Annotated in this window: 62 protein-coding genes (2 of these 62 running past the window's edge); 30 read left to right on the forward strand and 32 right to left on the reverse strand. The window is 63.5% G+C overall.

The genetic code is table 11. From position 1 onward, the window contains the following. The 5 genes from dnaN to mutM all read right to left on the reverse strand — a co-directional run. On the reverse strand, positions 1 to 697 hold the 5' portion of the coding sequence (dnaN, locus tag B9Y97_RS06680; RefSeq protein ID WP_085526013.1) for a DNA polymerase III subunit beta. 422 nt of this gene lie to the left of the window's left edge; only the first 697 of its 1,119 coding nucleotides appear in the window; it begins with the start codon at positions 695 to 697; its stop codon lies beyond the left edge, outside the window. Positions 698 to 808: 111 nt separating this feature from the next. Then, a complete protein-coding gene (gene dnaA, locus B9Y97_RS06685) occupies positions 809 to 2,164 on the reverse strand; it encodes a chromosomal replication initiator protein DnaA (RefSeq protein WP_085526014.1) in 1,356 nt (451 codons plus the stop codon). Positions 2,165 to 2,692: 528 nt separating this feature from the next. Further along, a complete protein-coding gene (gene rpsT, locus B9Y97_RS06690) occupies positions 2,693 to 2,956 on the reverse strand; it encodes a 30S ribosomal protein S20 (protein WP_085526015.1) in 264 nt (87 codons plus the stop codon). 187 nt (positions 2,957 to 3,143) lie between these two features. Beyond that, the gene (locus B9Y97_RS06695) at positions 3,144 to 3,920 is read right to left on the reverse strand and encodes an enoyl-CoA hydratase-related protein (protein ID WP_085526016.1); all 777 of its coding nucleotides are present in this window, start codon (positions 3,918 to 3,920) and stop codon (positions 3,144 to 3,146) included. Positions 3,921 to 3,994: 74 nt separating this feature from the next. Continuing rightward, the gene (mutM, locus tag B9Y97_RS06700; protein WP_085526017.1) at positions 3,995 to 4,846 is read right to left on the reverse strand and encodes a bifunctional DNA-formamidopyrimidine glycosylase/DNA-(apurinic or apyrimidinic site) lyase; all 852 of its coding nucleotides are present in this window, start codon (positions 4,844 to 4,846) and stop codon (positions 3,995 to 3,997) included. A 75-nt stretch (positions 4,847 to 4,921) separates the two neighbouring features. On the opposite strand from mutM, the gene ubiE reads away from it, so the two are divergent. Both ubiE and ubiB read left to right on the forward strand, forming a co-directional pair. Then, positions 4,922 to 5,674, forward strand: coding sequence for a bifunctional demethylmenaquinone methyltransferase/2-methoxy-6-polyprenyl-1,4-benzoquinol methylase UbiE (gene ubiE, locus B9Y97_RS06705; protein ID WP_085526018.1), 753 nt, complete (start codon positions 4,922 to 4,924; stop codon positions 5,672 to 5,674). Then, positions 5,674 to 7,203: a 2-polyprenylphenol 6-hydroxylase gene (gene ubiB, locus B9Y97_RS06710; RefSeq protein WP_085526019.1), complete on the forward strand. Its 1,530-nt coding sequence runs from the start codon at positions 5,674 to 5,676 to the stop codon at positions 7,201 to 7,203. Before ubiE ends, ubiB begins: the two co-directional genes overlap by 1 nt. Here the strand turns inward: ubiB and B9Y97_RS06715 are convergent. From B9Y97_RS06715 to B9Y97_RS06725, 3 genes are all read right to left on the reverse strand, one after another. Then, complete coding sequence (locus B9Y97_RS06715; protein WP_085526020.1) at positions 7,187 to 8,092, reverse strand: phosphotransferase family protein; 906 nt, start codon at positions 8,090 to 8,092, stop codon at positions 7,187 to 7,189. The two genes, ubiB and B9Y97_RS06715, sit on opposite strands and share 17 nt — an antisense overlap. Positions 8,093 to 8,154: 62 nt before the next feature. Continuing rightward, a complete protein-coding gene (locus B9Y97_RS06720; protein WP_085526021.1) occupies positions 8,155 to 8,841 on the reverse strand; it encodes a flagellar hook capping FlgD N-terminal domain-containing protein in 687 nt (228 codons plus the stop codon). Between the two features lie 11 nt (positions 8,842 to 8,852). Next, the gene (locus B9Y97_RS06725) at positions 8,853 to 10,652 is read right to left on the reverse strand and encodes a flagellar hook-length control protein FliK (protein ID WP_085526022.1); all 1,800 of its coding nucleotides are present in this window, start codon (positions 10,650 to 10,652) and stop codon (positions 8,853 to 8,855) included. 115 nt (positions 10,653 to 10,767) lie between these two features. Between B9Y97_RS06725 and B9Y97_RS06730 the strand changes: the two genes are divergently transcribed. From B9Y97_RS06730 to B9Y97_RS06755, 6 genes are all read left to right on the forward strand, one after another. Continuing rightward, positions 10,768 to 11,061, forward strand: coding sequence for a rod-binding protein (locus B9Y97_RS06730; RefSeq protein WP_085526023.1), 294 nt, complete (start codon positions 10,768 to 10,770; stop codon positions 11,059 to 11,061). Beyond that, positions 11,048 to 11,404, forward strand: coding sequence for a hypothetical protein (locus B9Y97_RS06735; RefSeq protein WP_085526024.1), 357 nt, complete (start codon positions 11,048 to 11,050; stop codon positions 11,402 to 11,404). The genes B9Y97_RS06730 and B9Y97_RS06735 overlap by 14 nt, the downstream gene beginning before the upstream one ends. A 224-nt stretch (positions 11,405 to 11,628) precedes the next feature. After that, the gene (locus B9Y97_RS06740) at positions 11,629 to 13,143 is read left to right on the forward strand and encodes a flagellin (RefSeq protein WP_085526025.1); all 1,515 of its coding nucleotides are present in this window, start codon (positions 11,629 to 11,631) and stop codon (positions 13,141 to 13,143) included. Positions 13,144 to 13,219: 76 nt separating this feature from the next. Beyond that, positions 13,220 to 13,597 (forward strand): flagellar biosynthesis regulator FlaF, encoded by a 378-nt coding sequence (gene flaF, locus B9Y97_RS06745; RefSeq protein ID WP_085526026.1) that lies wholly within the window; start codon positions 13,220 to 13,222, stop codon positions 13,595 to 13,597. After that, positions 13,594 to 14,001 (forward strand): flagellar biosynthesis repressor FlbT, encoded by a 408-nt coding sequence (gene flbT / locus B9Y97_RS06750; RefSeq protein ID WP_085526027.1) that lies wholly within the window; start codon positions 13,594 to 13,596, stop codon positions 13,999 to 14,001. Before flaF ends, flbT begins: the two co-directional genes overlap by 4 nt. Positions 14,002 to 14,004: 3 nt before the next feature. Continuing rightward, positions 14,005 to 14,796 (forward strand): DUF1217 domain-containing protein, encoded by a 792-nt coding sequence (locus B9Y97_RS06755; RefSeq protein WP_085526028.1) that lies wholly within the window; start codon positions 14,005 to 14,007, stop codon positions 14,794 to 14,796. Between the two features lie 485 nt (positions 14,797 to 15,281). Here the strand turns inward: B9Y97_RS06755 and B9Y97_RS06760 are convergent, their stop codons facing one another. Beyond that, entirely contained in the window at positions 15,282 to 16,634 is a 1,353-nt protein-coding gene (locus tag B9Y97_RS06760) for a FliI/YscN family ATPase (RefSeq protein ID WP_085526029.1), read from the reverse strand. Positions 16,635 to 16,723: 89 nt separating this feature from the next. Between B9Y97_RS06760 and B9Y97_RS06765 the strand changes: the two genes are divergently transcribed. Genes B9Y97_RS06765 through B9Y97_RS06805 form a run of 9 tightly spaced genes read left to right on the forward strand, consistent with a single transcriptional unit; the run spans position 16,724 to position 21,305 of the window. Continuing rightward, the gene (locus tag B9Y97_RS06765) at positions 16,724 to 17,119 is read left to right on the forward strand and encodes a FlgB family protein (protein WP_085526030.1); all 396 of its coding nucleotides are present in this window, start codon (positions 16,724 to 16,726) and stop codon (positions 17,117 to 17,119) included. Between the two features lie 2 nt (positions 17,120 to 17,121). Continuing rightward, positions 17,122 to 17,514, forward strand: a complete 393-nt coding sequence (gene flgC / locus B9Y97_RS06770; RefSeq protein ID WP_085526031.1) for a flagellar basal body rod protein FlgC — start codon at positions 17,122 to 17,124, stop codon at positions 17,512 to 17,514. 9 nt (positions 17,515 to 17,523) lie between these two features. Then, positions 17,524 to 17,817: a flagellar hook-basal body complex protein FliE gene (fliE, locus tag B9Y97_RS06775; protein ID WP_085526032.1), complete on the forward strand. Its 294-nt coding sequence runs from the start codon at positions 17,524 to 17,526 to the stop codon at positions 17,815 to 17,817. A gap of 2 nt (positions 17,818 to 17,819) precedes the next feature. After that, entirely contained in the window at positions 17,820 to 18,086 is a 267-nt protein-coding gene (locus B9Y97_RS06780) for a flagellar biosynthetic protein FliQ (RefSeq protein ID WP_139828407.1), read from the forward strand. Position 18,087: 1 nt separating this feature from the next. Continuing rightward, positions 18,088 to 18,807, forward strand: coding sequence for a flagellar hook-basal body complex protein (locus B9Y97_RS06785; RefSeq protein WP_085526033.1), 720 nt, complete (start codon positions 18,088 to 18,090; stop codon positions 18,805 to 18,807). A gap of 18 nt (positions 18,808 to 18,825) precedes the next feature. Beyond that, complete coding sequence (gene flgG / locus B9Y97_RS06790) at positions 18,826 to 19,611, forward strand: flagellar basal-body rod protein FlgG (RefSeq protein WP_085526034.1); 786 nt, start codon at positions 18,826 to 18,828, stop codon at positions 19,609 to 19,611. After that, complete coding sequence (gene flgA, locus B9Y97_RS06795; protein ID WP_085526035.1) at positions 19,611 to 20,057, forward strand: flagellar basal body P-ring formation chaperone FlgA; 447 nt, start codon at positions 19,611 to 19,613, stop codon at positions 20,055 to 20,057. The genes flgG and flgA overlap by 1 nt, the downstream gene beginning before the upstream one ends. 9 nt (positions 20,058 to 20,066) lie before the next feature. Continuing rightward, positions 20,067 to 20,798: a flagellar basal body L-ring protein FlgH gene (gene flgH / locus B9Y97_RS06800; RefSeq protein WP_085526036.1), complete on the forward strand. Its 732-nt coding sequence runs from the start codon at positions 20,067 to 20,069 to the stop codon at positions 20,796 to 20,798. Between the two features lie 9 nt (positions 20,799 to 20,807). Then, positions 20,808 to 21,305, forward strand: a complete 498-nt coding sequence (locus B9Y97_RS06805) for a flagellar basal body-associated FliL family protein (RefSeq protein WP_085526037.1) — start codon at positions 20,808 to 20,810, stop codon at positions 21,303 to 21,305. Between the two features lie 31 nt (positions 21,306 to 21,336). Here B9Y97_RS06805 and B9Y97_RS06810 read toward each other — a convergent pair whose 3' ends face one another. The 10 genes from B9Y97_RS06810 to fliL form a co-directional block, all read right to left on the reverse strand. Beyond that, positions 21,337 to 21,744, reverse strand: coding sequence for a hypothetical protein (locus B9Y97_RS06810; protein ID WP_085526038.1), 408 nt, complete (start codon positions 21,742 to 21,744; stop codon positions 21,337 to 21,339). Continuing rightward, a complete protein-coding gene (locus B9Y97_RS06815) occupies positions 21,741 to 22,859 on the reverse strand; it encodes an EscU/YscU/HrcU family type III secretion system export apparatus switch protein (protein ID WP_085526039.1) in 1,119 nt (372 codons plus the stop codon). Before B9Y97_RS06815 ends, B9Y97_RS06810 begins: the two co-directional genes overlap by 4 nt. Continuing rightward, a complete protein-coding gene (locus B9Y97_RS06820; protein WP_085526040.1) occupies positions 22,859 to 23,635 on the reverse strand; it encodes a flagellar biosynthetic protein FliR in 777 nt (258 codons plus the stop codon). The genes B9Y97_RS06815 and B9Y97_RS06820 overlap by 1 nt, the downstream gene beginning before the upstream one ends. Further along, entirely contained in the window at positions 23,632 to 25,716 is a 2,085-nt protein-coding gene (gene flhA, locus B9Y97_RS06825; RefSeq protein WP_085526041.1) for a flagellar biosynthesis protein FlhA, read from the reverse strand. The genes B9Y97_RS06820 and flhA overlap by 4 nt, the downstream gene beginning before the upstream one ends. Positions 25,717 to 25,725: 9 nt before the next feature. Then, a complete protein-coding gene (locus tag B9Y97_RS06830) occupies positions 25,726 to 26,487 on the reverse strand; it encodes a lysozyme family protein (RefSeq protein ID WP_254900868.1) in 762 nt (253 codons plus the stop codon). 138 nt (positions 26,488 to 26,625) lie between these two features. Then, positions 26,626 to 29,058 carry a hypothetical protein gene (locus tag B9Y97_RS06835; RefSeq protein ID WP_085526043.1) on the reverse strand — a complete coding sequence of 811 codons (2,433 nt, stop codon included), beginning with the start codon at positions 29,056 to 29,058 and terminating at the stop codon, positions 26,626 to 26,628. After that, on the reverse strand, positions 29,055 to 29,924 hold the full coding sequence (motA, locus tag B9Y97_RS06840) for a flagellar motor stator protein MotA (RefSeq protein ID WP_085526044.1): 870 nt from the start codon (positions 29,922 to 29,924) through the stop codon (positions 29,055 to 29,057). Before motA ends, B9Y97_RS06835 begins: the two co-directional genes overlap by 4 nt. A gap of 71 nt (positions 29,925 to 29,995) precedes the next feature. After that, positions 29,996 to 30,619, reverse strand: coding sequence for a MotE family protein (locus tag B9Y97_RS06845; RefSeq protein ID WP_139828247.1), 624 nt, complete (start codon positions 30,617 to 30,619; stop codon positions 29,996 to 29,998). After that, on the reverse strand, positions 30,616 to 31,068 hold the full coding sequence (locus tag B9Y97_RS06850; RefSeq protein ID WP_176224319.1) for a hypothetical protein: 453 nt from the start codon (positions 31,066 to 31,068) through the stop codon (positions 30,616 to 30,618). The genes B9Y97_RS06845 and B9Y97_RS06850 overlap by 4 nt, the downstream gene beginning before the upstream one ends. Positions 31,069 to 31,088: 20 nt before the next feature. Continuing rightward, positions 31,089 to 31,595 carry a flagellar basal body-associated FliL family protein gene (gene fliL / locus B9Y97_RS06855; RefSeq protein ID WP_085526045.1) on the reverse strand — a complete coding sequence of 169 codons (507 nt, stop codon included), beginning with the start codon at positions 31,593 to 31,595 and terminating at the stop codon, positions 31,089 to 31,091. Between the two features lie 123 nt (positions 31,596 to 31,718). Here fliL and fliF point away from each other — a divergent pair, with 123 nt between their 5' ends. The 4 genes from fliF to fliP are packed head-to-tail and all read left to right on the forward strand — an operon-like array spanning position 31,719 to position 35,030. Further along, on the forward strand, positions 31,719 to 33,356 hold the full coding sequence (gene fliF, locus B9Y97_RS06860; RefSeq protein ID WP_085526046.1) for a flagellar basal-body MS-ring/collar protein FliF: 1,638 nt from the start codon (positions 31,719 to 31,721) through the stop codon (positions 33,354 to 33,356). Continuing rightward, positions 33,356 to 33,988: a FliH/SctL family protein gene (locus tag B9Y97_RS06865; protein WP_085526047.1), complete on the forward strand. Its 633-nt coding sequence runs from the start codon at positions 33,356 to 33,358 to the stop codon at positions 33,986 to 33,988. The genes fliF and B9Y97_RS06865 overlap by 1 nt, the downstream gene beginning before the upstream one ends. Beyond that, positions 33,981 to 34,274 carry a FliM/FliN family flagellar motor switch protein gene (locus B9Y97_RS06870; protein ID WP_085526048.1) on the forward strand — a complete coding sequence of 98 codons (294 nt, stop codon included), beginning with the start codon at positions 33,981 to 33,983 and terminating at the stop codon, positions 34,272 to 34,274. The genes B9Y97_RS06865 and B9Y97_RS06870 overlap by 8 nt, the downstream gene beginning before the upstream one ends. A 36-nt stretch (positions 34,275 to 34,310) precedes the next feature. After that, complete coding sequence (fliP, locus tag B9Y97_RS06875; RefSeq protein ID WP_139828409.1) at positions 34,311 to 35,030, forward strand: flagellar type III secretion system pore protein FliP; 720 nt, start codon at positions 34,311 to 34,313, stop codon at positions 35,028 to 35,030. Between the two features lie 114 nt (positions 35,031 to 35,144). On the opposite strand, the gene B9Y97_RS06880 is transcribed toward fliP, so the two are convergent. From B9Y97_RS06880 to B9Y97_RS06900, 5 genes are all read right to left on the reverse strand, one after another. Then, positions 35,145 to 36,257, reverse strand: coding sequence for a flagellar basal body P-ring protein FlgI (locus B9Y97_RS06880; RefSeq protein ID WP_085526050.1), 1,113 nt, complete (start codon positions 36,255 to 36,257; stop codon positions 35,145 to 35,147). Then, positions 36,254 to 37,261, reverse strand: a complete 1,008-nt coding sequence (locus B9Y97_RS06885; RefSeq protein WP_085526051.1) for a flagellin — start codon at positions 37,259 to 37,261, stop codon at positions 36,254 to 36,256. Before B9Y97_RS06885 ends, B9Y97_RS06880 begins: the two co-directional genes overlap by 4 nt. A 3-nt stretch (positions 37,262 to 37,264) precedes the next feature. Further along, a complete protein-coding gene (flgK, locus tag B9Y97_RS06890) occupies positions 37,265 to 38,725 on the reverse strand; it encodes a flagellar hook-associated protein FlgK (RefSeq protein WP_085526052.1) in 1,461 nt (486 codons plus the stop codon). A 27-nt stretch (positions 38,726 to 38,752) separates the two neighbouring features. Then, on the reverse strand, positions 38,753 to 40,069 hold the full coding sequence (locus tag B9Y97_RS06895) for a flagellar hook protein FlgE (RefSeq protein ID WP_085528144.1): 1,317 nt from the start codon (positions 40,067 to 40,069) through the stop codon (positions 38,753 to 38,755). An 89-nt stretch (positions 40,070 to 40,158) separates the two neighbouring features. Continuing rightward, entirely contained in the window at positions 40,159 to 40,992 is an 834-nt protein-coding gene (locus B9Y97_RS06900) for a flagellar motor protein MotB (protein ID WP_085526053.1), read from the reverse strand. A 197-nt stretch (positions 40,993 to 41,189) separates the two neighbouring features. Here B9Y97_RS06900 and B9Y97_RS06905 point away from each other — a divergent pair, with 197 nt between their 5' ends. Beyond that, complete coding sequence (locus B9Y97_RS06905) at positions 41,190 to 41,558, forward strand: hypothetical protein (RefSeq protein WP_085526054.1); 369 nt, start codon at positions 41,190 to 41,192, stop codon at positions 41,556 to 41,558. Between the two features lie 6 nt (positions 41,559 to 41,564). On the opposite strand, the gene dapB is transcribed toward B9Y97_RS06905, so the two are convergent. Continuing rightward, positions 41,565 to 42,335, reverse strand: coding sequence for a 4-hydroxy-tetrahydrodipicolinate reductase (gene dapB / locus B9Y97_RS06910; RefSeq protein WP_085526055.1), 771 nt, complete (start codon positions 42,333 to 42,335; stop codon positions 41,565 to 41,567). 89 nt (positions 42,336 to 42,424) lie between these two features. On the opposite strand from dapB, the gene hmgA reads away from it, so the two are divergent. Genes hmgA through fahA form a run of 3 tightly spaced genes read left to right on the forward strand, consistent with a single transcriptional unit; the run spans position 42,425 to position 45,899 of the window. After that, positions 42,425 to 43,771 carry a homogentisate 1,2-dioxygenase gene (gene hmgA, locus B9Y97_RS06915; protein WP_085526056.1) on the forward strand — a complete coding sequence of 449 codons (1,347 nt, stop codon included), beginning with the start codon at positions 42,425 to 42,427 and terminating at the stop codon, positions 43,769 to 43,771. Next, positions 43,768 to 44,622 carry an MBL fold metallo-hydrolase gene (locus B9Y97_RS06920; protein WP_085526057.1) on the forward strand — a complete coding sequence of 285 codons (855 nt, stop codon included), beginning with the start codon at positions 43,768 to 43,770 and terminating at the stop codon, positions 44,620 to 44,622. The genes hmgA and B9Y97_RS06920 overlap by 4 nt, the downstream gene beginning before the upstream one ends. A gap of 11 nt (positions 44,623 to 44,633) precedes the next feature. Further along, positions 44,634 to 45,899: a fumarylacetoacetase gene (gene fahA, locus B9Y97_RS06925; protein ID WP_085526058.1), complete on the forward strand. Its 1,266-nt coding sequence runs from the start codon at positions 44,634 to 44,636 to the stop codon at positions 45,897 to 45,899. A 108-nt stretch (positions 45,900 to 46,007) separates the two neighbouring features. Here the strand turns inward: fahA and B9Y97_RS06930 are convergent, their stop codons facing one another. Next, positions 46,008 to 46,664: a peroxiredoxin gene (locus B9Y97_RS06930; protein ID WP_085526059.1), complete on the reverse strand. Its 657-nt coding sequence runs from the start codon at positions 46,662 to 46,664 to the stop codon at positions 46,008 to 46,010. Positions 46,665 to 46,846: 182 nt separating this feature from the next. Between B9Y97_RS06930 and B9Y97_RS06935 the strand changes: the two genes are divergently transcribed. Beyond that, positions 46,847 to 48,286, forward strand: a complete 1,440-nt coding sequence (locus B9Y97_RS06935) for an aldehyde dehydrogenase family protein (RefSeq protein ID WP_085526060.1) — start codon at positions 46,847 to 46,849, stop codon at positions 48,284 to 48,286. An 89-nt stretch (positions 48,287 to 48,375) separates the two neighbouring features. Here B9Y97_RS06935 and B9Y97_RS06940 read toward each other — a convergent pair whose 3' ends face one another. Genes B9Y97_RS06940 through B9Y97_RS06960 form a run of 5 tightly spaced genes read right to left on the reverse strand, consistent with a single transcriptional unit; the run spans position 48,376 to position 51,683 of the window. Continuing rightward, positions 48,376 to 49,023, reverse strand: coding sequence for an RluA family pseudouridine synthase (locus B9Y97_RS06940; protein WP_085526061.1), 648 nt, complete (start codon positions 49,021 to 49,023; stop codon positions 48,376 to 48,378). Positions 49,024 to 49,067: 44 nt separating this feature from the next. Next, complete coding sequence (locus B9Y97_RS06945) at positions 49,068 to 49,679, reverse strand: LysE family translocator (protein WP_085526062.1); 612 nt, start codon at positions 49,677 to 49,679, stop codon at positions 49,068 to 49,070. After that, a complete protein-coding gene (locus tag B9Y97_RS06950) occupies positions 49,676 to 50,056 on the reverse strand; it encodes a GFA family protein (RefSeq protein ID WP_085526063.1) in 381 nt (126 codons plus the stop codon). The genes B9Y97_RS06945 and B9Y97_RS06950 overlap by 4 nt, the downstream gene beginning before the upstream one ends. Next, complete coding sequence (locus tag B9Y97_RS06955) at positions 50,050 to 50,499, reverse strand: GAF domain-containing protein (RefSeq protein WP_085526064.1); 450 nt, start codon at positions 50,497 to 50,499, stop codon at positions 50,050 to 50,052. The genes B9Y97_RS06950 and B9Y97_RS06955 overlap by 7 nt, the downstream gene beginning before the upstream one ends. After that, the gene (locus tag B9Y97_RS06960; protein WP_254900869.1) at positions 50,496 to 51,683 is read right to left on the reverse strand and encodes an acetyl-CoA C-acyltransferase; all 1,188 of its coding nucleotides are present in this window, start codon (positions 51,681 to 51,683) and stop codon (positions 50,496 to 50,498) included. The genes B9Y97_RS06955 and B9Y97_RS06960 overlap by 4 nt, the downstream gene beginning before the upstream one ends. A 94-nt stretch (positions 51,684 to 51,777) precedes the next feature. On the opposite strand from B9Y97_RS06960, the gene B9Y97_RS06965 reads away from it, so the two are divergent. Together B9Y97_RS06965 and B9Y97_RS06970 are read left to right on the forward strand one after the other, a co-directional pair. After that, entirely contained in the window at positions 51,778 to 52,122 is a 345-nt protein-coding gene (locus B9Y97_RS06965) for an STAS domain-containing protein (RefSeq protein WP_085526065.1), read from the forward strand. Further along, positions 52,112 to 52,615, forward strand: coding sequence for an ATP-binding protein (locus B9Y97_RS06970; protein WP_254900870.1), 504 nt, complete (start codon positions 52,112 to 52,114; stop codon positions 52,613 to 52,615). The genes B9Y97_RS06965 and B9Y97_RS06970 overlap by 11 nt, the downstream gene beginning before the upstream one ends. 339 nt (positions 52,616 to 52,954) lie before the next feature. On the opposite strand, the gene hspQ is transcribed toward B9Y97_RS06970, so the two are convergent. Continuing rightward, the gene (gene hspQ, locus B9Y97_RS06975; RefSeq protein WP_085526066.1) at positions 52,955 to 53,281 is read right to left on the reverse strand and encodes a heat shock protein HspQ; all 327 of its coding nucleotides are present in this window, start codon (positions 53,279 to 53,281) and stop codon (positions 52,955 to 52,957) included. Between the two features lie 83 nt (positions 53,282 to 53,364). Between hspQ and B9Y97_RS06980 the strand changes: the two genes are divergently transcribed. Next, positions 53,365 to 54,246 (forward strand): AEC family transporter, encoded by an 882-nt coding sequence (locus B9Y97_RS06980; RefSeq protein ID WP_085526067.1) that lies wholly within the window; start codon positions 53,365 to 53,367, stop codon positions 54,244 to 54,246. Between the two features lie 67 nt (positions 54,247 to 54,313). Then, positions 54,314 to 54,561 carry the beginning of a transglycosylase SLT domain-containing protein gene (locus tag B9Y97_RS06985; protein WP_085526068.1) on the forward strand. Its footprint extends 337 nt past the window's final position, so the window shows 248 of its 585 coding nt (coding positions 1-248); the start codon lies at positions 54,314 to 54,316; its stop codon lies off the right edge, out of view.

A 54,561-nucleotide genomic window follows, 5' to 3' on the forward strand; every position in this document is an offset into this window, starting at 1 on the left:
TGGCGAAACGCACTTTCGTTTCGCTCACGCTCACCGCGATCTGGGCGTCGTCATCCTCGAGCAGCTTGCGCAATTCGCCCACCGTCTTGCGCGGCACGATCACGCCGGGCATTTCCTCGGCACCCGGAGGCAGATCGGCGTCGATCCGCGCCAGCCGGTGGCCATCGGTCGCCACGCAGCGCAACACCCGGCCGCCCTCGGCCTCGCTCACGTGCATGTAGACGCCGTTGAGATAATACCGCGTTTCTTCGGTGGAAATCGCGAACTTGGACTTGTCGAACAACCGGCGCAACACCGGCGCGGCAGCGGCGAAATTCGCGGTGTATTCCGAGTTGGCCATCACCGGGAAATCTTCCTTCGGCAACGTGGCCAGCGAGAAGCTTGAGCGCCCGGCCTCGATCGTGAGCCGCCCGGCGGCCTCGTCGGCGGCAAGCGCGACGGTGGCCCCGTCGGGCAGCTTGCGCACGATCTCGTGCAGCATCACCGCGTTCACCGTCGTCGCCCCGGCGCGCTCGACCATGGCATGCACCCGGTCAACCACCTCGATATCAAGGTCGGTGGCGCGGAAGCTGACGTCGCCGCCCTCGGCCTCGATCAGGACGTTGGCGAGGATCGGGATCGTGTTGCGCCGCTCGACAACCGATTGCGCCTGGGCCACGGCCTTCAGCAGCACGGCGCGTTCGATGGTAATCTTCATGTCCCTCTCCACTCAGAATCCGGGACGGCAACCATAGACCGACAGCCGCCCGGCGCAAGATTTTTCAGGACTTTCCGTTGCTTTGGCAGGGGCGTCAAGGGGCGGTGGCGTTCAGGCCTCCAGCGCCCGGCGCAGCAATTCGAGGTCTTCCGCCAGCTGGGTGTCGCTCACCTTCAGTTCCTCGATGCGGCGTACACCATGCATGACGGTGGTGTGATCGCGCCCGCCGAACCGCCGGCCGATATCCGGCAGGCTGCGGGTGGTCAGCGATTTCGACAGATACATCGCCACCTGGCGCGGTCGCGCGATCGAACGTTGGCGCTTGGGGCCGATCATGTCGGACATGCGAATGTTGAAATGTTCGGCCACCTTGCGCTGGATTTCCTCGACCGTCACCTTGCGGTCGGAGGCGCGCAGGATGTCCGAAAGTGCATCCTGCGCCTTTTCCAGCGTGATCTCCTGCCCCACCAGCGAGGCGAAGGCAAAGAGCCGCATCAGCGCGCCTTCCAGCACCCGCACATTGGTGCTGATCCGGTGCGCGAGGAATTCCAGCACACCCTCGGCGATCTGCAGATCGGGGTATTGCTCGCGGTAGCGCGCGGCCTTGGTTTGCAGGATGCCGAGGCGCAATTCGTAATCGGTGGGGTGCAGATCGACCACGAGGCCCGATTGCAGCCGGCTCTTGATCCGGTCTTCCACGTCCTTCATCTCGCCCGGTGCACGATCACCCGAGATGATGATCTGCTTGTTCTGATCGATTAGCGCGTTGAAGGTGTGGAAGAACTCCTCCTGCGTCGAATCCTTGCCGGCGATGAACTGCACGTCATCGACCATCAACACGTCGACGGAGCGGAACATGTGCTTGAAATCCATCATCTGCTTTTCGCGCAAGGCCTGCACGAAGCGATACATGAACTGCTCGGCGGAGAGATAGACCACCCGAAGCGACGGGTCGCGCGCCTGGATTTCGTGCGCGATGGCGTGCATCAGGTGGGTCTTGCCGAGGCCGACACCGCCATAGAGAAACAGCGGGTTGAAAGTGACCGGCCCGCCCTCGGCCACGCGCCGAGAGGCGGCATGGGCAAGCTGGTTGGGCTTGCCAACCACGAAGCTGTCGAAGGTGAAGCGCGGATCGAGCGGGGCGCCGGGCAGGTCGTCCTTCTCGACGCGAACGGGCGCGGCATTGGTCGCCGGGCCCTGGGCTTCGTCGGGTTTTGGCCGCGCCACGCTGGGCACGGTGAACACGAGGCGCGAGACACGCGCACCGGCGTCGAGCATGTGGCGCAGGATCTTGTCGCCGAAGTTGCGCTCGACCCAGTTGCCGATGAATCCGGTGGGTACGAGGAAGGTGGCAACGCCGTCATCGAGCTGCGCCAGTTCCAGCGGTTCGATCCAGTTGCGATAATTGTTCTGCCCGACTTCCTGTTTCAGAATGTCCCGAACCTGGCCCCACGTCTCGTTCGTCATTGTCCTGTCAATCCACTTTTGCACCGCCCGAAACCGGCGGCCTGTCCCTACCAACACCACCCCGGCCAGGCACGACCGGGTCACTATCGCCACGTCCCCCGTTGACGCGCGAGCGATTGTAAAATGGCCGTGCCGGATCGGGGAAAGAAAAGGACAACTCACCGCCAAAGCGGCGATCAACTCGCACCATGATACCCTGATCCACCGATCAGGCCCGTGCGCGACGTATCAAATCCTGTCTCTCGGAGCGTCCCCCCGGACTACTCCGCTCGGTGCCACGGCGGCGGGTTCGTCCCGTCCTGCCCTGCCTTACCGAGAATTCCCAAGTCGGCGACGTGAATCGCTTCAGGAGACTAGTCAAAGCCCCGCGCCCGTCGCAACCGTTCTCTGCACTTGACAGAACAATCGCGAAAACGAATCCGGGGGCGGTTGCACAAATTCGATTTTTCCTCAGATTCTGCCGCCGAAACGAAAAACGGCGCGCCGGGATGGCGCGCCGTTGTCCGTGTTGTTTTCGTCTCAGTCGGGTCAGCCGAGAGCCTTCACCCGGGACGACAGCCGCGACATCTTGCGCGCGGCGGTGTTCTTGTGCAGCACGCCTTTGGTGACGCCCCGCATCAGTTCCGGCTGAGCGGCCTTGAGCGCGGTGGCGGCGGCATCCTTGTCGCCGGAGGCGATCGCCTCTTCGACCTTGCGAAGATAGGTGCGGATCCGCGAGCGGCGTGCTTTGTTGACGGCGAAACGGCGTTCGTTCTGACGCGCGCGTTTCTTGGCTTGAGGCGAATTGGCCATGTTCGGTTCCCTTTCCCGGGCGGTATGAATTGCGTCTGCACGTCGAGACCGACCCGGCCGGGTTCGTTACCGGCTCCTCTGGCCAAAGCGGGCCTCTCGCGCATGATCTGGCGGCGTATATCTCAACGCCGCGGTGATGTGAAGCCCCGAATCGCGTTGGTCCCGGCTGCCCGGTCCACGGCTTCGTTCAGCGGTCGCGAAACTGCGGTTCGCGCTTTTCGAGGAAGGCTTTCATGCCCTCTTTCTGATCTTCGGTGGCAAAGAGCGCGTGGAACAGGCGGCGCTCGAACAGAAGCGCCTCGCGAAGTGGCATCTCGTCGGCCCGGTTCACCGATTCCTTGATCGCCATCACGCTGAGCGCGCCCTTTTCAGCAATCTTCCGGGCCGCGCCGACGGCCTCCTCGATCAGCTTTTTCGTCGGCACAACGCGGCTTGCGAGGCCGCTGCGCTCGGCTTCTTCCGCGCCCATCATGCGCCCGGTGAGGGCCATGTCCATTGCCTTCGAGCGTCCCACCAGCTTGGTGAGCCGCGCCGAGCCGCCCATGCCCGGCATCACGCCGAGGGTGACTTCTGGCTGGCCGAACTTGGCGTTCTCGGCGGCAATGATGAAGTCGCACATCATCGCAAGCTCGCAACCACCGCCCAGCGCATAACCCGCAACGGCGGCGATGATCGGCTTGCGAATCCGTGAAATCGCGGCTTCCTCGGAGGTGAAGAGATCACTAGCGAAGACATCGACAAAGCCCTTCTCGGCCATCATCTTGATGTCGGCCCCGCCCGCGAAGGCCTTTTCCGAGCCGGTGATCACGCAGGCTCGAACCTTGTCGTTCTTCTGGGCTTCGCCGAGAGCCGTGCCGAGTTCCTGCAGGAGCTCGATATTGAGGGCGTTCATTGCATCGGGGCGGTCAAGTCGGATCAGGCAGACGTAATCGTCGATATCGACGATGATGTTCTTGTAGGCCATGCGCGCCCTCCCGGGATCACTTTGCTTTGCCGTCAAGGCCCGAGTCCTATGCGAGTCTCGTGGGCCAGATCAAGTCATCTTTGGCAGCGCGGGCAATAGAACGAAGACCGGCCGGACTGGACGATGCGCCGGATCGTGCCCGTGCAATCCGGTGTGGCACAGGCCGCGCCCTCACGGCCGTAGACCCGGAAGGCGTGTTGGAAATAGCCCAGCTCACCGCTGGCCTGCCGATAGTCGCGCAGCGATGAGCCGCCCGAGGCGATGGCTTCTCCCAGCACGTCGCGGATGATCGGGACCAGCGCCGCGGCCCGGGCGGCGGCAATCCGGCCTGCCTTGCGGCGAGGGCTGATCCCGGCCCGGTGCAGCACCTCGCAAACGTAGATGTTGCCAAGCCCCGCGACGATGTGCTGATCGAGCAATGCCGCCTTGATCGGGGTATTCCGCCCTGCCAGCGCAGCCACAAGATGGCGTTCGTTGAAGGCATTGCCGAGCGGCTCCGGCCCGAGCCTGGCGAGCAGCGGGTGGGCGTCGTCTTCGCCAGTCGGAAACAGATCCATCGCGCCAAAACGTCGCGCGTCGTTGAAGGTGATCCGCGCGCCCGTATCCATGTGCAGCACGACATGGTCGTGCTTTTCCGGCGCGGGATGGTCGTGGTGGAACTCGCCCAACATGGTTCCCGAGATCAACATCCGCCCCGACATACCGAGATGGATGAGCAGGGTCTCGCCAGTGGAGAGGTCGGCGAGGATGTATTTCGACCGCCGCCTGAGCCGCTCGACCCGCGCGCCGGTGAGCCGCTCGGCCATGCGCGCGGGAAACGGCCAGCGAAGCCCCGCTCGGCGCACCTCGGCCCGCGCGATCACCGCACCTGCCATCACGGGCTCCAGCCCGCGACGAACCGTCTCGACCTCGGGTAATTCCGGCAATCCGCGCCCCCTTCCATTGTGCGGCCCTCTCGGGCGCTATAAGAGGGAGCAGTTTCCTAGAATGGGCAAGCACCGATGAGCGCCTCCGACAAGAAAACCACGCATTTCGGGTTCCGTACGGTGGAGGAAGACCAGAAGGCCGGCATGGTGCACGGCGTTTTCACCAACGTCGCCTCGAAATATGACGTCATGAACGACGTGATGAGCGCGGGCATCCACCGGCTGTGGAAAGACGCGATGATGGACTGGCTCGCACCTCGGCCGGGCCAGCGGTTGCTCGACGTGGCCGGCGGCACCGGCGACATCTCGTTCCGGTTCCTCGGCCGCGCCCCGGGTGCGCAGGCAACCGTGCTCGACATGACCGAGAGCATGCTGATCGAAGGCCGCAAACGCGCCGAAGCCGGCCGCATGGCCGACAGCCTCGATTGGGTGGTGGGCGACGCGATGGCGCTGCCCTTCGAGGCCAACAGCTTCGACGTCTACACCATTTCCTTCGGCATCCGGAACGTGACCCGGATCGAGGATGCGCTGTCGGAGGCCTTCCGCGTGCTCCGCCCAGGCGGGCGGCTGATGGTGCTGGAGTTCTCCCAGATCCCCAACGAGTTGATGCAGAAGCTCTACGACATCTATTCCTTCAACGTCATCCCGCGCATGGGCAAGCTGATCGCGAACGATGCCGAGAGCTACCAGTATCTCGTCGAATCGATCCGCAAGTTCCCCAACCAGGAGCGCTTTGCCAGCATGATCCGCGACGCGGGCTTCGAGAACGTCGCCTACCGCAACCTCTCGATGGGGATCGCCGCGCTGCACTCGGGCTGGAAAATCTGATGCGTGGACCGCACAACATCTGGCGGCTGGTCCAGACCGGTGCCACCTTCGCGCGCACCGGGGCGCTTGGCGAGGTGTTGCATGCCTTCAATGCCCCACCGCTCCTGCGCACCCTCGCGCGCATCGTGAGCTGGACCTTCGCGCCGCTCGGCAAACGTGGCGACCCGGACTTGCCGCCGATCACCCGGGCGATCACCGCGCTCGGGCCCGCCTACATCAAGTTCGGCCAGATCCTGTCGACCCGCCCCGACGTGGTTGGCGAGGATCTGGCGCTGCAACTGACCTACCTGCAGGACAAGCTGCCGCCCTTTCCCCGCGACGTTGCCCGCCAGACCGTCGAGTATGAGCTCGGGATCAAGGTCGACGAGGTGTTCTCGGAGTTCTCCGAACCGATCGCCGCCGCCTCGATCGCACAGGTGCACCGCGCCACGATCGCCGCCACCGGCGAGGATGTGGCCGTCAAGGTGCTGCGCCCGAGGATCGAGCGCGCCTTCCGCACCGATCTCGACGCCTTCCACTTCTCCGCCGCCGTGCTCGAATTTCTGCTGCCGTCATCGCGCCGCCTGCGCCCGACCGACGTGATCGCGCATTTTGAAAGCGTGGTGATGGGCGAGCTCGATCTGCGGCTGGAAAGTGCCTCGGCCTCCGAGTTTCGCGAGAACACCAAGGGCGATGCAGGCTTCGTCGTTCCAGTGGTAAAATGGAACCTGACCTCGAAACGGGTGATGACGCTGGGATGGGGCGAGGGCATTCCGGCCAACGAGGTGGAAAACATCCGTGCCGCCGGACATGACATGGAAGCCCTCGGCAACCGGGTGCTCTGCCTGTTTCTCAGCCACGCCCTGCGCGACGGGCTGTTCCACGGCGACATGCACCAGGGCAATCTCAAGATCGCGGCAAACGGCGATATCATCGCGCTGGATTTCGGCATCATGGGGCGGATCGACGAATACACCCGCCGGGTCTACGCCGAGATCCTCTACGGCTTCATCAAGCGCGATTACCGGCGCGTCGCCGAGGTGCATTTCGAGGCCGGTTACGTGCCCGCCGATCAGGACGTCGACGAGTTTGCCCGCGCGCTGCGCGCCGTCGGCGAGCCGATTTTCGGGATGGACGCCACCCGGATCTCGATGGGGCGGCTTCTGCACTACCTCTTCGAGGTCACCGAATGGTTCGGGATGCAGACCCGCACCGAGCTGATCCACCTGCAACGCACGATGGTCGTCGTCGAGGGCGTGTCGCGCTCGCTCAACCCACAGATCAACATCTGGGAAGTGGCCCATCCGATCGTCGAGGACTACATCACCACCTCGATCGGTCCGCGCGCCGTGATGGGCGATCTGGCGAAAACCGCGCGCATCCTTGCCCGGTTCGGCCCGCGGCTGCCGAACCTTGTCGAGGCTGCACTGATCCGCCAGTCGCAAGACCCGCCTGCGCCGCCGCGCCACCGTCCGCTGCGCGCGCTTGGCTACGTCGCGATTGGTGGCGGTGCGACCCTGGGCGCAGTCTGGCTTATCTCGCTGCTCTGAGGCGGGCCACCTCGCGCGCCGCCGCCTCTGCGTACCCCGATTCACCCCGCGCCGCGCGCCACAGGCAATAGGCGGCCATGCGCCAATGCAGGAGCGGTGCAAGGGCGCGGTAGCGCCGCGCGATGGCCACGTCGCCATAGGCATCGAGGAAGGTATCCTCTTCGGCCCGGGACAACGGCGGGTTCCCGGAAATCACCTGCATCGCCGGGGAGAGAAAGACGGCGAGATCCAGCACCGGATCGCCGCAGACCGGGCATTGCCAATCAATGAAGGCGATCGCGCGGCCCGAAACGAGCGTGTTGCCGGCCGTTGGGTCGCCATGCAGAAACCTCTTGCCAGGCAGTGCTGTATCGCCCCGCGGGTCCGGCTCGAGTGCCGCGATCGCCCGCGCCGCCGCGCCCGCCTGCGCGAGCATCTCGCGCGCTTGCTGTCGCAGGTGGGCCGCTTGCGCCGGGGCCCTGCCGAAGTCGGTCGGCACCGGTGTTGCATGCAACCTGGCCAGGGCGCGAGCCACATCGGCAACCTCGTTTCCCGGTTGCCAACAGGTTCCCGCGACATGGGCATAGACCAGGCTCGGCCCCACTTCGGTCACCCCGTTGGCAAGGAATTCGGGCGCAATGCCGATCCCCTGCAGGGCTTCCAGAGCCCGAACCTCGGCCTGCGGGTCGTTGCAGAAAAGCGGTGTCTGCGCCTCGGGACGAAACAGTTTCACGACAAGATCGCGTTGTGCGCCGGTCACCCGCCAAAGCCTGTTGGTACGACCACCGGCGAGCGGACGCCATTCCGCGTTGTCAAAGGGTCCACCGAGCCTTTCTGACCAATAGGCAACGAGCGCCGCAGGCGGCTCGTTGCGCGTCATCCGCGCCGCGTTCTCCTGCCCTTGTGCCACGCACCCCTCCGATCAAGGCGGGTGAAGGCTAAGCGCCGCTCGGCGCAACGGCAAGCGCTACCTCATGGCGTTTCCGGCCGTTTTCGCAGGGCACCGATGTCCGCCGCCGCGATCTCCTCGCCATTCTGGAGGACGAGAATCGTCTGCCCCGCTTCGGTCCGAGCTTCGATGATCTCCGCAAAAACCGGGATCTGCGCATCGCCGATGATCTTGTCGTTGGAAAAACTCTGCAGGTGGAAGCTGTACTGCCCCGGCGGCAAGGTTACCCCGCCCGGGCCAACCCCGGCCCATTGCACCGGCCGGTCGGAAACGGGGATCTCGACGCGATCCACCATGACGCCTTGCGAATCCGTGACCACCACGAAGGTGCGCTGTGCGCCGCTGGCCGGATCGGGATACAACGTGATCGGCGCATTCTCGAACCAGGCCGACGTGACCGCGCGGGCCTCCATGCCGACCCAACCGGCAAGATCCGACATGTTCATCGCGCCAAGCTGGCCGGTCATCGCAGAAAGGATATCGTTGGTCCGAACCTGCTGTTCGACGCCCGAGAAGGTGGCCAGTTGAACCGCGAAATCCGTGCTTTCCATGGGATTGAGGGGGTCCTGGTTCTCCATCTGCGTGGTCAGCATTTTCAGGAACGTCTCGAAATCCGACGAGATCATCGGGGCGGTCGGAGGATTATCCTCCGCCCGTTGCGCTGCCGGGCTTGCGCCCGCGGTCACCGGGTTGGTTGCATTGATCTCCATCCTGCTCTCCATCACATCCGAATATCCAGCCCACCCGCGAGGCCCACCATGCCGGGTTGCGGCCGACGGGAGGTCGTGGGCGGCGGGTCGTTCTCGGCCGGAACACCTCCGCCGCCGTGCTCGGCTGTTGCGAGTGTTTGTGGCGCGCGTTGCCGGTTCTGCCCTGCGCCGTCCTCGAACAGGAATTGAACCGATCCATGCCCGAGCCTGCGCAACTCCTCACCGAGGAGATCAATATGGCGGCGCATCAACTCGAGCGTTTCAGGACGCTCGGCGACAAGCGTCACCTGAAGGTGCCCACCTTCCTGGCTCATCGTGAGACTCACCCGTCCGAGTTCTTCCGGCTGCAGCCGAAGCTCCACGGCACGATCGCCGGAAACCCGCAGAACCTCGGCGATCTGCAGAGCAATGGCACGCCCCTGGTCCATGCGCGAGACGGGATTGGGCGCAGGCGTGCTGGACGCAATCTCGGCATTCCGCAGGTCACCCGGCACGGCGTCCGGCAGTCGCAACGGATCGCCATCGACGTTGGGCGAAGGCGTGGCTTCGGTTGGCGATGACTCGGCGCGTGGTGATATCTGTGGCGAACGGGTCACCGTCGCGGCCGCCATAGCTTGGCTGGGTTCCGGAGCACGCAGGTTGGGCACCTCTCCTTGCGCGGACCGCTCAACGCCGTGCGTGAAGGATCGCGGCATCACCGGATCGGGATCGACGTTGTCCGCGGTACCGCCGCTCTGCATTGTGACCGCCGCAGCAGCCAATGTTGCCGGTGCCCTATCGCCGTTGGCCAGACGGTATTTCTCGGCGTTCTGGCTTTGGCCTTCCGATTGACCGCGGGTTTCCATATCATCCAAGGCGCGCGGAAGCCCTGGATTCGACACCTCTGGAGTCCGCGCAAGGACAAGCGTGCGGGTATCCGGTTTCAACGCAGTTGTCTCGTCACCCGCTGTGTTCGCGCGGTCTTTCGCTACGATCCCACCATCATCTGGCTGCGGAAAGCCAACCTGGTGATCCGCCGCTCCGCGATACCTCTGTCCCTCGCCGGGCCGCGCCGCAACCGCAGGATCTGCATTCGTGGACAAGCCTTCGACAACCTGCGCGGGGACCGTCGAACCGCGCGCCGGCACCTCGGCGACATGAGCCACGACCCCGTCGCGCGCCGCTGTGTTGCCCTGCAGATTTGCAGCCAGGCCCTTGCGGCGCCCAACCAAGCCCGCATCGCCCGACGATATCGAGCCGTACGAACCTTGAGACGGTTCTACCCCGGCCCCGAGCGGCGCGGGGCCGATCAACTGTCCGCCCCTGTTGGCCGTCTCGTTTGCGAATTCGCGCATGAACCCGGACGGCGCACCGGATTTGTACTTCAACCCGGATTCTGGAATCACGGAAGGCCCGTCGCCACCAAGCCCGCCACCATGGATAGTGGCGGGCAGCACACGCTGGTCCGGGCTTCCAGCGGCGATTGCCCGGCCATCGTGAGGCTTTCCGGATCCCCCTTGATCACCCGTCCCAGGTATCGTTGCCGGCGTGAAAGGCCCGGCCTTGACCGAACCCGACCCGACCGCCACCATCTCCCGCACGCCGGCGCTCGCCGGCGAAGCCGGGGCGCGGCCGTGTTGCTCGGGGCCGACACGGTGGCTCCAATCCTCGGCAACGCCTGCGGGTGGCACGAGGCCGATCACGAAAACCCCATCCGCTCGGTCGAGGAAATCGCCCATTTCCTCCTTGCCGGGTTGCCGCCCGGCCGGTCCGGGGAACGACCCATTTCCATCGGTCGTCGCGTGAAGCGGAAAGGCAGTGGGCAGTTGCATTTTCAATCCGGGTTTTCTGACTCCGATGCGCCGAGACTGACAGAGAGGGATTACCGAATTGTTTACCGCTGTTGGTCAAGATGCCGGAAATCCAGTCCAATTCGAGCGATTCGCAATGACCACGGTGCTTCCCCTTTCCGCCACGTCACCACAGCAACACGCCTTGCCGGAGCAAGACATTGCCTTGATGAAGGCGGCAAAGGAGCTTGAGGCGAGCTTTCTCGCCGAAATGCTCAAATCCGCAGGTCTCGGCGAAACCCCGGAGGCATTCGGAGGCGGTGCGGGCGAGGACCAGTTCGCCTCGTTTCTCCGGCTCGAACAGGCCAGGGCGATGGTCAAAGCCGGCGGCATTGGCCTGGCCGAAAACCTGTTCGAGGCCATGAAGGAGCGTAACGATGCGGCTGTTTGACCTGCAGTCGCCCGTCGCCGCGCTCGACGCATTGCTTGATGAAGAGCGCGCAATTCTGCTCGCCGGAGACCTCGAAGGTATTGCCCGGATCACGGCGGACAAGAAACGTCTTTACGCGCGGCTTTCCGTTGCCACGCCGGCTCCCGATCGTCTGGCCGCGCTGCGGGCAAAATCCAGCCGGAATCAGCAATTGCTGCGCGCCGCGTCCAGGGGCATTGAAGCCGCCCTGGAGCGCCTTGCAGCACTACGGCGCGAACCGTCCGAAATGCGCACCTATCAAAGCGACGGGATGACCGCCGACATTGCGCCCGTGCGAAAATCTGGCGTTAACCATCGTGTCTGAAATCCTGCCCCGGCGCGGTCATCGCCTAAAATCCAACATATTCGGCGCTCAGGTCTTCACCGTTCTTTAGGCACTTCAAACCAGGGTGTTCAGGCATCCAGAGGGGGTGGCACGGGTCCGGGAATCCAGGATCCGTAGAGGTCAGAATGGCTCTGAACCCGCCCTGACCGGGCGGACCTCAAACCTGGCGCGAACGGCGCCGAACGACTTAAGGAACTGAACGCATGTCCAGCATTCTGACGAACTCCAGCGCAATGGTTGCGCTGCAAACCCTCAAGAACATCAATTCCAACCTCGCCAAGACCCAATCCGAGATTTCCACCGGCAAGCAGATCAGCTCGGCCAAGGACAATTCCGCTGTTTGGGCCATCTCGAAAGTGATGGAAGCGGATGTGAACGGCTTCACCGCGATCTCCGACAGTCTTTCGCTGGGAGAATCGACCCTCGCGGTCGCACGCCAAGCGTCGGAAACGGTGACCGACCTTCTCACCCAGATGAAGGGCAAGATTGTCGCGGCGCAGGAAGAAAACGTCGACAGGGGCAAACTCCAGACGGATATCACGGCGCTGCGCGACCAGATCTCCTCGGTCGTAGGTGCGGCACAGTTCAACGGACTCAACATGGTCTCCGGCACGGACGATGTGAACATCCTGTCGTCCCTCGACCGCTCGGCCGACGGCACCGTGACGGCAGCGAACATCACCGTGGCGCGCCAGGACCTCGGCACGGCGCAAGGAACATTCGGATCGGGTTCCTCGCTTGCCGCCAATGGCACCGCCTCGGCAGCCGCAGTGGCCAATACTGCGAACACCGCGATCGTAACCGTCGGCAACACCTGGGCCGCCGATGATACCGCCACGTTGACAGTGGCAGGTGTCGAGGTTTCCTTCACCGCGGCCGGTGCCGCGGTGGCCGATATCGGCGACGGGCTTGCCGGCATGATCAATGGCCTGGGCCTTGAAGGTATCACCGCCACCGGAAACAGCGACGGCACCTTGACCGTAAGCTCCACACGTGGCTTCGAAGACGTCGACATCGCGGTGGGCGAAGCGACCGCCGGAGATGGCGACGTTTTGATCACCACGCTGAACGGCACCGGGTCACTCACCGCCACCTCGGGATCCATCGACGAGCGGGCGGAAAACGTCGCGTTCTCGACCAGCGCTTCCGTGAACGAAGGCGACAGTTACAAGGTCACCGTCGGCACATCGTCCTACGATTACATCGCCGGCAAGGGCGAAACGATGGAAGACGTGGCCCGCGGCCTCAAGATCGCGATCGACTCGGCCGGCGACAGCGACATCACCACCCGCGTGGTCCAGGACACGGACACCGGCCAATGGTCGCTGAAAGTCGACAACGACGGAGCATCGGCCGCCTTCGCGGTGTCGGGCAATGCCGACGGCGTCGCCTCCGGCGGGCTCTTCGGCCTCGACTCTATCGACGTGACAACGGACGTCGGTGCCACCTCTGGCCTCGACAATATCGAGACGATGATCAACGTCGCCATTGACGCTGCCGCCGACTTCGGCTCCGCCGCCGGTCGGGTCGAGACCCAGAACAGTTTCATCGGCAAGCTCACCGACTCGCTCAAGGCCGGCATCGGCTCCCTGGTCGATGCCGACATGGAAGCGGCATCGGCAAGGCTGCAAGCCCTTCAAGTGCAGCAGCAACTTGGCACTCAGGCGCTTTCGATCGCGAACCAGGCACCGCAGAACATCCTCGCGCTGTTCCGGTAAACCTGCGCAGCCGGGGCACCAAAACGGTGCCCCGGCCCCTCCCGCCTGATCATTCTCGTTAACGGAAGGAACCCCCGTGAACGCCCTTCTTCTGGCCAAAACGGCCTATGCCACCACTGCCGCCCCGATCAGAACGCCACGCAGCGCCGAATACGAGGCCTTTGCCCGCGTCACACACCGGATGAAATCTGCAACCCAAGGCGGCGCAAGCGCGTTTCCCGAGCTTGTTGCCGCACTCCATGCCAACCGACAGCTTTGGACCGCTCTTGCCGCGGATGTCGCCGAGGAAGGCAATGCCCTTCCCCCGGCGTTGCGGGCGCGGGTCTTTTACCTCGCCGAATTCACCGCCCTCCATTCCCGCAAGGTGCTGCGCGGCGACGAGACCGCGGAAATCCTTATCGAGATCAATGCGACCATCATGCGCGGGCTTCGCGGCTCACTGGAGGCGGCATGAGCGGTTTGGTTCTCAAGCTCGGGCCACGCGAGCGGGTCTTGATCAATGGCGCGATCATCGAAAACGGCGAACGCCGATCGCGCCTGTCGATCATGACGCCGAACGCCAACATCCTGCGCCTTCGCGACGCGATTCATCCCGAGGAGGTGAACACCCCGGTCAGGCGGGTCTGCTACATCGCCCAGCTCGTCCTGTCTGGCGATGCCGACAAGAGCGAAGCCCGCATTCAACTGCTGCGCGGGATCGAGCAACTGAGCCAGGTTTTTACCGATCACGACAGCCGTGTCTTGCTGGAAACGGCAACAGAGGAAGTCTTGAATGAACAGGTCTATCACGCGCTCAAAGCCCTGCGCGCCCTTCTGCCCCGGGAAGAGCGTCTCTTTGCAGCAACGCGAATCGGCTAGCAGATGGGGTTCCAGCCTATTGTCCCGTTTTCTGGAATCGCAGGCTGGACCTTTCTGCAGCGCACCCAGCACGCACAGCAGAAGGCGTTCGATGCAACCCCCGAAATCCAGAACGATATCGCCCATTTCTCGGAGAGAATTGGCGAGATCACTTCGGCACGGGAGCTGGTGAGCGACTTTCGATTGATGAAGGTTGCCCTGGGGGCATTTGGGCTCGACGATGACCTGCCGAACAAGGCATTGATCCGCAAGGTTCTCGAAGAAGGCACGCGCGATCTCGAGAGCTTCGCGAACCGGATGGTGGACAAGCGTTATGCCGCCCTGGCAGAGGCCTTCGGATTTGACCACGACACGCCGAAAAACACGCTGCCCGGGTTTGCCTCGGAGGTGCTCGACGCCTATCGCACCCGGCAGTTCGAAATCGCTGTCGGTACCCAGCAACAGGACATGCGTCTTGCATTATCGCTGGAGCGCGATCTGGCCGCGATCACGACGCGTGACAACAGCGCGGATGGAAAATGGTTCTCGGTGATGGGCAGCCCGCCCTTGCGCAAGGTATTCGAAACCGCCCTTGGGTTGCCCGCGTCCCTGGGAGCGCTTGATATCGACCAACAGCTCGAGGTCTTTCGCGATCGCGCCGGCACAGTCTTCGGGAACGGTGAGATCGACCAGTTTTCCACCCCGGAGGCGCGCGAGAAACTCAACCAGCTCTTCCTCCTGCGGTCACAGATCACCGCCGGGCAAACGTCGATGTCGTCGGGAACGATCGCCCTCACCCTGCTTCAAGGCGGGTGAGACCGCATTGCAAAGCCCGGCGGGAAGGCGCTCTGGCCTCTCGCAAAGTTGCCAGCCAATGGCGCGCGGACCATCGTCTTGCCGGATGGTCTGCGCCGCCGCAGCAGCCGGAAGCGGCGGTCATCGGGGCACCATGCCGGCCAACCGACCTGCCGCCCGGATTACCGACCGAGACTGCTCGGTTCCACTCGCCAAGACCATGGTATTGCATTGCACGGCTGCGTGCCGATCACGCTGGCGCAAGGCCTGTAGGGTCTTTGAAAAAGAAGCCTTGCCCCCCGGCAGACCAACCGCCGATCAGGCGATGCAATTCCAACCTTGATCGCTCTCGCGTTTCCTCGAGCCAGAGCCGACCAAAGCGCTCGGGGCGCTCAAGCGACCAGCGCTTGAAGCCCGGCGAAACCCTCCCCAGGCTGAAACGTCGCGTGCCCAACCAGCCCCAGGACCATGGAAAACACCGCGATCCACGGACGCGGTGCCGCGGATCATGTCGCCTCCGATCCACTGACCGCATCGCCGCCGTCAACTCTCAGACAGGCGGCAAGCCTTCGAAAGCTGGCGGCGGTGTTGTCCCATTCATCCTCCGCAAGGAAGGCGTCGAGCTTCGGCCAGCTTTCAATTGCCGCGTCAAGGTCTGCGTCCGATCCCTTCGCGTAGAGCCCCGCCTTGATCATCATCTCCGAACGGTCGTAGGTTCCGAGCCGGTGCCGAGCCGCGGAAATCAGGGTGTTTTCCGCCTCGTTCGCCGCGCCCGGGAGCGCCCGGCTGATCGAGCGCAACAGGTCGATCGCGGGAAACCGTCCGCGCTCGGCGATCTTGCGATCAAGCACAACATGCCCATCGAGCACGCCGCGTAGGATATCGGCCACCGGTTCCTCCATGTCGGATCCGGCAACGAGCACCGAAAAAACCGCCGTGATATCGCCCGCGGTGCCAGCCCCCGGCCCCGCGCGTTCGCAAAGCGTGGTGATCTGATGCGCCGTTGAGGGCGGGAACCCGCGCAAAGCGCCACCTTCGCCGGCGGCCAGCGCAATCTCGCGGTGCGCCTCTGCAAAGCGGGTTACAGAATCTGCCAGCAACAGCACGTGCTTGCCCTGGTCGCGGAAATGCTCCGCAACCGCCATCGCTGTCCACCCGCACCTTCTGCGCAGGAGCGGCGATTGGTCCGACGTCGCCGCAACGACAACCGCCCGGCGCATGCCGTCCGCCCCCAGAACCCGTTCGATGAATTCGCGCACCTCGCGCCCACGCTCGCCGATCAACGCGATCACGACAATGTCGGCGTGAACGCCACGCGCCAGTTTGGCCAGAAGCGTTGATTTGCCGACGCCGGAACCGGCAAACAGCCCGATTCTCTGACCACGCACCAAGGGCAGCAACGTGTTGAACACCGCCAACCCGGTTTCCAGACGCGGGCCGAGAACGCGCCGTTGCGTGGGATTGATCGGCTGCCCGCGAAGCGGTCGGGCGGCGAGGCCCCGAAATATCGGCCAACCATCCAGCGGCTTGCCCATCGGGTCGATCACCCGGCCAATCCAGCTGTCGTCGGGCGCGATCTGGCTCGTCCCGACAAGCGTCACCGCGGCACCGATCTGAAGCCCCTCGAACGCCCCATCCGGCAGGATGGTGACTTCATCGCGCGCGAGGTTGAGCACCTCCCCCCGGCGCGTCGCCTGACCGTTTGCCGCGATCTCCACGAGGTCTCCCTGCGCGGCGACCCTGCCCAATCCGGTCACCTCGATCGTGCCACGCCCAATCCGCACGACCCGGCCAACATGATGAGCCGGGGCGATCGCGGCGATCTCTGCGGCAAGTTTGTCGAACCCGACATCTGGCATGATTTGTCTCCCCGCGCCGTGAGCCTGAAACCGTTTCTAAAGGAATCAGGGTTAAGCCTTGGTTGAAAGCGGTCGAGGGAGAAGCCCCGATGTTCGAAAAACTGGAAATCTTCTCGGTGGCGCAGGCGCTGGCGAAGCACGGCGCACAGCGCCAATCGGTCATCGCCCGGAACGTGGCCAATGCCGATACCCCGGGTTACCGCGCCCGCGATCTCGCCGAGTTCTCCGAAACCTACCGCGGCGAGCCGGGGAACGGCATGCGGGCAACGCGTGCGGGTCATGGCTTCGCCGGGGAAACCGGGCACTACAGCGGCGAGATCAACACCGTGTATCGCCCCGATGCCGCCTCGCCCAACGGCAACAACGTGTCGCTCGAACAGGAGGTCTTTGCCGCCGCACGCGCCAAGAGCGCGCATGACCGGGCCCTTGCGGTTTACGGCTCGGCCATGAAGATCCTGCGGACCTCGATCGGCGGGAGGGGTTGAGAATGAGCGATCTTCTCAATTCCGTGAAATCCGCGATGAGCGGCATGCAGGCCCAGGCCAACCGCTTGCGTCATTCCTCCGAAAACATCGCCAACGCCGATACGCCGGGCTACCGACGCAAGATCGTTTCCTTCGAGGAATCGATCGAAGGCGGCCGCCGCACCGGCCTTGTCAAGACCGGGCCGGTTAAGCTCGACCGGGCCGAACTGCCAAAGGTCTACGACCCCTCGCACCCGATGGCCGGCGAAGACGGCTACTTCGAGGGGTCGAATGTCGATCTCGTGATCGAGATCGCGGACGCGCGCGAAGCGCAACGAAGTTACGAGGCGAACCTCAAGATTTTCGAGCAGACGCGGCAAATGTCGCGCAATCTGCTCGATCTTCTCCGGAAATAGGAGGGCTGAATGGACGTGAAATCGACATTGGCGGCGCAGGCTTATGCGGCCACAAAACCAGCCACGGCACCGAACGCGCAGGCGGGCCAGGGCGCCGGCGAGACCTTCGGCAGACTGGCACAGGATTTTGCCGCAACGCTCGATCAGGGTGAAACGGTGGCCAAGGCCGCGATGATCGGAAACGCCGACCCGCACGCTTTGGTGGAGGCGCTCGCCCAGACCGAACTCGCGGTCGAAACCGCGGTGACGGTGCGCAACAAGGTCGTCGAGGCATACCAGGAAATTCTCAGGATGCCGGTATGATCATGGATGAGATCGTCTTCTACGACACCTTGCGCGCCGGGCTCTGGAACGCCGTCCTGATCTCGCTGCCGGTGCTCACCGTCGCGCTTGTGGCGGGGCTCATCGTCGGCCTGTTCCAGGCACTGACCTCGATCCAGGAAATGACGCTCACCTTCGTGCCCAAGGTTGCCGCCATGCTCGTGGTCTTCTGGCTGTCGATGGGCTTCATGACCGAAACACTGGTCAGTTACTTCCAGGGCACCATCGTGCCGCTCATAGCCGGGAGTTGACATGGACAACGCAGGTTATACCACGCTCACGCGTCAGTCCGGTCTCCTTGCCGAAATGCGCTCCGTGGCCAACAACATCGCCAATGCCTCGACCACCGGCTTCCGGCGGGAGGGCCTGATCTTCTCGGAATTCGTGCAAGCGCTCGCACCCGGCGACCCATCGCTTTCGATGGCCACCGCAAATGTGCGCGATACGCGGCTCGATCAGGCGCAACTCACCCAGACCGGCGGCACCTTCGACCTGGCGATCGAAGGCGATGGATTCTTCATGATCGAGGGGCCGGACGGGCCGTTGCTCACCCGCGCCGGTGCCTTCTCCCCTTCGCCTGCGGGTGAACTCGTCACACTAGACGGCTATCGCCTTCTGGACGGCGGCGGCGCTCCCATATTCGTGCCCGCCGATACCGCCGCCATTGCCATCGCGCCCGATGGAACGCTGTCGGCGGATGGCCAACCGCTGGCCGAGATCGGTCTCTGGCTTCCGGATGACCCGAACGACATGCGCCCCCGCGACGGGGTGCGCTTCGAGGTGCCGGGCGGCGCGCAACCTGCCATCGAGGGGGCCGCGATTCTCCAGGGTTTCCTCGAAGGGTCCAACGTCGATCCGGTCGGCGAGCTTGCCCGGATGATCGAGATTCAGCGCGCCTATGAACAGGGCCAGGCATTTCTCGAACGCGATGACGAACGCATTCGGGCCGTGATCCAGACATTGGGAAAATAACTTCGGAGAGGAGCCACCATGCGCGCCCTGAAAATTGCGGCAACCGGGATGCTGGCCCAGCAGATGCGGGTCGAGACCATCTCGAACAACCTCGCCAACATGTCGACGACGGGCTACAACGCCCGCCGCGCCGAATTCGCCGACCTGCATTACCAGCAAATGTCGCGCCCCGGCACGATCAACGCCACCGACGGCACGGTCTTGCCCACCGGCGTGCAACTTGGACTTGGCGTGCGGCCCACCGCGGTTTCCATGCAGATCCAGCAGGGGTCGCTTGCCCAGACCGGCGGCGACCTCGACCTCGCCATCGAAGGGCGCGGATACCTTGAGATCATTCTCCCATCTGGCGTCTCCGCCTATACCCGCGACGGGGGCCTGAAACGCACCGGCGAGGGCCTGATCGTAACCTCCGATGGTTTTCCCGTGGTGCCCGAAGTCACCATCCCGGTCGAGACCCGCGCGATCACGATCAATGCCGATGGCGAAATCTACGCCTATTTCAACAACCAGGTTGAAGCGCAGCTCATCGGCCAGATTACCCTCGCACAGTTCACCAACGAGCAGGGGCTCGAAGCGGTCGGCTCGAACAATTTCGTCGAAACCGAGGCCTCGGGCCCGCCGATCATTGGTGTGCCCGGCGAAGACGGGCTGGGTACGCTGCGTCAGGGCTACCGGGAGCAAAGCTCCGTCGACGCGGTGAAGGAAATCACCGAATTGATCGAGGCCCAGCGCGGCTATGAGCTGAACTCCAAGGTTATCACCGCCGCCGACCAGATGCTCGCCGCGACAACGCAGGTGCGCTGATGAAACGTCTCCTTCTGCTTTGTATCGCGTTCGTCGCGCCGCCGCCGGTCGCTGCAGAAACCGTTGTGGCCGCCCGCACGATCCGTGCCCAAACTGTGCTGACATCCGACGATTTGCGCCTGATCGAAGACGAACACGCGGGGGCCTTCGACTCGGTCGATGGGCTTGTCGGGCTCGAGACCCGCGTTGCGCTCTTTGCCGGACGCCCAATTCGTCCCGGTGAAATCGGCCCCCCCGCAATCATCGAGCGCAACCAGATCGTGACTTTGCTGTTCCGGCAATCGGGCCTCGAAATCATAGCCGAAGGCCGAGCACTCGGCCGGGCAGGTGTGAACGATGTGCTGCGGGTGATGAACCTCGCGTCGCGCCAGACAATCTCCGGTCGGGTTCGCACCGACGGGATCATAATCGTCAACCCTTCGGCCGCACCCCTTGCGGCCAATTGAGAGGACAGCATGAAACGCAAACTCCTTCCCCTTGGCGGCCTCGTCGTTCTCCTGTTCGGCGCCGGTTGCGAACAACGGCTCAACGATCTGGGTCGCCCCCCGGGCCTGAGCGAGATCGAGACCACGCGCGAGGCTCAGGCGATGAGCTCGATCCCGCTTCCCCGCGATATCGTGATGCGCCAGGAGGCCGAGGGGTCGTCGCTCTGGGCCGCTGGCCGCCAATCCCTGCTCGGCGACCGGCGGGCACAGGCGGCCGGCGACATTCTCACGGTGGTGATTGAAATTGATGAACAGGCCGAGGTTTCGGCAAGCTCCTCGCGCGGGCGATCCGGCGCGGAAGAAATGCGTATCGGGGCGCTCCTCGGTATCGATGCATTGGGGCCACTGGCTGAAATTGACCTTGTCCCCGGTGTTTCGACGAGCTCTTCCGGCAGTTCGTCGGGCAACGGCACGACCCGGCGGAACGAGAAACTGACCCTTCGCGTCGCGGCAACCGTCGTCGGCAACCTGCCCAATGGGGTTCTGCGGATCGAGGGCAGCCAGGAGGTTCGGGTCAACTACGAACTGCGCGAATTGCTGGTTTCGGGCTACGTGCGGCCGGCCGACATCTCGCGGCAGAATGAAATCCCCTACGACAAGATCGCGTCGGCGCGGATTTCCTATGGCGGACGCGGACAGATCACCGACATGCAGCAACCGCGTATCGGCCAGCAGATCACCGATATGGTTCTGCCGTTCTAGGGGAATGATGTGGGCAAGCTGATCCCGATACTGCTGGCATTGATCGGCCTTGGTGCCGGTGCAGGTGCCGGCTTCGCGCTCCGGCCCGCGCCGCCTTCCGCAGCCCCCGAGGGCGACTGCGCCTGCACCTGCGGCCCCGACGCCGAAGCCGGATCGGTCAAGCCACCGGAAGCCGCCGAGGTCGTTGGCGATTTCGTCAAGATGAACAACCAGTTCGTCGTTCCCGTGGTTCAGGAGGGAGCCGTCGCGGCGCTCGTGGTGCTTTCGCTGAGCCTGAACGTGCCGACTGGCGGTTCAGAGACGGTGTATCAGCGCGAACCGAAGTTGCGCGACATCTTCCTGCAGGTCTTGTTCGATCACGCCAACGCAGGCGGCTTCGACGGCAGTTTCACTTCCGGGCCCAACATGGAACGGCTTCGTATCGCACTGACCGAGGCCGCCCGGCGCGTCCTTGAGGGCAACGTGTTTGATATCCTGATCACGGATATCATGCGGCAGGATCTCTGAGCGAGCCAGCGTAGCTTCCACGATCGGTGCGTCACCCCATGTCGGCAAATTTTCGGCTCCGGCGGTTGGCGGCATGGCGGCGCTCCACGCTCTCGGTGTCACGGATTTGCCGAAGCGCGTCTGCCCGCCCAAACGCCTTGCTGGCAACCACCCGCTGCGCTTCGAAATCAGCCATGGCGCGGGCCAGTTCGGATTGGCGCAGCGCGTGTTCCCGGCGCACCCAGTCTCGCCACAGGAGATCGCGAGCGGACAGGCCGACAAGCCCTTCGCCCGGATCATGGCCTGCAACCACGCCCGCGCTTTCGGCCCTCGCACGCGCCAGTTCCTCGACTTCGGATCTGCATTTGCCAACCGCCTTGGCCAGCGTCTTCAAATCTGCCAGATCCCGGTCCAGCACCATGCGCGAGAGCGCCTCCAGATCCGCCAGCCCGCGCGTCATTGCAATCGCGCCCCTTCAACCCCGAAACGTCCCGTGCGTTCCCGCATCCTGCGGCGCATGTCTTCGGAGAAGCGGATCGCGGCCGCGATCGCATGGTAGTGCTCCGGTCTGACCTCCTCGCCGATCTCGACGGTTGCATGGATCGCCCGGGCCGTGGGCGGATCGCGGTGAAGCGGAACACCCGCCTCGGTGGCCGCATCGCGGATCCGCGCAGCAACCTCGTCGACCCCTTTTGCAACGCAGACTGGTGCCTCGCCCGGCCGCCGGCTCCATTTCAGGGCCACCGCGTAATGCATCGGGTTCACCACGACGACATCGGCCTTCGGCACATCCGCGAGCATCTGGTTCATCGCGATCTCGACACCGCGCTGGCGACGTTGTTGCTTCATGTGCGGATCGCCCTCGCTCTGCTTGGATTCGTCCATCAACTCCTTGCGCGACATCCGGTTCTTGCGCAGGTGTTCTTGGCGCTGCCACAGAAAATCGCCACCGCCGATCACGAGTGCAATCACGAGAACAAGGGCAAAGAACCGGACCCCGAGCGACAACAGCACGACCGTTACCATCCCGGGGTTGAGGCTGAGCGTGCCGACGATCTGCGGCATTTCGCGCCAGAGAAACACGCCCAGAACAAGCCCGAAGATCAGCAGCTTGGCAGAGCTCTTGGCAAACTCGAACAGGCCCGAACGACCGAACTTGTTCTTTGCATTCGCAACCGGGCTGATGCGGTTGAACTTGGGCTTCAGTTTCTCCGGTGCCACGGTGAAGGATCGCAACGCGATGCTGGCAAGCAGAACGAGGACCGCGGGCATCAGAAACCAGGGCAGGAATGCGCCGCCAACGTCGCGCAGGAGCGCACCGGTCATGACCGACCCCCGGCCCGCGAACACTTCAGCCGACAAGGCAACCGAATGTTCCACCAGCCCGGCGAGCACGGCCCCGACCTCCCGGAGACTGGCGGCACCGATCGTGACGGAAACCAGCAGGAACCCGCCATAGGATGCCGCCGTCGTCAGGTCCGCCGATCGCGGCACCTCGCCTTTGCGGCGGGCATCATCGAGTTTCTTCTGGGTTGGCTCGTGTTGCTTGTCCGCATCGTCCTGGGGCTCGGCCATCACATTGCTCCAAAGGGATCGCTGAGGAACTCGGTGAAGGCGTCATGCCAGAGGCCAAGGAGAAGCGGGGCGGTCAGAAACAAAAGGATGAGGCCACCTGCCGTGATCGCGGGTGCCCCGACGAAAGCGACCATGAGTTGCGGCATGGCGCGGTTGATGACGCCAAGCGCGACGTTATAGACCAACGACGCCACGACAAATGGCGCGGCGAGCGTGAACCCGAGGGCAAAAACCCGCACAACCTGGGCCTGCCCCCAGGCTGAAAGCAGCTCCGCCCCAGGCAAACGGCCGGGCGGCCAGACGTCATATGACAAGATCAGCACTTCCGCGAGCCTGACGTGCAAACCAAGCAGGACCGCCAGGGCAAGGCCGCCGTAGAACAGAACATGCCCCATCGCGGGTTGCGGATCGGCATTCTGGCCGCCGAAAATCTGCGCAAGCGACGTCGCTTGTGCCGCCATTGATCCGGCGATCTGAAGCACCAGCACGAACATCCGGATCATGGCACCGATCGCGAGCCCGGCCAGGGCCTCGGTGATGACGAGCACGCCCGGACGGGCGAGGGTCTCAATTTCGGGCCGAACCAGCGGCCCCGCCATCGGCAGGACGACCAGCGTGAATCCGAGCGCCAGCATCAATCTCACCCGCTCGGGAACCGACCGTTCACCGAAAGCCGGGAACAGCGCCATCGCTGCCCCCACACGCAAGAACACGATGAACCCGACGGCAAGGGCATCTTCGGCCCATTCGACCAACGCCGCCACATCTGCCGTCATGTCGATACCATCCCAACCAGCGCCGGGCGGGCATCGGTGCCGATCTCTTCAAACGAAAACACAGGGTTCGCTATGCCCTTCGCCGTGAGTACCGTGCGCAGGAAACGGCGGCGCCGCATCGACGTCACGACCGCCGGATAGACACCATTTTCGCCGGCTTTCGCGATCCTTTCGGCAATGCCGCTTGCAAGCCGGTTGAACATCTCCGGCGGCAGGGCCACATCGCTCCCCCGCTCGCCATCCATCTGATAAGTCGTGAAAGTCTCTTCCCAATCCGGATCCAGTTGCACGAGGGGCAGGGTGCCATCCGAGCGTTTGACTTCGGCGATAAGCTGGAACCCGAGGCGCTGGCGCACATGTTCGCAAATCGCCTCCGGGGCCCCCAGAACCGGGCGAACTTCCGCAATGGCTTCGAGGATGAGTGACAGGTTGCGGATCGAGACACGCTCTTCCAGAAGCAGGCGCAGAACCGCGAGCAAGGTATCGACCGGCACCTTGTCGGGCACCAGTTCCTCGAGCAGGCGCCGGTTTGCTTCGGCCCGTGCCGGATCGGAGACATTGGTAAACTCGTCGAGCAGGCGGCGCAGGGCCTTCAGGCTGAAAAGACGCCCGAAATTCCGCTTCATGACCTCGAGAAGATGGGTGGCGAGCACCTCTGTCGCGGTCACCACCGTTCCGCCCTGCAAGGCGACCTGATCCTGGGACTCAGGTGAAATCCATCGCGATGGTGCGCCGTATACCGGCTCCTCGACATCGTCACCGGCGGGCAGATCCGCCTCGCTCCCCGAGAGGATCGCCAGCACCCGGTTCGGCACGAGCCTGTCGCGAGCCTGTTCCACGCCCTGAATGCGAACAACGTAATTGCCCGCCGGGAGGGCCGGGTTGTCGGTCAAACGGATCTCAGGAAGGATCAACCCGTATGAACTCGCGACATGATTGCGCATATTGGCGATGCGCGCATCAAGCCCGGTCGCGGGGTCCAGCACCATGGTGACAAGGTCCGTTGCAAACTCCACGTGGATATCATCGAGATCGAGCACATCCCCCATCGTCGCCTGCGGCTGCACGGCACTTTGCGCGATCTCCTGTGCGGCGTTCCTGGCCTCGCCTTGCCGGGTCTTGCGTTTTACCCACCAGGCAGCCGAGCCAAGCGCGAGCGCGCCGATCACGAAAGGGATGAAGGGCAAACCCGGCACGAGCGCGAACAATGCCATCAGGATCGCGACCGTCACCAATGCGGAAGGATGACGGCCAAGCTGGGCAAACAGGGCAAGATCTGTCGAGCCCGTGGCACCGCCACGTGCCAGCAGCAAGGCGGATGCGATCGATATGATCACCGCCGGAATCTGGCTTACGAGCCCGTCGCCAACCGTCAGGATCGCGTAGGTTTCAAACGCATCTCCAAGTGCCATTCCATGGATTGCAACCCCCATGATCAGGCCCATCGTGAGGTTGAGCAGCGTGATCAGCAATCCGGCGATGGCGTCGCCCTTGACGAATTTCGATGCCCCGTCGAGCGATCCGAAAAAAGTGGTTTCCGCCTGTTCGCGCGCGCGCCGCTCCTTCGCTTCCTCATGCGTGATCGCGCCGGAAGACACGTCGGCATCGATTGCGAGTTGTTTGCCGGGCATGCCGTCGAGCGCAAACCGCGCGCCCACTTCGGCCATGCGGCCCGCACCTTTCGTGATCACGACGAAGTTCACGATCAGCAGCACACCAAAAACGACCAGGCCAAGGAAAACGCTGCCCGACATGACGAAGCTCGCGAATCCCTCGATGACGTTCCCCGCCGCCGCGGTGCCGGTATGGCCGTTTCCGATGATGAGCTTCGTCGACGAGACATTCAGCGACAACCGCAACATGAGAGAGGCGAGCAGAACGGTTGGGAACACGGAGAAATCGAGCGGACGTTCGATGAAGAGGGTCACCGTAAACATCAGGATTGCGAGCGCAAACGAGGCGGCAAGCCCGATATCGAGAACCCAGGACGGCACCGGCAAGATCATCATGACGATGATGGCCATCAGGGCCAGGGCGAGCAGGATCGTTGGCCGGAAAACCTGAGCGACCAGAGGCGTCATCTTCAGACCCTACCCCGCCTTGTCCAGAGCAAAAATGCTGCGGGCAAGCCCGGACTCGGGCATTGGGACCAGGGACCCCAAGCCATGCGCACCGCCTGCTTTCAAGAGCGGAAAGCTGTTGTTCCTCTCCGCAGCAGCACGCTCGCCGCGGCCGGTCCAATCCGGGTCGGCGTTCTCCAGCGCCGGGAGCGGCAGAGCGTCCTCTGTGAGATACCGGTTCCGGATCGAAGAAAACGTTGCACGGTAGGCATCGGCATAGACCGGCGTTCGCGAGTGATAAGTGCCGGCAGCCGTTTCCCAATCGTTCGTTTCGTCAAAAAGTTTGGCCAGGAAACCAGCCGCATAGAGCGCGTTTTCCATAGGATCGAACATGGTTTCCAATGACGCGAAATTCTGACCGTGCCATTTGTAGTTGATCTGGAAACACCCAACATCAAAACTCGTGGCACCGCGTTTGTGGTGTTCTTCGGCATATGCAGTCGCAGCGTATCTGCTATCGAACCATTGCCCCTTGCCTTCCATGTTCACAGTCCAAGGCCACGGGGACATGTCGTCGCCTTGCGCTCGACCGGTTTCGGTCAGCATGATCGCTTTGAGCACCGAAATAGGTACCCCGGTTCGCCCCGCGGCAACGATTGCCGCCTGCTCACAGAGCAGCGACGGGGCCGCGCCGGTCTTGGCGCTCGCGGGGGCACCCGCGGCGGCAAGAAGCAGCAGGAAAGCCACGAGACCCACATGATCCAGCCGCCACAACCACAGAAGGGCAGACACACCTCTGGAAGCCGTATTGCGCCTTGGCGAAAGACCCTGCCGAGGATTCTGGGATCGACCTAGATTCATTGTTTTCACCGCAATTCTTGCGTATGAAAACACTCATATCCGAACCCGGTTTCCAAATGGTAACCAGGCTCAATCCATATCGCCGGAACCCGCAGATGGGTTGTGGTCCAGCAGGCTTTCCAGGATCGCCCGCGACGTCCGGCTCTCGTCAATCACCCCTAGGGCACCGGCCAGCGATACTTGAGGTTCCTCGGATGTCGAACGTTTATCCACCGCATCCGGATCGCGCATGAGATGCGCCACATCGCGCACCGTCCCTTCACCGATTTTCGCAAGATCGTCCCACAACTCGCCTTGCCAGGCCATACGACCGGCAGAGTCCGTATCACCGGATGCCAGATACGCGCGGAACGCTCCGCCGAAATCGCCCGCCGCTTCCAACGCCTCAGCCCGCAACCCGTTTGCCACCTCGTTCTCGATTCCGGCAAGGTATCCGATCGCAACGTCAGGCCGGCCGTCAAGCATCGCTGCCCGCGCGAATAAAAACCGGTCCTGCGGTCCCGGCAAAGAATCCTGACCTTCGAGTACAATGCGGGCAGGGCTGGTCAGACCGAGATCCAACAGTCTTTCCGCGAGCCCACGACGTTCATCGGCGGGCAAACCCACGACCAGATCAAGACGGGGCAGCAAATACCGAAGGAAGGTTTCGTCGGCAGCATCCTCATTCAGGCGACGGAACACCTCACCAACCAGATCGCGGCGTTCCCTCTCATTCAGACTGGACATGTCTCTGAAATCCACCAGCCCCGAAAACGCCGTTGCAAAATCGCCAGATAAAGCCCGCGCCCTTATCGCGGTAACCAGAAACGGCGTGGATTCGTCACTCCCGCGCCGCTCAAACGCCAGGCTTTCAAGAAGCGATATCTGCTCGTCCGGGATCAATCGCCCCCTTCCCAGTTCTGCATCGACATGATCCAGAAAAGCATCGGGCATTGAAACGTCATCCTTGGCGAGCATTTCATCAAGCCGACCACGCGCGGTATCGGCGTCATCACGCATCCGGTCGAAGCGCAATGCAATTGCATCCAGATCCCCGGAACCCGCGGGCGTGGCAAGGTCCATCGCGTTCTTCACGGAATCCGCGGCTTCAAGATCACCGGCTTCCAGAAGTTTGTTCAAAAGAGGTGCGCCAAGATGGATGCGAATATGCGGCGGCAATCCAGCGAAAGAGAGCGCAACTGCATTTGTGTTGATTTCCCGGGATCGATCGAGTCTCGGTTGGGCGAGCACCGACCAAAGTGCCGTTTCCCCTTTGCAGGCCATCTGATCCACGAGCAAAGCCGCGTTTCGCGACACGCCCGTATCCATGATTTCAGCCATGATTTCCAGCAGATCGCTGCGGGCAACGTCATTCGGGTTATTCCGCATCATGGCCAATGCCTCGGCCCCGAATGTCATGTAGATATAATACCTGACAAGCCCGGTAACCCCATCGCTATCGGACTTATCGAATTCGCCAATAGTTTGGCCGCGAAATGCGCCAAGATCTTGAGCAAAGGTCTCGCCTGCACCACCCCAGCTCGAAACATCAAAGAATTCACTTGGAATACAATGATCCCCGGCACCGGTAATGACAGAGGCGCGGCTTTCGCTCGCGGCGCGATCCACCCCCGTTTCGACTTCCATATGGCTGCGATCCGTCGGGGGTTTCCGTCCAGTCGGAGCAGGCTCAGCCTTCGCCGCATCTGGCGGCACCACCTCCGGCGATGGCACAGCGGCAGGATCCACAGTGATCGGTTCGAGGTCCGCCTCCAACAATCCCTGGGCTGCGGCACGGGCGATCTGTTCCAGCAACAATGACTGCATTTCCGATGCCCGCGAACCGGATTCCTGTGGTTCGGGGATTGTTTCTGGAGCATTGCCCGTCTGCTCGGGGGCGGCACTGCTCGTTTCAGATGGTGCCGGTGGCTTGTCGTTCTCAAGGGGTGCCGGCGGCAACGCCAAACTCATCGCGTTGCCAGTCGGCCAGGCCTGTTCAAACGCCAACGGCAGCTCAATTCTATCCGGCGGTTGGCCCAGGCCATCGAAGATCCGGGCAAAAGGCGGTGCAACTTGCCTTTGCTGGGCGAGGTCCGGCAGCGAGACTGAAGGAGCCTGCAAGGTCAGCTCTTCCAGACCTTGTTCAAACGGATGTGCAGGGTTTTGCGGACGTCCATCCTTGATATCGAGCACAACCTGGCCATCCCGCAGATCGAAGGCATCACCGTGGCAGATGCAATCAACCTTCAGGAAAAGCCGCCCGTCCCCCCGATCCAGGACATCCACGATTCGGTTTCGCGTGATCAAGTCGAAAACCGAAACCAGGTTGTATTCGACCGCCTTGTTCCCGGCCCGAAACTCGAAGCCCCCCGGGACCCGCCCGAACTCCCATCGGGCTTCGGCATCGAAGCCAAGCAGCAGACGAGAGAAGCCGGCATGATCGCCCGAGCGCACAGGAACGCTTTGCGCCGCTGCGGTGATCGGCAGGAGAAACGAAAAGACGAGGGCCAATATCCTGATCATGCCGCGTCTTTCTTGACCTCCTTCAATGCTTCCTCAAGCTCGGAGTAGCCCGGTCGAACCTGGCTGGGCGTGTTCTGACGACCGACTTCAATACAGATGTTGGTCGAGTGGTTATGCAGATTTGCCACAAGAACCTCGCGAATGAGCTGGTAGAAGTGCGCGTCGTCTTCGGACACGCTCTTGAGTTTCATGGCGAATGGCCCAACGATGCCGTAGGCAAGAAACACGCCAAGGAACGTGCCGACCAGGGCACCACCGATGAGTTTTCCCAGGATTTCAGGGGGTTGGTCAATCGATCCCATCGTCTTGATGACCCCGAGAACCGCAGCAACGATGCCAAGCGCGGGCAGAGCGTCGGCAACCGCTTGCAAGGCGTGGCTTGGATGTTGTGCGTGGTGGAAAGTCGCTTCTATGCGTTTTTCCAGCACCTCCTCGACCTGATGGGGATCGTCATAGTTCATTGATGCCGATCGGAGCGTATCGCAGATCAACTCGATCGCTTCCCGGTCTGCCAGAATCCGCGGGTATTTTCCGAAGATCGAGCTTTCTTGAGGTGTTTCGATATGCTCCTCGAGCGCGACCGCATTCTGACGGGCCTGTCGTATGAGCTCAAAAAGCAGACACAACAGATCCTTGTAGTCCTGCGGTTTCCAGCGCGGCCCTTTGAACACCCGACCGATATCTTTCATCGTGTGCTTGATGGCGGCCATATCGTTCGAGATCACGAAGGCCCCGGCGGCAGCACCACCGATCATTGTGAATTCGAACGGAAGCGCTTTCAGGATGATCCCCATCTTCCCACCGGCGGCAAGGTAGCCGCCAAACACCATGATGAAGATCATCGCGATACCAACGAACCCGATCATCCCGTCGCTCCTCGTTACCTTGAGTCTCGTCAGTCTCGCTGAGTCCGGTTAAGAATCCCTGCACGTTGGACCTACCTTGTCGGCACTTCTGCATTTCGACCTGCAAGGATCACGCTGATGGAATAGGCGGAGGAAGGATCGAGGCCCGCAAGGATTGCGGCGGCGGTATCCGGTCGCATTCGGGCGAGAAAACCGGCGGCAAATTGGGGATCCATCGCCGCAAACAATGGGGCGGCTTCCTTGGCTTTCATGTTCTCATAAACGGCGGTCAACCGCGCCAGATCATCTTCCGCCGCCGTGGATGCCATGGTCATCGTGGCCTCCAGGCTGGCCTCCGCGGCCTCGAGCGCAACCAGGTTTTTCCGTACCTGGGCCTCGACCACTTCGAGCGCCTTCTGCCGATCTGCCAATGCCACCTCACGCGCGGCCAAGGTGGTCTCACGATCCTGGAGCGCGGACAACACTTGCGCGATATCATTCGATGGTGCGCCATCCGGATCTTCAGCGGGCGGGGCACCCTCGACGGCGGCGGCGATGCCCTCGGCAATCGCCACCCCGCTTTCCCCCGAGAGACGCAAAAGGCCCGACAGCGCGAGTGCCGTGGCAATGACCCACAGGATCCCCCTTGCAGTCCTGCGGCGGCGGCGCGGCGGCGGTGCCGCCTTTTGGGCAGTCTGATCGTCATTCGAATTCATGGCTGCGCTCCCATTGCCGCAGTGCGCCGCGAAGCAAACAAGGGCGGAGGCTCTGGCGTTGCGCCGGCAAGCGGCCTTGGCGTCTCCTGAGAAGCCCGGTCTTCGTCGGACCCGGCGCTGTTTTCGATCTCTTCTTCAAGGCGCGACGTGGCCTCTGGCAGATCGTGAAGCGACGCCATCATCAGTTCGAGCTTGCGAGCCGAGGATTCCGCGCGATCTGTCAAACTGGTCAGGGATTGCGCCGAGTGTGCCGCCGCCTTGCGGGCCTGATCCAGCGTGCGCGTCATGTCATCGACCTGCGCCGACAACACGGCCACCGCGCCACCGACGCCATTTTCGAGATTGTTGAAACGTTTGAGCCGACGGGCGAGGACAACGCAGTATATGGCCGCGCCGAGTGCCCCGGCACCAAGCAGCACATCCGATGCCAGCTTGAAGATCTGGTCCATTCTGGCCCTCCTTTTTTGCGTCAGTTCAATACAAATTCCATCACGAGCAGGTCCTTCACCCTGCCCTCTCCGGTAACGAGCTTGATCCGCCTCAGCATCTGCGCGCGCAAATCGATCAGCGACACCGGGTTTTCGAGATCACTGGGCTCAACCGCCCTGAGATAGGAGTTCAGAACATCCATGACGCGGGGCACCAACGCCCGGACATCCGCCTCGGTCCCCGGGATGACTTCCAACTCCGCCCGAAACCTCAGATGGTCATGACTGGAGCTCGGACCCAAGGAAATCACCAAAGGGTCTAGCGGCACAAAGGCAACCGGCGGCAGGTTCTTCGGTGTGACCCCGGCATTCTCCTCACCGGCATCGCTTTCCGACACCGGCCCGAGGACAAGGCCTGAATATACTGCAAAGAACCCCGCACCGCCCAGGACAAGGGCAAGCACGATTCCTATTACAATCCCGAGGAAACCGCGTTTTCCGGGCTTGGCTTCTTCCGTGCCTTCCGGCGTTTTTTCGGTATCTGCCATATTCCAACCGTCCAATCTGACGATTCGGTTATAGACCGGCAGGGGCTAACTGATTGTTAATAGCAATCGACGAAAGTGACTCGCGACGGGGGCAGAAGCCCGCTCGAAAAAGGGAGTCACGTCTTGCAGCAGATCTTCGCTGTCTGGAACGCGCTCGATACGCGCAAGCAGATCATCGTCACGGTCGCGACCCTGGCCATGTTTGCCGCTGTTCTGACCATCGCCCGCATCGCCGCGCAACCGTCGATGGCCCTGCTCTATGCTGGCCTCGAGCCGGGCTCCGCGGGCGAACTGATCCAGGCCCTGGAGGCGCGGGGGGTTACGACCGACGTGCGCAGCGGGGCGATCTATGTAGACGCGTCGCGTCGGGACGAACTGCGGATGACGCTTGCTTCCGAGGGGCTGCCGCGCGACTCGGCCCAGGGATATGAGCTGCTGGACAATCTTTCCGGGTTCGGGACGACCTCGCAGATGTTCGATGCCGCCTATTGGCGCGCAAAGGAGGGTGAACTTGCCCGCACCATCGTTTCCTCGCCTCTGATCAAGTCGGCTCGGGTTCATATCGCCATTCCGAACTCGCAGACATTTCGGAATCGATCCGCACCCTCCGGTTCCGTGACGGTCACAACCGCGCAGGAGGCCCTGTCCGGGCCACATGCCAAGGCCCTGAAATTCCTGGTGGCATCCGCTGTTCCCGGGCTCTCCCCTGACGATGTTTCCATCATCGACTCGCGTGGAGGCATGGTCATGACCCGCGACGACGACGCGGCCTTCGAAGGCGGAACGAATGCCCGCGCGGAAGCGCTCAAACAAAATGTCGAAAGGCTGCTGGAGGCCCGGGTGGGCTACGGAAATGCGATCGTCGAGCTCTCGATTGACACCGCGCTGGAAAGCGAAACGATCCTCGAGCGCGTGTTCGATCCCGAAAACCGCGTGGTCATCGCCACGGAAACCGAAGAATCCACCGCCGCGTCAAGCGGCAACGGTCAAGGTGGGGTGACGGTCGCCTCGAACTTGCCGAACGGCGAGGCTGAGGGCGGCGACTCATCCTCCAACAATACCGAAACCCGCGAACGCGTGAACTACGAGGTTTCGGAAACCACGCGCGAAATCAACCGGGGCCCGGGCACGGTGCGCCGCATCTCTGTCGCCGTCCTGGTCGATGGTATTCGAACCCGCGACGACAATGGTCAGGAAGTCTGGGCCCCGCGCAGTGATGAAGAACTCGACGCCTTGCGCGATCTCGTCACTTCCGCCGTCGGTTTGAATGAAACCCGGGGCGATACGATCACGATCAAGTCGATGGCCTTCGAGCCGATCGTTTCCGAAGGCACCGAGGCATCGGCTGGTCTTTGGGGGAATCTCGGCATCGACGCCATGTCTCTGATTCGCCTTGGAATTCTGTCTATTGTCGCACTCGTCCTGGGCCTGTTCGTTCTTCGCCCGATCCTGGCTGGCAAAGGCAACACCGCCGGCGCTACGGCGGTCCTAGCCGGCCCCACAAGTCTGGCCTCGCCGCAAGTCACCGCCCCGAACACCCTCACCGCACTCACCGGCGAAATCGACGATACCAACCTGCCCGCGGTTCCTGAAAGCGCCATCGTTGCCGACTTCGACTTCGGCAACACGCTGGCCGATGATCTGCCGCAGCGTCGAGGGCAGAACGACCCGGTCGACCGGCTCCGCACGTTGATCGAAGAACGCCAAACCGAAACGGTGGAGATTCTGCGTGGCTGGATGGAAGACGAGGAGACTGCCTGATGCCGCGCCCATTGCTCGAAGATTTCGCGGCAGGCGTTGACGCCCCGATGGAAGGCCCCGGCAGCGCCGGCGGTGCCATCCCCGGACCTGCAAACGCGCCTTCGAATGAGCTTGTCGAGGCATCCCGCCTCGAAGGCTACGAAGCCGGTTATCAGGCCGGATGGGATGACGCCTTGCGTGCGCAGGCGGAAGAACAGGGCCGGATCGGGGCCGAGTTTGCGCGCAATCTCCAGGATCTTGGGTTCACCTTTCAGGAAGCCCGGTCTCATGTGATGCATGCGCTGGAACCATTGCTCTCCGGCATGGTGGAAAAGGTGCTTCCCCGCCTGATCTCCGAGACCATCGGTCAAACGATCATCGAGGAATTGATGCCGCTGGCGGCGACGGCGGCCGACGCCCCCATCGAGGTCGTGGTCAGCCCCGCCAGTCTCCCGGTTCTTCACGAGCTTCTCGCAAAGACGATTTCGATCCCTTTTGAACTGGTCGAAGAGCCGTCTCTCGCGGAGGGCCAGGTATTCCTGCGATCGGGAAATCTCGAACGCCACATCGATTTCACCACCGCGGTCGACCGGATCGGTGCCGCGATCAACAGCTTGTATGAACTCAACGAAAAGGCCTTCAACCATGGCTGAATCTCCCACCCGCGCCGGCGAGGCTCTCGGTGCCGACAATCCATTCTCGCAGGTTTCGGTTGAGATCATGGTCTCGGTCGGCACCGCGCGCCCCTCGATCCGAGACCTGCTGAGCTTGAAGCCGGACGCGATCCTCCATCTTGATCGCAAAGTGAATGATCCTGTCGAGCTGTTCATCGGTGACAAGTTGATCGCGCGCGGCGAACTGGAAGAACGTGAAGGCAGTCCCGAGGCCGAGCTTGTTGTCCGCCTGACCGAGGTGGCCGACCTGAAGAACGGGATCTAGAACATGCCGCCCAGATCAATCGTCGCGATCACCTTGATGATCGCATTGGCCGCAATGGTTGCTGTCGCCCCAAACGCTCTCTCGGCGCAGGATATCTCGATTTCTCTCGGCGATGAAAATGGCAGCCTTGCCACGCGCTCAATCCAGTTGATCGTTCTGATCACGCTGCTCAGCCTCGTTCCGGGCCTCGCCGTGATGATCACCGCGTTCCCGTTCATCGTCACGGTCTTGTCGATCTTGCGGCAGGCAATCGGCTTGCAGCAATCGCCGCCAAACATGTTGATCATTTCGCTTGCGTTGTTCCTGACCTATTTCGTGATGGAACCGGTGTTCACAGAAGCCTGGGTGCAAGGTGCCGAGCCATTTGCCGCCGGCACCATGGGGCTGGAAGAGGCCTTCACCGCATCCCTCGAGCCGTTTCGCGTATTCATGTCGGGGCGGATCGACGGTGAAACCTTCTTTTCGCTCGCAGAATTGCGGGAGCCGGGGACCGTCACCGAGCCCGGCCCGGATTCACCGCTTTCCCTGCTCGTTCCCTCATTCCTGCTCAGCGAGATATCGCGCGCGTTTCAGATTGGATTTCTCATCTTCCTGCCATTTCTCGTCATCGACCTCGTTGTTGCGGCAATACTCATGTCGATGGGGATGATGATGGTTCCGCCGGCCATCGTATCGTTGCCCTTCAAGCTCGCCTTCTTCGTCGTTGCCGACGGCTGGAGCCTGGTCTCGGGTGCCCTGGTGCGCAGCTATTTCTGATTGGTTTCCCGCGCCGTCCTGCGTCCGGAAAAGTCATCTCTTCCCGAAAGCCGGGTCGTCCTTGCTCATCCGGTGGATCGTGCCCCGAGGCAAGCCGCGGCCAGCATCGGGGGTTCAGCGTACCACGAATTCGGCATGCAATGCCCCGGCCGCCTTGATGCTCTTCAGAATGTCGATCATGTCACGAGGGGCAACCCCGAGGGCATTGAGCCCCGATATGACTTCGGACAGCGAGGTGCCGCCACGGACTTCAGCAAGGCCGATCCCGGGCTCTTCCACCAGGTTTGCTTCGGTACGCGGAACCACGAGGGCTTCTCCCTCGGTAAACGGGTTTGGCTGAACCACGAGGGGTTGCTCCTCGATCCTGATGGTCAGGTTGCCCTGGCTGACCGCAACCCGGCTGATCCTTACATCTTCGCCCATGACGATGGTTCCCGAACGCTGATCGACAACAACCCGGGCCTTCCGTTCTGGCGCAACGGCAATATTCTCGACCCGGCCCAACGCGTGCGCGGGGCTGCGGGCCTGCGTCGCGCCCACATCGAGTACGACCGTGCCCGCGTCGAGCATCCGGGCAACGACTCGGCCAAAACTTCCATTGATCGCGTCCTCGATCTTTTGAGCAGTTGTGAAATCGGGGTCGCGCAAGGCGAGCCGGATCGTCTTGAGCTTGGTGAAGTCGAATTCGATCTCACGTTCAACACGGGCGCCGGCGGGGATCACGCCAGCGGTCGGCACCCCCTGAACAACTCTTGCGCCATCGCCTTCCGCCTCGGCCCCGCCCGCGATGATCGTACCTTGCGCAACGGCATAGATCTCGCCATCCGCCGCGTTGAGCGGCGTCATCACAAGCGTCCCGCCAAGAAGGCTTTTTGAATCGCCGATCGCCGAGACCGAAATGTCGAACTTCGACCCGGACCGCGCGAACGGCGGGAGGGTTGCGGTCACGAACACGGCGGCAACATTCTTCGGGCGAAATTGCTCGCCGGTGATATTCACGCCGAGCCGTTCGAGGATATTCGACATGATATCCTCGGTGAAGGGCGCATTCCGGATGCCATCGCCGGTTCCGTTGAGGCCGACAACAAGGCCGTAGCCGACCAGATCGTTGCCACGAACACCATCGAATTCCACAAGATCCTTGATACGGATCGCATTTGCCGACGATGGGACGGCCCAGGTTATTGCCAGGGCAAGTAGCGAAAGCAGGGCAAGGTATCGGGTCATCGCATGTAATCCGTGAAGCGCAGGCCCGCTATGCGGGCGGTGACGGTGTATAATGTCTCGATCTGGCTCTGGACGGCTTGCAGGGCCGTTGCCGTCTCGTATGGATCGGCCAGAACCAGGGCCCCGAGCGCCAGATCGTGCGCCGATGCCTCTGACGCATTCCTGACCTGCGCCGCCTCGACCCGGCCCTGGGCCGTCCCGATCCCGGCGCGAAGGTTGGTTAGGTCACTATCGGCATTGATCAGGTGCAACGCCGCGTGGGAAAACAACTCTGCCTGCTGCGCAACATCGCCGGGCAACGCCCCTTCCGCCACCAATCCCGCGAAGGCAAGGCCCTTCAATGTCTCGCGGATCTCCGGCGAGTCGGCCCGAAGCTGGAACCCGAGGGTTTCGCCATCCGCGATCGCCATCGGGCCAAGTGCGGTCTGCGAGCCGAGATAGCCGAAGCTTTCGAACCCTCCGCCGACACCGAACCACGCATCGACCGCGGCGATCACATCGCCTGCCGTCGCCGCCCCGGCCACCGAGGCGGAAAGCGCGGCCAGCATGTCCTCTCCCCCGGCAAGGGCGGGCCCATCGGTGGCCGCACCGGAGAAAACCGTGCGCCCCGCTGCACTCGCATTGAGCTTGCTCACAACCGAGTCGAACTTCTGGCGCGCATCTTCGGCGCTTGCTTCGATCATCGTCCGATCGCGCGCGCCACTCGCGGCCAATAGCCCGGAAGTGAGGTCCCGCCCCGTCGTCTGGACATGGTCGAGGCTTGTCTGCGCCACTTCCAGAAAATGCGCCGCTTCGGTATTCGCGGTTCGGTAGGCGTTCAGCGCGGAGATGCTTCGCTCGATCGCGGCAACCGGGCCGAAATCGCCCGACAGCGTTGCGCCAAGATCGGTTTTTCGTCCGGTGGCCAGCTCTTGCCCGAGCTTCGTGAGGTCGGTTTTCAACGATACCGACAACCGGCGCAGCTGGAAGGTGTTTGCCAGATCTCCAACAGACAGCGTGGACATGGCTCAGAGCTCCATAACGGCATCAAGCATGGCGCTGACCGTGGAAATGACCTTCGCATTCGCCGCGTAGGCTTGTTCGATCAACATCAGTTTCTGCAATTCGTGGTCCGTATCGACGCCGGCCTGCATTTCCATGAATGCCAGGCTGTCTTTCTGGGCGGCTGCATGACTTTGGCGCGCCTCGGCGTCCACCCGCGCGGCACTTGCGGACGAAAGCAGATCCGCGACCAGCCCACTGGCCGAACGCTGCACGCCGTGGAAGCCGCCCGACGCCGCAATGCGCGGTGCCAGCAGCGCCGATTTGATCTCCTGCAGCAGCGATGCATTGCCGACCTCGCCGGGCACGGCGGCCCCCAGCCCGTCGCGCAGGCGCCACGAGTCCCCCCCTGCGTCGGCAAGCACAAGGGAATTCACCGAAATCCGTGACGCCAGCCCGGTTTCATCGGCAACACTGAAGGCTTGGCCTGCATCGGTCAGGAGCCCCGCATCGCCCGGCGCTCGCGATGCATCGAGCCCCGCATCCTGGAAACGTTCGATGAGGTCGCGGGCAACGGCGTCGAGCTGCGATTGCATGTTGGTTGCCAGGTCATCGCGGATCTCGAACAGGGCCGCAAGCGAGCCGCCGCCGATCGGGCTCCTGTCACCGCCGGTGCGCACAGCGTATCCGTTGATCGTGAGCCCCGAGAGCGCGCCCGACGCCTGGGTCATCTCGGGCACGATCACGCCCACCTGCTGGAAATCGAGCTCGGCGGCGCGGCCATCGAGCACGATGGCGCCACCGGATGTATAGAGCGCGATCATGCCGTGGTCCCGCTCGACCTGGCGCAGGGGGATGATCGGTGAGAGCGCGTCGATCGCCTGCTGTCTTTGGTCCATCAGGGCGGATGGGTCCTGTCCCCGGGCCGTGGTCTCCTTGATTTTCGAGTTCAGGTTCTGGACCCGCAGAAGCCCGTCGTTGAGCTGGCGCACCTGTGCGTCGATCGCGGCGTCCGCACGCATGCGCGATGACTGAACCTCGCGTGACGCGGTGTTGAGATGTTCGGCGATATCCTGCGCCGCGCGCACGGCATTGTCGAGGCGGGCCGGATTATCCGGTCTGGACGCTGCCTCGATCAACGAGGCCTCGAACGCGGCAATCCGGCCGGACAACGAGTTCTGATCGTCCGGAAGCCCGACCACCCCTTCCATCTGCGCATGAAAGCTCGCGAGTTCCGAGTGGTTTCCCGCCGCCGCATCCGCCAGGCGGCGGTCTTGCACGATCACCATGTCGACCTCGCGCCGCACGCCCGTCACGTTCACGCCGGAAGGGCTGCCATCGCCCATGTAGCGGGGCTGGAGTTGCAGTTCGCGGCGGCCATAGCCTTCGGTCATCGCGTTGGCGACATTCGACGAAACGAGTTCCGCCGCGCGCGACGAGGCCGTAAGGCCCGACAGGGCGTTGGCGAGGGAACCGGCGATGGTCATCTGCTATCTCCTGGCCGCATCTCCGGTTCAGCGTTTGATGTTGGTGGTTTCCTGCAGCATCTCGTCAACCGTCTGGATCACCTTGGCATTTGACGAATAGGCACGTTGGGTCTGGATCAGGTTGGTCAGTTCGCCCGCGACATCCGTTGTCGAGCCTTCACGGGTGAAGCCGATCACCTCCCCCGTGGGCCCGTCGCCCGCATCCCAAAGGAAGAACGAGCCCGATTGCGGTGAGACCTGGTAGGTCTGGTTGGAATGCGAGATCATGCCGTTGGGATTGGGCACGTCGACGAGGGGCACCTGGTAGATCGTGCGGGTGAAGCCGGTATCGTAGGTTGCCGTGACATAGCCGTTCACGTCGATCTCGACCGAGGTGAGGTTGCCCACCGGCGATCCGTCCTTGGTGATCGATACCGGGGCAAAACTGTCGGACAACTGCGTGAGCCCACGCTGATCCCCGATCCGCCCGATCGTCAGTTCCAGCGGCCCGCCGCCGACGGTCAGATCCACCGTGCCATTCGCCGGATCATAGGCACCGCCCGAAACCTCCGTCACCGAGGCGAGCGTGCCGCCGTTGGCGCGGCTGTCATCGAAGGTGAGCGTGTATTCACCGACGATCGCATCAGCCGAGGCGCTGTCCCTGATTTGCATCGTCCAGGAGTTTGTGGGCGGGTCGCCATCGGCCGCCGGCAGCACGGGAACGAAGGTGACGTTCAACGCCTCCGAGGTCCCGAGGTTGCCGAAATACTCGATCGAGAGCGGAAGGGCATCGCCGGTGGCTCCGAATTCCGTATCCACGGCCGGCAGGTTCACGCCGAGGTTCATCCTGGTCGTCGGATCGCCGGATTGCTGGTTCACCTGAACCGTGACCGGCTCCAACGCCGTCGCCGTATCGCGTGGGAAGGTGCCCACGTTCCCGTCGGCATCGGCCGGCCACCCGAGCAGCACAAGGCCGGTCTCGGTCTTGAGAATGCCATCCTTGTCGGTGCGGAACGATCCGGTCGTGGTCACCAGCATCGGCTTGTCGTCGCCCGCGTAATTCAGATAGGCCTCGTTGGTGACCGGCAGCATTCCACGGCCAGAGATCGCAACATCCATCGGGTTCGAGGTCGACACAAGCGGCCCGTTCTCGTCAATCAGGCGCTGCGTTGTCACCCGCACGCCGCCGGCTGAATAGGTGCCGGATCCGCTCAGTCCTCCGATCACCAGCGATTGGAAATCCGCCGTCGCGCGTTTGTAGCCGAAGGTGGCGGAGTTCGCGATATTGTCGGAAATCGTCGACAGCCGCGTGGCGTTCGCATTCAGTCCGGCAACACCGGCACTCAGGGAAGAGGAAATCGTCATTGTGCGCCTTTCTGCTGCAACCTCTTTGCGCACCATGAATAGCGCGGGCGGCTTAACAGCCGCCTAACGCCCGATAACGTCCCGGTTCCTCATCGTTTCGTGCGCAAGAGGATCAGTTCGATCCGGTTGTTGCGCACGGCCATCGGGTTCTGCACCACCGGTTCGCGGTTGGCATGACCGGTGACCCGGCGCATCCTCTCCTGTGCGATGCCCTCGGCCTCCAGCATTTCGCGCACGCGACTGGCCCGGTCGCCGGACAGCTCCCACGCGGTGTTGTGTGCAATCACCACCGGTTGCGCGGCCACGTGGCCTTCGAGCGCGATGCCGTTCTTCACAAGACCGAATGCGCCCGCGATCAACGTCACGAGTTCCTGCATGACCGGCTCGGGGTCGCTGCCGCCCGCGCCGAAGAGCGGCTCTTCGTCGAGATCGAAGAGCTCGATCATCAAGCCCTCGTCGCTGAGTTCGGTCACGATGTGCCGTCGGGCCAGTTCGCTGGCCATGCTCTCACCGGAATTGCCGGTCAGCGCCTCTTCGAGTTCCGCAAGCGCCTGCTGTTCAAGCGCTGCGTCTTGCGCGCTCATGCCCTGTCCGGCATCGGCCTGCTCGTCCGTCACCTTGCTCGGCACGCCGCCGTGACCGGTATGGGCCATGGTCTCGTCGGTGAACACGCTGTCACCGCCGAACGCACCATCGCCGCCACCGGACGCGCGCATCACCGGGATTGTCGGGCTGAAATAATCCGCAAGCCCCTTGCGCTGCTTTTCCGTTGTCGCGTTCAAAAGCCACATCAACATGAAGAAGGCCATCATCGCGGTCACGAAATCGGCATAGGCCACCTTCCATGCCCCGCCGTGGTGGCTTTCGCCACTGACCTTTTTGACCTTCTTGTAGATGATGGGCGCATTACCCTGCGCGCTCATCCCACACCTCACATTTCACCCGCGGTCAGGTCTAGCAGAGCGGCGTGAACGTCAGCTTAACACATTCAATTCTAAGCACTTCTCTGCGGGGTCACAGGTTCGGCGCGCAAACATGACATTTTTGTGATACCTTTACCCCGTCTTCCCTCGAAGACGCGCGAAATCCAGGCCCTGAGGGGCAATGAAGGGAGGGTTCTATGAAAGGTATAGCGTTCTGGTTCTTTCTCGTGGCCGTGCTGAGCGTCGCGATCGGCATGGCTTGGGGCATTCAGATGTCGGCCTCGGGCAATCACGCGCTCTCGGGCGCGCATGCCCATCTCAATCTCGTCGGCTGGGCAAGCCTGGGCTTGTTCGGCATCTATTACCACATGGTCCCGGAAGCGGCGGAAAAACCACTTGCCAAGGTTCATTTCGCGGTGGCCGTGGCCGGCGTGGTAGTGATGGTCCCCGGCATCGCGCTGGCAATTACCGAACGTGGCGACATGCTCGCAATCATCGGCTCGCTGCTGACCTTCGCCTCGATCCTGATCTTCCTCTACACGGTCGCACGGCACCGCACCGCCTGAGGTGGATCACAGGAGATTGTCGAGCCCGCGCACGAGGCCGACAATCTCCATCACCTTGCGCGCGGCGAGGAGTGTGCCATCGGCGTAGATCGTCGGGTCTTTCCCGGCGTCATGGGTGATGGTGAGCCGCGAATTGCCGTGTGCGAAGGTGCTTGTCACCGTGGCCGCGTAAGACGGCAGGCGCAGGCTGTGCACCTGAACGCCGTTCACCGTGCCGCCGCGCAGGCCCGGCTCGCCTTTCACGCTTGCCGGGTCCACCCCGAAGGCAGGTTGCTTCACTGCGCCCATCCGCTCGGCAAGTTCTCGCGCGGTGCCGGTGGGGGCGTCGGTCTTGCCGGGTTTTGCGTAGTCGATCACTTCGAACCAGTCGAGATATTCCGCGGCCAACAGGCTGAAGCGGGTCATGAGCGCGGCAGTGAGCGCGAAATTGCCCGAGGCCACCACGCCCACACCGGCCGCGCGCGCTGCGGCGTCGATCTTGGCGTAGTCCGCCGCCGTCAGCCCGCTGGTGCCGACCACCACGCGCCTGCCCGCGGCCACCGCCGCCAAGGTATGACCCATGATCGCCTCGGGCGCGGTATAGTCGATCAGCACGTCGAACCCCGGCCCTGCGAGTGCGTCGTCGAGGCTGGCGAAACAGGGCGCGCCGTGAATCTCCTGCCCTGCCGCGCGCCGGGCCACGCAGGACACCAGTGCCATGTCCCCGGCCGCCGCCACCGCTTCGGCAATCGCGCCCCCGGTCCAGCCGGTGGCCCCGGCCATGCAAACCTTCAGCATCGCTTCCTCCCTTTCCCTTGACTTCGTTTCAGCCGCAACGATACTTTCTCCCTGCGACAGGATGTATCACCGATACGGGGGAAAACGCCATGACCCGCGAAATGACCCGGGCTGAAAGCCCGATGGGCACAACACCCGGCTACATGCCCGGCTTCGGCAATGATTTCGAGACCGAAGCGCTGCCCGGCGCGCTGCCGCGCGGCCAGAACAGCCCGCAGAAATGCAACTACGGGCTCTATGCCGAGCAGCTTTCCGGCACCGCCTTCACCGCCCCGCGCGGCCAGAACGAACGCAGCTGGTGCTATCGCATCCGGCCTTCGGTGAAGCACACAGGCCGGTTCGAGAAGATCGACATGCCCTGGTGGCGGAGTGCGCCGAACATCGACCCGGACCTGATCTCGCTCGGTCAATACCGCTGGGATCCGGTGCCGTACACCGACGCGCCGCTCACCTTCGTCACCGGCATGCGCACGATGACCACGGCGGGCGACGTGAACACCCAAACCGGCATGGCCGCACACATCTACCTCGCCAACAACTCGATGGAGGACGAGTATTTCTACTCCGCCGACGGCGAGCTTCTGGTGGTGCCGCAGGAAGGGCTTCTGCGCTTCCACACCGAGCTTGGCACGATCGACCTCGCGCCGAAGGAGATCGCGATCATCCCGCGCGGCCTCGTCTACCGCGTGGAAGTGGTCGAAGGCCCGGCGCGCGGTTTCGTTTGCGAGAACTACGGCCAGAAATTCGACCTGCCGAACCGTGGCCCGATCGGGGCCAACTGCCTCGCCAACCCGCGCGACTTTCTCACCCCCGTCGCCGCCTTCGAAGATCGCGAAGTGCCTTCGACCGTCACGATCAAGTGGTGCGGCCAGTTTCACCAGACGAAGATCGGCCACTCGCCGCTCGACGTGGTGGCCTGGCACGGCAATTACGCCCCGGTGAAATACGACCTCACCACCTACTCCCCGGTCGGTGCGATCCTGTTCGATCACCCCGATCCCTCGATCTTCACCGTGCTCACCGCGCCCTCCGGGCAGGAGGGCACCGCGAACATCGACTTCGTGCTGTTCCGGGAACGCTGGATGGTGGCCGAAAACACCTTCCGCCCGCCGTGGTACCACAAGAACGTCATGTCGGAGCTGATGGGCAATATCTACGGCCAGTATGACGCAAAGCCCAAGGGCTTCGTGCCGGGCGGGGTGAGCCTGCACAACTGCATGCTGCCGCATGGCCCCGATGCCCCGGCCTTCGAAGGTGCCTCGAACGCCGAGCTTGCGCCGGTGAAACTCGACAATACCATGAGCTTCATGTTCGAAACCCGCTTTCCGCAGCACCTGACCGCCTTCGCCGCGAAGGAGGCCCCGCTCCAGGACGATTACATTTCCTGCTGGGACGGGATCGAGAAGAAGTTCGACGGCACGCCGGGCGAGAAATGACCGACAGCGTCACCCTGCTCGGCACCAAGGGCGGCCCGGCGATCCGCCCCGGCACACCGATGCCGACGGCAACGCTCTTGCGCATGGCCGGGCAGGTGATCGTGGTCGATGCGGGCCTCGGCGTCACCCGCGCGCTCTGCGACGCGGGCGTGGCCCTGACCGGGATCGACGCGATCCTGATCACCCATCTGCACTCCGATCATTACCTCGAACTTGGCCCGCTTCTGCACACCGCCTGGACGGCGGGCCTCAAGCGCCCGGTGCCGGTCTGGGGCCCCGCGGGGCTCGCGGATTACTGGCGGGGTTTCCTCGCCTCGATGGACTTCGACATCAGCCTGCGCATCCGCGACGAGGGCCGCCCCGATCTCGCGGCGCTGGCCAAGTTTCACACTCTCACCGAAAAGGGGCTCACCCTCGGCCCGATCACGGTGCGCGCGATGAAGAACGTCCACCCGCCCATCGAGGAAAGCTTTGCCCTCCGCCTCGATGGCCCCGCCGCCTCCATCGCCCTTTCGGGCGACACCGCCGCGATTGACGCGATGGCAACCTTCGCCAAAGGTTGCGATCTGCTCGTTCACGAGGCGATGCTGACAGCGGGGATCGACGCGCTCTGCGCCCGCGTTGGCAATGGCGACGACCGGCTCAAGCGCCACCTCGAACGCTCGCACACCCCCGCCGCCGAAGCAGGCCGGATCGCGGTGAACGCGGGCGTGAAGGCCCTCGCGCTCAATCACCTGATCCCGGTCGACGACCCCGATTTCACCAAGGCCCACTGGCTCGCGGAAGTCCGCCAGCACTGGCAGGGCCCGCTTCACATCGGCTATGACGGCCTGACCATTCCGCTCACCTGAAAGGACGCCCCATGCCCCTTCTGAAATCCTGGATCGAGAGCGCCAACACGCCCGAGACCCCCTTCCCGCTCAACAACCTGCCTTACGGCGTTTTCTCGGCGGGCGACGGCGAATTGCGCTGCGGCGTGGCCATCGGCAACCGCATCATCGACGCCACCGGGCTTGAAGCGGTTGGCATCCTGCGTGCCGACCCGAACGCCGATGTGCTCGACGCACCGTTCTGGAACGACTTCATGGAGCTAGGCCCCGAGGCTTGGGCGGCCTACCGCGCCGCCCTCACCGCGATGCTCGCCGACACCGCCAGCGAGGAAACCCGCGACGCGCTCACCACCTATTCTGTGCCGATGGCGGAGGCCACGCTGCACATGCCGTTCCGGGTGTCGGAATACACCGATTTCTACGCCGGCAAGCACCATGCCACCAACGTGGGCACGATGTTTCGCGGGGCCGAGAACGCGCTGCCGCCGAACTGGCTGTCGATCCCGATCGGCTACAACGGCCGGGCCTCGTCGGTGGTTGTCTCCGGCACGCCGGTGCGCAGGCCCTGGGGGCAGTTGAAGGCGCCTGACGCCGATCTGCCGGTGTTCGCGCCCTGCAAGCGCTTCGATCTGGAGCTGGAGATGGGCGCCATCGTCGGCCAGCCCTCCGAGGGGCCGGTGACGATGGAGGAGGCCGAGGCGATGATCTTCGGCTACGTGTTGCTCAACGACTGGTCGGCGCGCGATATTCAGGCCTGGGAATACCAGCCGCTCGGGCCGTTCCAGGCCAAGGCCACCGCCACGACGATCTCGCCCTGGATCGTGACCAAGGCCGCGCTCGAACCCTTCCGGGTGCCGGTGCCGCCGCGTGAGCGTGCGCTTCTGCCCTATCTCGAAGAGCACACGCCCGGGCTCCACGACATCGAGCTTTGGGTCGACCTCGCCCCCGAGGGCAAGGCCCCCACCACCATTGCCCGCACCAACCTGCGCGAAATGTATTACTCCCCTGCCCAGCAACTGACCCACCACACCACGTCCGGTTGCCCGATGCGGGTCGGCGACCTGCTCGGATCGGGCACGATCTCGGGGCCGACAAAAGACAGCCGCGGGTCGCTTCTCGAATTGAGTTGGGGCGGAAAAGAACCGCTTACCCTCGATACCGGCGAGACCCGCGCCTTCCTCGAAGACGGCGACACGCTGACGCTTCGTGGCGCGGCGCAAGGCGATGGCTACCGGATCGGGTTCGGTGCCTGCACCGGGCAGGTGCTGGCGGCGCTGGAAGACCCCTTCGCGCGCTGACCCCTTTTTCTTGGGTCAAATACTCCGGGGGTCCGGGGGCAGCGCCCCCGGCCGCCGAAAGCAAAACCCCGCACGAAGGCGGGGTTTTTCTCTGTCAGCCTGTCAGGCTTACTTGTTCGGATCGGCCATGAAGCGCAGGTAGGGGAAGACCTCCTTGATCTCGCCGTACTTCGCCTTCGCGTCCTCCGTCGACATCGAGGGCGCCACGATCACATCCGCGCCCGGGGTCCAGTTCGCCGGGGTCCGCACAACCGAGCCATCGGTCGCCATCACCGCGTCAAGCGCGCGCAGAACCTCGGCAAAGTTGCGGCCCACCGACATCGGGTAGGTCATGCTGAGGCGCAGTTTCTTGTCCGGGCCGAAGATGAAGACGACCCGCACGGTTTCGCTGTCGGCCGCGGTTTTGCCCTCGGGCAGGTAGGCGTCGGCCGGGAGCATGTCGAGCGCCTTCGACACCGAAAGATCGGTATCGGCGATGATCGGGAAGGTCGCCGGGGCCTTTGCGAAGGTGGAGATGTCGCTCTTCCACTTCACGTGCTCCTCGACGCTGTCGACCGACAGGCCGATCACCTTCACGCCGCGCTTCTCCCACTCGTCGGCAAGCTGGGCGACGGCGCCGAACTCGGTGGTGCAGATCGGCGTAAAGTCTGCCGGGTGCGAGAACAGGATGGTGTAGCTGTCACCGATGAAGTCGTGCAGGTCGTATTCGCCCTGGTCGGTCTTGAGATGAATGTTGGGAACGGTTTCGTTGATGCGCAATCCCATGGATGCCTCCTGATGATCGAGTGTCTGTCGACGATTTAGATAATTTCTAAATCGCACTTGTGAACCACTTGAATAGGCCGTAGCCGCGCCGTTTCCGCAACCGCGACGGCGTGTCGCAGCCCGCCTTGTCCTCGCTGCGCGGCAGTGACAAAGTGGCGCCAAATCCGGAAAGGGAGAGAGACATGATCGAGAAACGCGAATTCTACATCAATGGCGCATGGGTCGCCCCCGAAACGCCGAACGACTGTGAGGTGATCGACCCCTCCACCGAGGAAGCCGTGGCGGTGATCTCGCTGGGATCGGCCGCCGATATCGACAAGGCCGTGGCCGCCGCCAAGGCCGCCTTCCCCGCGTGGATGGAAACGCCCCCCGCCGAACGCCTCGCTCTGGTCGAGAAGCTGCTCGATGTCTACCTCGCCCGCTCCGAGGAGATGGCCCAGGCGATGACGCTGGCAATGGGCGCGCCGATCGACATGAGCCGCAACAACCAGGTGGGTGCAGGCACCTTCCACATCAAGGAATTCATCGCCGCCGCGAAGAACTTCGAGTTCATCCGCCCGCTCTCCGACCGAGCGCCCAACGACCGCATCGTCTACGAGCCGGTCGGCGTCTGTGGCCTGATCACGCCGTGGAACTGGCCGATGAACCAGATCACGCTCAAGGTCGTCGCCGCCGCGGTCGCCGGCTGCACCATGGTGCTCAAACCCTCCGAGGAGAGCCCGCTCGACGCGATGCTGTTTGCCGAACTCATGCACGAGGCGGGCTTCCCGCCGGGCGTGTTCAACCTCGTGAACGGCGACGGCATGGGCGCAGGCACCGCGCTTACCGGGCACCCGGATGTCGACATGGTGTCGTTCACCGGCTCCACCCGCGCCGGCATCGCGATTTCCAAGAATGCCGCCGACACGCTCAAGCGCGTCCACCTCGAACTAGGCGGCAAGGGTGCCAACATCATCTTCGCCGATGCCGATGAGAAGGCGGTGAAACGCGGCGTGATCGACATGATGCAGAACACCGGGCAAAGCTGTAACGCGCCGAGCCGGATGCTGGTGCAGCGCGAGATCTATGAGCAGGCGGTGGAAGGCGCGGCGGCGATGGCCAACAGGATCGCCGTGGGAGACCCGCACGAGGAAGGCCGCCATATCGGACCCGTGGTCAACAAGGCCCAGTGGCAGAAGATCCAGGACCTGATCCAGAAGGGCATCGACGAGGGCGCGCGGCTGGTGGCCGGCGGCACCGGGTTGCCGGACGGGTTCAACCGTGGCTACTACGTCAAGCCCACTGTCTTCGCCGATGTCACCAACGACATGACCATCGCCCGCGAGGAGATCTTCGGCCCGGTGCTCTCGATCATCCCCTTCGACACCGAGGAAGAAGCGATCGCGATCACCAACGACACCGTCTATGGCCTGACCAACTACATCCAGACCCAGGACGCTGCCCGCGCCAATAGGGTGGCGCTCAAGGTGCGCTCCGGCATGGTCGAGATGAACGGCCAGTCGCGCAGCTTCGGCTCACCCTTCGGCGGCATGAAGCAATCGGGCAACGGCCGCGAGGGTGGCGTTTTCGGGATCGAGGATTTCCTCGAGATCAAGGCGATCGGCGGCTGGGCGAACGACTGAGCCAGCGACACCGACAAGACCCGCCGGGGGCGCGCTGCCCCCGGCCCTTCGCCCTCACAAGGCCTGATTGGCGTCGGCGAAATGCCCCGTCAGAACGGAGCCTTCGCCGAAAAGCTCATCCCCTTGCCGCTCTCCGGATGCCGAAGCCGCAGGTTCTCGGCGTGCAGCATCAGGCGCGGAAACTCCCGCGCAGCACCTTCCGCATAGAACGGATCGCCCAGGATCGGGTGGCCGATTTCCTTCATGTGAACCCGCAACTGGTGGCTGCGCCCGGTTTGCGGGTAGAGCCGCACGCGGGTGGTGCCGTCTTCGTGGCGCAGCACCCGCCAGTCGGTCACCGCGGGCTTGCCGCGCTCGAAATCGACGTGTTGCAAGGGCCGGTTCGGCCAATCCACGATCAGTGGCAGGTCGATCCGCCCGGTCTTCTCCACCACCTGCCCCCAGACCCGCGCGAGATAGGTTTTTTTCGCCTGCCGTTTCTCGAACTGCAGCCCGAGGTTGCGCTGGGCATGCGGCGTCAGGGCAAAGACCATCACCCCGGAGGTATCGCGATCGAGCCGGTGGACAAGCAGCGCCTCGGGGAAGGCCGCCTGCACCCGCGCCAGCAGGCAATCGGCGAGGTGCTCGCCCTTGCCGGGTACGCTCAGCAGGCCCGCGGGCTTGTTCACCAAGAGAACCTCGTGATCCTGGTGGATGATCTCCAGAGGCGTATCGGGTGGGGTGTAGGCGTCGCTCATTCCGGCCCTCTGGCAGAGCCTGCGCCGGATCGCAAGCCCTTCGCCTACTCCGCGACGAGCCGCAGCGCGAGCAGCGCGAAGACCGCGGCGGCAACCTTGCCCATCCATCCCGTGGCCCGCCCCAGCACCTTGCCCGCGATCCCGGCAAGGGCACCGTAACCGGCGGTGACGAAAAAGCCGGTGAGGGAAAACATCAGGCCCAGAACGAGGATCTGCTGCCAGACCGGCCCGCTCTCCGGGATCGTGAACTGCGGCAGGAAGGCGAGCACGAACAGCGCCACCTTGGGGTTGAGCGCGTTGGTGACAAAGCCGCGCCGCACCGCCCGGCCGAGCGCCGCTGCACCGGGCACATCCCGCACCGGACCAGCCCGCCAGTATTTTACCGCGAGAAACAGGAGATAGCCCGCGCCAAGCCAGCGCAGCGCCTCGAAGGCGACGGGCGAGGCGGCAAGCAGCGCCGCCAGCCCCGCCGCCGCAAGCGCGGTATGCAGGAGCCCGCCCAGCGCCACCCCGAAGGCCGCCGCCACGCCTGCGCGCGGTCCGCCCGCAAGCCCGGAGGCAGAGGCGAACATCACGTCCGACCCCGGCGTGAGGTTCAGCAGCAGGCCCGCACCGAGGAAGGTGGCGACGCTTACCGGATCGAGCCCGGCGATCACCCCTCGCCCTCCTGCTTCATCTCGGTCTCGGCGATGTCGTAATAGTCGCCCTTGTCCTCGGTGAAAATATGGCGACCAAGCCGCAAGCCGGTCGGCCCGTCCACCGCGCCGAGGGCGAAATCCATGTTGCCTGAGCCATGCTCCTGCCAGAACAGCGACGATCCGCAGACCGGGCAGAAGCCGCGCCGTGCTCTCGGGCTGGCCTCGAACCAGCGCACCTCGCCGTCAATCTCGATCCCGTCCTCGGCCACCACGGCCGCAGCCCAGACATGGCCCGACATCTTGCGGCACTGGCTGCAATGGCAGGCCGCCGGGTCGAACGGCGCGCCGGTGACGGTGAAGCGCACCGCGCCGCAAAGACAGGACCCTTTCAGCATGGCGCGAAAACCTCCGCGAGAATGGCGGCAAGCGCCTCGGCGTCTGCCTCGGTAAAGGCGGCGGGCCGGTCACTGTCGATGTCAAACACGGCGATCAACTCGCCCTTGCCGTTCCAAACCGGCAGCACCAGTTCGGAGCGAGTCGACGCGGCACAGGCGATGTGGCCGGGAAACGCCTCGACATCCTCCACCAACTGCACCTCGCCGCTGCGGGCCGCCGCACCGCAAACGCCGCGCTCGAACGGGATCACGAGGCAGCCGTGCCCGCCCTGGTACGGGCCGATCTTGAGCAGGCCGGGAGCAACGACGCGGTAAAAACCTGTCCAGTCAAAGCGGTCGTCGAAATGGTGCACCTCGCAGGCGACCGTGGCCATCAGGGCAACCGGATCGTTCTCGCCCGCACAGAGCGCCGCGATCCGCTGGTGAAGCTCGCCGTAGGTCATTGCGCCCGCTCCACCGCCATGGCCGTGGCCTCGCCGCCGCCGATGCAGATCGCGGCAACCCCGCGCCGCGCGCCGCGCCGCTCCATTGCGTGCAGCAGGGTAACGAGAATGCGTGCCCCGGACGCGCCGATCGGGTGGCCCAGCGCACAGGCACCGCCGTGGATGTTGAGCCGGTCATGCGACACGCCAAGCGCGCGCATGAACAAAAGCGGCACGATAGCAAACGCCTCGTTGACCTCCCAGAGATCGACCGCATCCGCCGACCAGCCCGCCCGATCCAACACCTTGCGGGCGGCGTCGATTGGCGCCGAAAGAAACTCGGCAGGGGCCTGCGCATGGCCGGCATGGGCCACGACCCGCGCGCGGATCTTGAGCCCGAGCGATTCGGCGGTGCCTTGGGAACACATCACGAGCGCCGCAGCACCATCGGAGATGGAAGACGAGTTTGCCGCCGTCACCGTGCCGCCCTCGCGAAAGGCCGGGCGCAACCGGGCGATCTTGTCTGGATTGGACCGGCCGGGCTGTTCATCGGTGTCTACGGTGTTCGATCCGCCCCGCCCGGGCACGTTCACCGGCACGATCTCGGCCTCGAAAGCCCCATCCGCCTGCGCTGCGAGGGCACGCGCAAGGGAGGCGCGGGCATAATCGTCCTGCGTTTCGCGGCTCAGATCGTGGGTGCCCGCGCAATCCTCGGCGAAACTGCCCATCAACCGGCCTTCCTCGTAGGCATCTTCGAGCCCGTCGGTGAACATGTGGTCGAGCACCGCACCATGGCCGATCCGCTGCCCCGCCCGCATCCGGGGCAGGATGTAGGGGGCCTGCGTCATGCTTTCCATACCGCCCGCAACGATCAGCCCTTCGGCACCGAGCGCCAGCGCATCATGCGCCATCATCGCCGTTTTCATGCCCGATCCGCACATCTTGTTGACAGTCGTGGCGGGCACATTGGCACCCAGCCCGGCCGCGAAACCCGCCTGCCGCGCCGGGGCCTGCCCCTGGCCTGCCATCAGAACGTTGCCCAGGAGCAGGTCGCGCACGTCGTCACGCCGGGCACCGGCATCGTCCAGTGCAGCCTCGATCGCCCGCGCGCCAAGCGCCGATGCCGACAGGGGCGCAAACGCGCCCTGGAAGCTGCCCATCGGCGTGCGGGCCGCCCCGGCGATGACGATGCTGGCGTTGTTCAAGTTTTTCCTCCGAAACCGGCACGGCACTTACCGAATGGTAACGCCCGGGCCCTACCTTCCCTCAAAACGAACCCCGGGGCAAAGGAGAAAGGCCATGGAACTCGTCTGCCATGACAGCACCGAATTGAGGGTGATCGAGGTGGCCGAATCGCGGATCGATGCGGCGGTGGCGATCCAGTTCAAGGACAGGATGCGCACATTGTCCGACGATGGGCCAATGCGGGTGATCCTCGATCTCTCTCGCGTCACCTTTCTTGACAGTTCGGGCCTCGGTGCCGTGGTTGCCGCGATGAAGCAAATGGGCAGTGGGCGGCGGCTGGAGCTGGCCGGGCTGACCCCAACCGTCGCAAAGGTGTTTCGGCTCACCCGGATGGATACCGTTTTCACCATTCACCCCGATCTTGCACCCTTCGAGGCAGGCCTCGGCCATGCTCGATAGGTCGTTCGGCTTCATGGGAACGGCCCGGGATCATATTGTCGGCCCATCGGGTGGGGAGAAGCGGTATCACGATGTCTTTCCGGGCGATGCGCATTCGGTGCGCGCGGCGCTCAAGTCCGCCATGCGGGCGTTCCGGGAAATGGAGATCGCCGACGAACAGACCGGCGTTGTCGAAATCGTGCTGGCGGAAGTGCTCAACAACGTGGTCGAGCACGCCTATGCCGAACATGGCCGCGGGGTGATCGAGCTTGATGTGAGGCGCGAAGGGCACCGGCTCAACTTCATGATTCGGGATGATGGCCGCCCGATGCCGGGCGGCAACACGCCCGTTGGCAGGCCGCATGATCTTGATGTGACGGCGGACGATCTCCCCGAAGGTGGGTTCGGTTGGTACCTGATCCGCGAACTCACGCAAGGCTTGACCTATCGCCGCTCCGGCAACCGAAACGATCTGCGCTTTCACATTCCCCTCAGCGCGCGCAGGCATGATTGAACGCAGGGCCAAGCCCGTAGTTGCGCCAAACGCACCAATTGCCTCAAAAACGCCCGATTGGCTCCCAACCATGGACCGATTGTTGCGCGAGACAGAAGGGGTAGCTGCATAGGCTTCCCTCGGTGTCGCGTCCAACAGCCCCCACCCAGTGCGCGGCACCGAGGTTCATTTTCCCGGCACAACATCCGCAAATGCACCAGCCGTGCTCCGCCCGAGGCAAAACACCGTCGCGCTGCAGGCATGGATGGTGTCAATGCCGTGGGAAAAGCCGACAAAAGGCCGACGATTTGCCGACGATTTGCAGACATACGCCACGCCCACGCACGGCCGACCGTGCCTTCAGTTCAACTGGAAGTGCAGCGGGTAATGCCCATCCTCGAACTCCCCGAACAGCTCGGGCACATCGGGATGATCCACCGGCTCACCGGAATAATCGGCAATGAGGTTCTGCTCGGAGACATAGGCAACATAGTAGCTCTGATCGTTCTCCGCGAGCAGGTGATAGAAAGGCTGATCCTTGGAAGGGCGGCTGTCTTCCGGGATGGCCTCATACCATTCATCGGTGTTGCTGAATGCGGCATCGACATCAAAGATCACCCCCCGGAAGGGGTGCTTCCGATGGCGGACAATTTGCCCGAGATGATATTTTGCCCGTGTTTTTAGCATGGTCCAACAGCTCCCGCCCAATTAGTAATGCCTCGCACCCGGACTTGTCCATGCAGGGTGGCCGATTTTGTGGGAAACAGACTGTGAACCTCACCCTGACAGTGATCGAGATCGTCGCGCCGGTATTCCTGTTGGCCCTGATCGGCTTTCTCTGGGTCCGTCTGGGCTTCGAATACCGAATCGAGTTCGTCACCCAACTTGCCATGACGCTTTCGGTTCCTGCGCTGATCTTCACGGCCTTGATGAAAACCGAGATCGAGCCCGCCGCGCTCACCACGCTCTCGCTCGCCTCGGTCGCGGCCTATGGCGCGATCACGGTGGTGGCCTGGATCGGTGCCCGGCTGGCCGGGCTGGATCTGCGTACCTACCTGGCACCGCTGACCTTTGGAAATACCGGCAACCTCGGGCTGCCGCTTGCCCTCTTTGCCTTCGGCGAGACGGGCTTGAGCTATGCCGTTGTGGTTTTCGCCGTCATGGCGGTCTGGTCGTTCACTTTCGGGGTCTGGATCGTCGCCGGGGGTGGCTCTCCGATCAAGGCGCTCAAGGAGCCTTTGGTCTGGGCCACCCTGCTGGGCGCGCTGTTTCTCTGGCAGGGCTGGCAAACCCCGAAATTCCTCACCAATACCCTCGACCTCGTGGGCCAGCTTGCGATCCCGTTGATGCTGATCACGCTTGGCGTGGCGGTGGCCCGGCTCCGCCCGGCCGGGCTTGGCCATGCGTTCTTGCTCTCGCTGGTGAAGGTCGCCGCCACGGTCGCGATCGGCTGGGGCATCGGCCTTGCTTTCGGCCTAGCCAGCGTGCCCTTCGCGGTGCTCGTGCTGCAGGTCTCCACGCCGGTGGCCGTGACTTCCTACATGCTGGCAACGAAATACGGGGCCGATGCCGATGCGGTGGCGGGGCTTGTCGTTGTCTCCACCCTCACCGCCGTGGCAACGATACCGCTCACGCTCGCGTTTCTGATCTAGCCCCATTTCCTCGCCGGCAACTTTCCGCTATGGTGGCCGGAAAATAATAAAATGTTGCGAGGGGCAGATGAGCAGACTTCTTCGCACGATCATACTTCTTGTGCTTGTCGCCTCTTGCGGCAGCAAGGATTTCCGGGCGCCGCGCAACCTCGACGACGCCTGTTCGATCGTGGACCAACGGCCGAAATACCTGCGCGCGATGAAACAGGCCGAGCGCAAGTGGAACGTGCCGGTGCCGGTGCAGATGGCGATGATCTATCAGGAATCAAAGTTCATCGGGAACAACCGCACGCCGATGCGCTATACGCTGGGCGT

The organism is Maritimibacter sp. HL-12 (assembly GCF_900177545.1).
Taxonomy (GTDB): domain Bacteria; phylum Pseudomonadota; class Alphaproteobacteria; order Rhodobacterales; family Rhodobacteraceae; genus Sinisalibacter.

Bases quoted from the DNA above. Each gene is read 5' to 3' on its own strand.
- flgG (WP_085526034.1), top strand. From the start codon at position 18,826: ATGCGCGCCCTGAAAATTGCGGCAACCGGGATGCTGGCCCAGCAGATG.
- flgA (WP_085526035.1), top strand. From the start codon at position 19,611: ATGAAACGTCTCCTTCTGCTTTGTATCGCGTTCGTCGCGCCGCCGCCG.
- ubiE (WP_085526018.1), top strand. From the start codon at position 4,922: ATGAGCGCCTCCGACAAGAAAACCACGCATTTCGGGTTCCGTACGGTG.
- motA (WP_085526044.1), bottom strand. From the start codon at position 29,924: ATGATCGGGTTCGTTGGTATCGCGATGATCTTCATCATGGTGTTTGGC.
- B9Y97_RS06725 (WP_085526022.1), bottom strand. From the start codon at position 10,652: ATGCAACTGCCCACTGCCTTTCCGCTTCACGCGACGACCGATGGAAAT.
- hspQ (WP_085526066.1), bottom strand. From the start codon at position 53,281: ATGCTAAAAACACGGGCAAAATATCATCTCGGGCAAATTGTCCGCCAT.
- B9Y97_RS06810 (WP_085526038.1), bottom strand. From the start codon at position 21,744: ATGACGCGCGGGCTGGCGGATCTGGAGGCGCTCTCGCGCATGGTGCTG.
- B9Y97_RS06940 (WP_085526061.1), bottom strand. From the start codon at position 49,023: ATGAGCGACGCCTACACCCCACCCGATACGCCTCTGGAGATCATCCAC.
- B9Y97_RS06955 (WP_085526064.1), bottom strand. From the start codon at position 50,499: ATGACCTACGGCGAGCTTCACCAGCGGATCGCGGCGCTCTGTGCGGGC.
- fliP (WP_139828409.1), top strand. From the start codon at position 34,311: ATGATCGCATTGGCCGCAATGGTTGCTGTCGCCCCAAACGCTCTCTCG.
- hmgA (WP_085526056.1), top strand. From the start codon at position 42,425: ATGACCCGCGAAATGACCCGGGCTGAAAGCCCGATGGGCACAACACCC.
- B9Y97_RS06740 (WP_085526025.1), top strand. From the start codon at position 11,629: ATGTCCAGCATTCTGACGAACTCCAGCGCAATGGTTGCGCTGCAAACC.
- B9Y97_RS06920 (WP_085526057.1), top strand. From the start codon at position 43,768: ATGACCGACAGCGTCACCCTGCTCGGCACCAAGGGCGGCCCGGCGATC.
- B9Y97_RS06835 (WP_085526043.1), bottom strand. From the start codon at position 29,058: ATGATCAGGATATTGGCCCTCGTCTTTTCGTTTCTCCTGCCGATCACC.
- B9Y97_RS06865 (WP_085526047.1), top strand. From the start codon at position 33,356: ATGCCGCGCCCATTGCTCGAAGATTTCGCGGCAGGCGTTGACGCCCCG.
- B9Y97_RS06845 (WP_139828247.1), bottom strand. From the start codon at position 30,619: ATGAATTCGAATGACGATCAGACTGCCCAAAAGGCGGCACCGCCGCCG.
- B9Y97_RS06780 (WP_139828407.1), top strand. From the start codon at position 17,820: ATGGATGAGATCGTCTTCTACGACACCTTGCGCGCCGGGCTCTGGAAC.
- B9Y97_RS06735 (WP_085526024.1), top strand. From the start codon at position 11,048: ATGCGGCTGTTTGACCTGCAGTCGCCCGTCGCCGCGCTCGACGCATTG.
- dapB (WP_085526055.1), bottom strand. From the start codon at position 42,335: ATGCTGAAGGTTTGCATGGCCGGGGCCACCGGCTGGACCGGGGGCGCG.
- B9Y97_RS06760 (WP_085526029.1), bottom strand. From the start codon at position 16,634: ATGCCAGATGTCGGGTTCGACAAACTTGCCGCAGAGATCGCCGCGATC.
- B9Y97_RS06720 (WP_085526021.1), bottom strand. From the start codon at position 8,841: ATGGAGATCAATGCAACCAACCCGGTGACCGCGGGCGCAAGCCCGGCA.
- B9Y97_RS06965 (WP_085526065.1), top strand. From the start codon at position 51,778: ATGGAACTCGTCTGCCATGACAGCACCGAATTGAGGGTGATCGAGGTG.
- B9Y97_RS06900 (WP_085526053.1), bottom strand. From the start codon at position 40,992: ATGAGCGCGCAGGGTAATGCGCCCATCATCTACAAGAAGGTCAAAAAG.
- B9Y97_RS06930 (WP_085526059.1), bottom strand. From the start codon at position 46,664: ATGGGATTGCGCATCAACGAAACCGTTCCCAACATTCATCTCAAGACC.
- flhA (WP_085526041.1), bottom strand. From the start codon at position 25,716: ATGACGCCTCTGGTCGCTCAGGTTTTCCGGCCAACGATCCTGCTCGCC.
- B9Y97_RS06950 (WP_085526063.1), bottom strand. From the start codon at position 50,056: ATGCTGAAAGGGTCCTGTCTTTGCGGCGCGGTGCGCTTCACCGTCACC.
- rpsT (WP_085526015.1), bottom strand. From the start codon at position 2,956: ATGGCCAATTCGCCTCAAGCCAAGAAACGCGCGCGTCAGAACGAACGC.
- flgH (WP_085526036.1), top strand. From the start codon at position 20,067: ATGAAACGCAAACTCCTTCCCCTTGGCGGCCTCGTCGTTCTCCTGTTC.
- fahA (WP_085526058.1), top strand. From the start codon at position 44,634: ATGCCCCTTCTGAAATCCTGGATCGAGAGCGCCAACACGCCCGAGACC.
- flbT (WP_085526027.1), top strand. From the start codon at position 13,594: ATGAGCGGTTTGGTTCTCAAGCTCGGGCCACGCGAGCGGGTCTTGATC.
- B9Y97_RS06765 (WP_085526030.1), top strand. From the start codon at position 16,724: ATGTTCGAAAAACTGGAAATCTTCTCGGTGGCGCAGGCGCTGGCGAAG.
- B9Y97_RS06895 (WP_085528144.1), bottom strand. From the start codon at position 40,069: ATGACGATTTCCTCTTCCCTGAGTGCCGGTGTTGCCGGACTGAATGCG.
- B9Y97_RS06755 (WP_085526028.1), top strand. From the start codon at position 14,005: ATGGGGTTCCAGCCTATTGTCCCGTTTTCTGGAATCGCAGGCTGGACC.
- fliE (WP_085526032.1), top strand. From the start codon at position 17,524: ATGGACGTGAAATCGACATTGGCGGCGCAGGCTTATGCGGCCACAAAA.
- B9Y97_RS06870 (WP_085526048.1), top strand. From the start codon at position 33,981: ATGGCTGAATCTCCCACCCGCGCCGGCGAGGCTCTCGGTGCCGACAAT.
- flgK (WP_085526052.1), bottom strand. From the start codon at position 38,725: ATGACCATCGCCGGTTCCCTCGCCAACGCCCTGTCGGGCCTTACGGCC.
- ubiB (WP_085526019.1), top strand. From the start codon at position 5,674: ATGCGTGGACCGCACAACATCTGGCGGCTGGTCCAGACCGGTGCCACC.
- dnaA (WP_085526014.1), bottom strand. From the start codon at position 2,164: ATGACGAACGAGACGTGGGGCCAGGTTCGGGACATTCTGAAACAGGAA.
- B9Y97_RS06850 (WP_176224319.1), bottom strand. From the start codon at position 31,068: ATGGACCAGATCTTCAAGCTGGCATCGGATGTGCTGCTTGGTGCCGGG.
- B9Y97_RS06695 (WP_085526016.1), bottom strand. From the start codon at position 3,920: ATGGCCTACAAGAACATCATCGTCGATATCGACGATTACGTCTGCCTG.
- B9Y97_RS06730 (WP_085526023.1), top strand. From the start codon at position 10,768: ATGACCACGGTGCTTCCCCTTTCCGCCACGTCACCACAGCAACACGCC.
- B9Y97_RS06785 (WP_085526033.1), top strand. From the start codon at position 18,088: ATGGACAACGCAGGTTATACCACGCTCACGCGTCAGTCCGGTCTCCTT.
- B9Y97_RS06885 (WP_085526051.1), bottom strand. From the start codon at position 37,261: ATGTCCACGCTGTCTGTTGGAGATCTGGCAAACACCTTCCAGCTGCGC.
- B9Y97_RS06935 (WP_085526060.1), top strand. From the start codon at position 46,847: ATGATCGAGAAACGCGAATTCTACATCAATGGCGCATGGGTCGCCCCC.
- flgC (WP_085526031.1), top strand. From the start codon at position 17,122: ATGAGCGATCTTCTCAATTCCGTGAAATCCGCGATGAGCGGCATGCAG.
- B9Y97_RS06880 (WP_085526050.1), bottom strand. From the start codon at position 36,257: ATGACCCGATACCTTGCCCTGCTTTCGCTACTTGCCCTGGCAATAACC.
- B9Y97_RS06820 (WP_085526040.1), bottom strand. From the start codon at position 23,635: ATGACGGCAGATGTGGCGGCGTTGGTCGAATGGGCCGAAGATGCCCTT.
- fliL (WP_085526045.1), bottom strand. From the start codon at position 31,595: ATGGCAGATACCGAAAAAACGCCGGAAGGCACGGAAGAAGCCAAGCCC.
- B9Y97_RS06905 (WP_085526054.1), top strand. From the start codon at position 41,190: ATGAAAGGTATAGCGTTCTGGTTCTTTCTCGTGGCCGTGCTGAGCGTC.
- B9Y97_RS06970 (WP_254900870.1), top strand. From the start codon at position 52,112: ATGCTCGATAGGTCGTTCGGCTTCATGGGAACGGCCCGGGATCATATT.
- B9Y97_RS06815 (WP_085526039.1), bottom strand. From the start codon at position 22,859: ATGGCCGAGCCCCAGGACGATGCGGACAAGCAACACGAGCCAACCCAG.